At 63.0% G+C, this 54,607-nt stretch carries 55 protein-coding genes and 3 pseudogenes (2 of these 58 cut by a window edge); 31 read left to right on the top strand and 27 right to left on the bottom strand.

Annotated elements, in window-relative coordinates; translation table 11 throughout:
* Window positions 1–596: the end of an MFS transporter gene (locus PPA02S_RS14230; protein ID WP_028635167.1), read on the top strand. It extends 625 nt beyond the left edge of the window; the window shows 596 of its 1,221 coding nt (coding positions 626–1,221); its start codon lies off the left edge, out of view; its stop codon occupies window positions 594–596.
* A 52-nt stretch (window positions 597–648) separates the two neighbouring features.
* On the opposite strand, the gene PPA02S_RS14225 is transcribed toward PPA02S_RS14230, so the two are convergent.
* Both PPA02S_RS14225 and PPA02S_RS14220 read right to left on the bottom strand, forming a co-directional pair.
* The gene (locus PPA02S_RS14225; protein WP_028635166.1) at window positions 649–2,175 is read right to left on the bottom strand and encodes an AmpG family muropeptide MFS transporter; all 1,527 of its coding nucleotides are present in this window, start codon (window positions 2,173–2,175) and stop codon (window positions 649–651) included.
* Between the two features lie 43 nt (window positions 2,176–2,218).
* On the bottom strand, window positions 2,219–2,572 hold the full coding sequence (locus PPA02S_RS14220; protein WP_028635165.1) for an MGMT family protein: 354 nt from the start codon (window positions 2,570–2,572) through the stop codon (window positions 2,219–2,221).
* Window positions 2,573–2,724: 152 nt separating this feature from the next.
* Here PPA02S_RS14220 and PPA02S_RS14215 point away from each other — a divergent pair, with 152 nt between their 5' ends.
* The 5 genes from PPA02S_RS14215 (at window position 2,725) to groL (ending at window position 7,364) form a co-directional block, all read left to right on the top strand.
* Window positions 2,725–3,735 (top strand): DUF481 domain-containing protein, encoded by a 1,011-nt coding sequence (locus PPA02S_RS14215; RefSeq protein WP_028635164.1) that lies wholly within the window; start codon window positions 2,725–2,727, stop codon window positions 3,733–3,735.
* 105 nt (window positions 3,736–3,840) lie between these two features.
* Window positions 3,841–4,572, top strand: coding sequence for a HugZ family pyridoxamine 5'-phosphate oxidase (locus PPA02S_RS14210; RefSeq protein WP_028635163.1), 732 nt, complete (start codon window positions 3,841–3,843; stop codon window positions 4,570–4,572).
* Between the two features lie 67 nt (window positions 4,573–4,639).
* Window positions 4,640–5,104, top strand: a complete 465-nt coding sequence (locus PPA02S_RS14205; RefSeq protein ID WP_028635162.1) for an FxsA family protein — start codon at window positions 4,640–4,642, stop codon at window positions 5,102–5,104.
* Between the two features lie 273 nt (window positions 5,105–5,377).
* Entirely contained in the window at window positions 5,378–5,671 is a 294-nt protein-coding gene (locus tag PPA02S_RS14200; protein ID WP_003251905.1) for a co-chaperone GroES, read from the top strand.
* A gap of 49 nt (window positions 5,672–5,720) precedes the next feature.
* The gene (groL, locus tag PPA02S_RS14195; protein ID WP_028635161.1) at window positions 5,721–7,364 is read left to right on the top strand and encodes a chaperonin GroEL; all 1,644 of its coding nucleotides are present in this window, start codon (window positions 5,721–5,723) and stop codon (window positions 7,362–7,364) included.
* Between the two features lie 78 nt (window positions 7,365–7,442).
* Here groL and PPA02S_RS14190 read toward each other — a convergent pair whose 3' ends face one another.
* Window positions 7,443–8,171 carry a phosphatase PAP2 family protein gene (locus PPA02S_RS14190; protein WP_028635160.1) on the bottom strand — a complete coding sequence of 243 codons (729 nt, stop codon included), beginning with the start codon at window positions 8,169–8,171 and terminating at the stop codon, window positions 7,443–7,445.
* Window positions 8,172–8,353: 182 nt separating this feature from the next.
* Between PPA02S_RS14190 and colR the strand changes: the two genes are divergently transcribed.
* The 5 genes and pseudogenes from colR (at window position 8,354) to PPA02S_RS14170 (ending at window position 11,482) form a co-directional block, all read left to right on the top strand.
* Window positions 8,354–9,037, top strand: a complete 684-nt coding sequence (gene colR / locus PPA02S_RS14185) for a two-component system response regulator ColR (RefSeq protein WP_023534349.1) — start codon at window positions 8,354–8,356, stop codon at window positions 9,035–9,037.
* Entirely contained in the window at window positions 9,027–10,334 is a 1,308-nt protein-coding gene (locus PPA02S_RS14180; RefSeq protein ID WP_028635159.1) for a sensor histidine kinase, read from the top strand. The genes colR and PPA02S_RS14180 overlap by 11 nt, the downstream gene beginning before the upstream one ends.
* A gap of 107 nt (window positions 10,335–10,441) precedes the next feature.
* Window positions 10,442–11,122, top strand: coding sequence for a class I SAM-dependent methyltransferase (locus PPA02S_RS14175; protein WP_028635158.1), 681 nt, complete (start codon window positions 10,442–10,444; stop codon window positions 11,120–11,122).
* Window positions 11,115–11,255: pseudogene (locus tag PPA02S_RS22745) on the top strand (lipopolysaccharide kinase InaA family protein); the annotation flags it as partial. The gene PPA02S_RS14175 and the pseudogene PPA02S_RS22745, both read left to right, overlap by 8 nt.
* Window positions 11,252–11,482 carry a hypothetical protein gene (locus PPA02S_RS14170; RefSeq protein ID WP_028635157.1) on the top strand — a complete coding sequence of 77 codons (231 nt, stop codon included), beginning with the start codon at window positions 11,252–11,254 and terminating at the stop codon, window positions 11,480–11,482. The pseudogene PPA02S_RS22745 and the gene PPA02S_RS14170, both read left to right, overlap by 4 nt.
* A gap of 60 nt (window positions 11,483–11,542) precedes the next feature.
* Here the strand turns inward: PPA02S_RS14170 and PPA02S_RS14165 are convergent, their stop codons facing one another.
* The 9 genes from PPA02S_RS14165 to PPA02S_RS14125 form a co-directional block, all read right to left on the bottom strand.
* Window positions 11,543–12,640, bottom strand: a complete 1,098-nt coding sequence (locus PPA02S_RS14165; protein WP_028635156.1) for a DUF1513 domain-containing protein — start codon at window positions 12,638–12,640, stop codon at window positions 11,543–11,545.
* A 2-nt stretch (window positions 12,641–12,642) separates the two neighbouring features.
* Complete coding sequence (locus tag PPA02S_RS14160) at window positions 12,643–13,707, bottom strand: imelysin family protein (RefSeq protein WP_028635155.1); 1,065 nt, start codon at window positions 13,705–13,707, stop codon at window positions 12,643–12,645.
* Window positions 13,708–13,726: 19 nt separating this feature from the next.
* Window positions 13,727–15,154, bottom strand: a complete 1,428-nt coding sequence (locus PPA02S_RS14155) for a di-heme oxidoreductase family protein (RefSeq protein WP_028635154.1) — start codon at window positions 15,152–15,154, stop codon at window positions 13,727–13,729.
* Between the two features lie 106 nt (window positions 15,155–15,260).
* On the bottom strand, window positions 15,261–15,647 hold the full coding sequence (locus PPA02S_RS14150; protein WP_028635153.1) for a hypothetical protein: 387 nt from the start codon (window positions 15,645–15,647) through the stop codon (window positions 15,261–15,263).
* A gap of 13 nt (window positions 15,648–15,660) precedes the next feature.
* A complete protein-coding gene (locus tag PPA02S_RS14145; RefSeq protein ID WP_028635152.1) occupies window positions 15,661–16,143 on the bottom strand; it encodes a hypothetical protein in 483 nt (160 codons plus the stop codon).
* Between the two features lie 138 nt (window positions 16,144–16,281).
* On the bottom strand, window positions 16,282–17,619 hold the full coding sequence (locus PPA02S_RS14140) for an imelysin family protein (RefSeq protein ID WP_028635151.1): 1,338 nt from the start codon (window positions 17,617–17,619) through the stop codon (window positions 16,282–16,284).
* Window positions 17,620–17,771: 152 nt separating this feature from the next.
* Window positions 17,772–19,826 (bottom strand): putative bifunctional diguanylate cyclase/phosphodiesterase, encoded by a 2,055-nt coding sequence (locus PPA02S_RS14135; protein WP_028635150.1) that lies wholly within the window; start codon window positions 19,824–19,826, stop codon window positions 17,772–17,774.
* 239 nt (window positions 19,827–20,065) lie between these two features.
* Window positions 20,066–20,662, bottom strand: coding sequence for a superoxide dismutase (locus PPA02S_RS14130; RefSeq protein WP_028635149.1), 597 nt, complete (start codon window positions 20,660–20,662; stop codon window positions 20,066–20,068).
* A 254-nt stretch (window positions 20,663–20,916) separates the two neighbouring features.
* Entirely contained in the window at window positions 20,917–21,516 is a 600-nt protein-coding gene (locus tag PPA02S_RS14125) for a LysE/ArgO family amino acid transporter (protein WP_028635148.1), read from the bottom strand.
* 90 nt (window positions 21,517–21,606) lie between these two features.
* On the opposite strand from PPA02S_RS14125, the gene PPA02S_RS14120 reads away from it, so the two are divergent.
* The 3 genes from PPA02S_RS14120 to PPA02S_RS14110 all read left to right on the top strand — a co-directional run bounded on the left by PPA02S_RS14120 (window position 21,607) and on the right by PPA02S_RS14110 (window position 24,458).
* Window positions 21,607–22,497, top strand: coding sequence for a LysR family transcriptional regulator ArgP (locus PPA02S_RS14120; protein ID WP_028635147.1), 891 nt, complete (start codon window positions 21,607–21,609; stop codon window positions 22,495–22,497).
* A 49-nt stretch (window positions 22,498–22,546) separates the two neighbouring features.
* Window positions 22,547–23,542 carry an NAD-dependent epimerase/dehydratase family protein gene (locus PPA02S_RS14115; RefSeq protein ID WP_028635146.1) on the top strand — a complete coding sequence of 332 codons (996 nt, stop codon included), beginning with the start codon at window positions 22,547–22,549 and terminating at the stop codon, window positions 23,540–23,542.
* Window positions 23,543–23,627: 85 nt separating this feature from the next.
* Window positions 23,628–24,458 carry an ATPase gene (locus PPA02S_RS14110; RefSeq protein ID WP_028635145.1) on the top strand — a complete coding sequence of 277 codons (831 nt, stop codon included), beginning with the start codon at window positions 23,628–23,630 and terminating at the stop codon, window positions 24,456–24,458.
* Between the two features lie 95 nt (window positions 24,459–24,553).
* Here the strand turns inward: PPA02S_RS14110 and PPA02S_RS14105 are convergent, their stop codons facing one another.
* Window positions 24,554–25,603 (bottom strand): alkene reductase, encoded by a 1,050-nt coding sequence (locus PPA02S_RS14105; protein ID WP_028635144.1) that lies wholly within the window; start codon window positions 25,601–25,603, stop codon window positions 24,554–24,556.
* Window positions 25,604–25,619: 16 nt separating this feature from the next.
* Complete coding sequence (locus PPA02S_RS14100; protein ID WP_028635143.1) at window positions 25,620–25,922, bottom strand: ArsR/SmtB family transcription factor; 303 nt, start codon at window positions 25,920–25,922, stop codon at window positions 25,620–25,622.
* Window positions 25,923–26,073: 151 nt separating this feature from the next.
* On the opposite strand from PPA02S_RS14100, the gene PPA02S_RS14095 reads away from it, so the two are divergent.
* Window positions 26,074–26,658: an acyl carrier protein phosphodiesterase gene (locus PPA02S_RS14095; RefSeq protein WP_028635142.1), complete on the top strand. Its 585-nt coding sequence runs from the start codon at window positions 26,074–26,076 to the stop codon at window positions 26,656–26,658.
* A gap of 49 nt (window positions 26,659–26,707) precedes the next feature.
* Here the strand turns inward: PPA02S_RS14095 and PPA02S_RS14090 are convergent, their stop codons facing one another.
* Together PPA02S_RS14090 and olsB are read right to left on the bottom strand one after the other, a co-directional pair.
* Complete coding sequence (locus PPA02S_RS14090) at window positions 26,708–27,496, bottom strand: lysophospholipid acyltransferase family protein (RefSeq protein WP_028635141.1); 789 nt, start codon at window positions 27,494–27,496, stop codon at window positions 26,708–26,710.
* A complete protein-coding gene (gene olsB / locus PPA02S_RS14085) occupies window positions 27,496–28,251 on the bottom strand; it encodes an L-ornithine N(alpha)-acyltransferase (RefSeq protein ID WP_028635140.1) in 756 nt (251 codons plus the stop codon). The genes PPA02S_RS14090 and olsB overlap by 1 nt, the downstream gene beginning before the upstream one ends.
* Before the next feature lie 199 nt (window positions 28,252–28,450).
* Here olsB and PPA02S_RS14080 point away from each other — a divergent pair, with 199 nt between their 5' ends.
* Genes PPA02S_RS14080 through PPA02S_RS14060 form a run of 5 tightly spaced genes read left to right on the top strand, consistent with a single transcriptional unit; the run spans window position 28,451 to window position 32,236 of the window.
* The gene (locus PPA02S_RS14080) at window positions 28,451–29,527 is read left to right on the top strand and encodes a serine hydrolase domain-containing protein (RefSeq protein WP_028635139.1); all 1,077 of its coding nucleotides are present in this window, start codon (window positions 28,451–28,453) and stop codon (window positions 29,525–29,527) included.
* Window positions 29,524–29,820: a hypothetical protein gene (locus PPA02S_RS14075; RefSeq protein ID WP_028635138.1), complete on the top strand. Its 297-nt coding sequence runs from the start codon at window positions 29,524–29,526 to the stop codon at window positions 29,818–29,820. Before PPA02S_RS14080 ends, PPA02S_RS14075 begins: the two co-directional genes overlap by 4 nt.
* A gap of 45 nt (window positions 29,821–29,865) precedes the next feature.
* A complete protein-coding gene (locus PPA02S_RS14070; protein WP_028635137.1) occupies window positions 29,866–30,447 on the top strand; it encodes a YceI family protein in 582 nt (193 codons plus the stop codon).
* A gap of 1 nt (window position 30,448) precedes the next feature.
* Window positions 30,449–31,606: a phospholipase D-like domain-containing protein gene (locus PPA02S_RS14065; protein WP_028635136.1), complete on the top strand. Its 1,158-nt coding sequence runs from the start codon at window positions 30,449–30,451 to the stop codon at window positions 31,604–31,606.
* 51 nt (window positions 31,607–31,657) lie between these two features.
* Window positions 31,658–32,236: a DJ-1/PfpI family protein gene (locus tag PPA02S_RS14060; RefSeq protein WP_028635135.1), complete on the top strand. Its 579-nt coding sequence runs from the start codon at window positions 31,658–31,660 to the stop codon at window positions 32,234–32,236.
* A gap of 9 nt (window positions 32,237–32,245) precedes the next feature.
* Here the strand turns inward: PPA02S_RS14060 and PPA02S_RS14055 are convergent, their stop codons facing one another.
* Entirely contained in the window at window positions 32,246–32,644 is a 399-nt protein-coding gene (locus tag PPA02S_RS14055; RefSeq protein ID WP_028635134.1) for a nuclear transport factor 2 family protein, read from the bottom strand.
* 115 nt (window positions 32,645–32,759) lie between these two features.
* On the opposite strand from PPA02S_RS14055, the gene PPA02S_RS14050 reads away from it, so the two are divergent.
* Both PPA02S_RS14050 and PPA02S_RS14045 read left to right on the top strand, forming a co-directional pair.
* The gene (locus tag PPA02S_RS14050; RefSeq protein ID WP_028635133.1) at window positions 32,760–33,350 is read left to right on the top strand and encodes a GNAT family N-acetyltransferase; all 591 of its coding nucleotides are present in this window, start codon (window positions 32,760–32,762) and stop codon (window positions 33,348–33,350) included.
* Window positions 33,347–34,219 (top strand): carbon-nitrogen hydrolase family protein, encoded by an 873-nt coding sequence (locus tag PPA02S_RS14045; RefSeq protein WP_028635132.1) that lies wholly within the window; start codon window positions 33,347–33,349, stop codon window positions 34,217–34,219. Before PPA02S_RS14050 ends, PPA02S_RS14045 begins: the two co-directional genes overlap by 4 nt.
* A gap of 80 nt (window positions 34,220–34,299) precedes the next feature.
* On the opposite strand, the gene PPA02S_RS14040 is transcribed toward PPA02S_RS14045, so the two are convergent.
* Window positions 34,300–35,823, bottom strand: a complete 1,524-nt coding sequence (locus PPA02S_RS14040; RefSeq protein WP_009685641.1) for a fumarate hydratase — start codon at window positions 35,821–35,823, stop codon at window positions 34,300–34,302.
* 243 nt (window positions 35,824–36,066) lie between these two features.
* Here PPA02S_RS14040 and PPA02S_RS14035 point away from each other — a divergent pair, with 243 nt between their 5' ends.
* Complete coding sequence (locus PPA02S_RS14035; protein WP_028635131.1) at window positions 36,067–36,987, top strand: iron-sulfur-binding ferredoxin reductase; 921 nt, start codon at window positions 36,067–36,069, stop codon at window positions 36,985–36,987.
* Window positions 36,988–37,040: 53 nt separating this feature from the next.
* Here the strand turns inward: PPA02S_RS14035 and pyk are convergent, their stop codons facing one another.
* Entirely contained in the window at window positions 37,041–38,495 is a 1,455-nt protein-coding gene (gene pyk / locus PPA02S_RS14030) for a pyruvate kinase (protein ID WP_028635130.1), read from the bottom strand.
* Window positions 38,496–38,654: 159 nt separating this feature from the next.
* Between pyk and PPA02S_RS14025 the strand changes: the two genes are divergently transcribed.
* The 3 genes from PPA02S_RS14025 (at window position 38,655) to sbcB (ending at window position 41,033) form a co-directional block, all read left to right on the top strand.
* Window positions 38,655–39,041, top strand: a complete 387-nt coding sequence (locus PPA02S_RS14025) for a tetratricopeptide repeat protein (protein ID WP_028635129.1) — start codon at window positions 38,655–38,657, stop codon at window positions 39,039–39,041.
* A 121-nt stretch (window positions 39,042–39,162) separates the two neighbouring features.
* Window positions 39,163–39,522 (top strand): PilZ domain-containing protein, encoded by a 360-nt coding sequence (locus PPA02S_RS14020; RefSeq protein WP_028635128.1) that lies wholly within the window; start codon window positions 39,163–39,165, stop codon window positions 39,520–39,522.
* Between the two features lie 77 nt (window positions 39,523–39,599).
* Window positions 39,600–41,033, top strand: a complete 1,434-nt coding sequence (gene sbcB, locus PPA02S_RS14015) for an exodeoxyribonuclease I (RefSeq protein WP_028635127.1) — start codon at window positions 39,600–39,602, stop codon at window positions 41,031–41,033.
* A gap of 69 nt (window positions 41,034–41,102) precedes the next feature.
* On the opposite strand, the gene mvaT is transcribed toward sbcB, so the two are convergent.
* A complete protein-coding gene (gene mvaT / locus PPA02S_RS14010; RefSeq protein WP_028635126.1) occupies window positions 41,103–41,480 on the bottom strand; it encodes a histone-like nucleoid-structuring protein MvaT in 378 nt (125 codons plus the stop codon).
* Window positions 41,481–41,763: 283 nt separating this feature from the next.
* Here mvaT and purU point away from each other — a divergent pair, with 283 nt between their 5' ends.
* On the top strand, window positions 41,764–42,615 hold the full coding sequence (gene purU / locus PPA02S_RS14005) for a formyltetrahydrofolate deformylase (protein ID WP_028635125.1): 852 nt from the start codon (window positions 41,764–41,766) through the stop codon (window positions 42,613–42,615).
* 162 nt (window positions 42,616–42,777) lie between these two features.
* On the opposite strand, the gene gpgF is transcribed toward purU, so the two are convergent.
* From gpgF to PPA02S_RS23655, 5 genes and pseudogenes are all read right to left on the bottom strand, one after another.
* Window positions 42,778–43,770 carry a glucosaminyl phosphatidylglycerol flippase gene (gpgF, locus tag PPA02S_RS14000; protein WP_028635124.1) on the bottom strand — a complete coding sequence of 331 codons (993 nt, stop codon included), beginning with the start codon at window positions 43,768–43,770 and terminating at the stop codon, window positions 42,778–42,780.
* Window positions 43,767–44,531, bottom strand: coding sequence for an N-acetylglucosaminyl phosphatidylglycerol deacetylase (gene gpgD / locus PPA02S_RS13995; protein WP_028635123.1), 765 nt, complete (start codon window positions 44,529–44,531; stop codon window positions 43,767–43,769). Before gpgD ends, gpgF begins: the two co-directional genes overlap by 4 nt.
* Window positions 44,524–45,645, bottom strand: coding sequence for an N-acetylglucosaminyl phosphatidylglycerol synthase (gene gpgS / locus PPA02S_RS13990; protein WP_028635122.1), 1,122 nt, complete (start codon window positions 45,643–45,645; stop codon window positions 44,524–44,526). The genes gpgD and gpgS overlap by 8 nt, the downstream gene beginning before the upstream one ends.
* Window positions 45,646–45,799: 154 nt before the next feature.
* A pseudogene (locus tag PPA02S_RS23660) lies at window positions 45,800–46,396 on the bottom strand (methyl-accepting chemotaxis protein); the annotation flags it as partial.
* Between the two features lie 258 nt (window positions 46,397–46,654).
* Window positions 46,655–47,530, bottom strand: a pseudogene (locus PPA02S_RS23655) (HAMP domain-containing protein); the annotation flags it as partial.
* 312 nt (window positions 47,531–47,842) lie between these two features.
* Here PPA02S_RS23655 and PPA02S_RS13980 point away from each other — a divergent pair.
* On the top strand, window positions 47,843–49,318 hold the full coding sequence (locus PPA02S_RS13980) for a helicase HerA-like domain-containing protein (RefSeq protein ID WP_028635120.1): 1,476 nt from the start codon (window positions 47,843–47,845) through the stop codon (window positions 49,316–49,318).
* Window positions 49,319–49,372: 54 nt separating this feature from the next.
* Here the strand turns inward: PPA02S_RS13980 and PPA02S_RS13975 are convergent, their stop codons facing one another.
* Together PPA02S_RS13975 and PPA02S_RS13970 are read right to left on the bottom strand one after the other, a co-directional pair.
* Window positions 49,373–50,845 (bottom strand): inorganic phosphate transporter, encoded by a 1,473-nt coding sequence (locus PPA02S_RS13975; RefSeq protein WP_028635119.1) that lies wholly within the window; start codon window positions 50,843–50,845, stop codon window positions 49,373–49,375.
* A gap of 307 nt (window positions 50,846–51,152) precedes the next feature.
* Entirely contained in the window at window positions 51,153–51,356 is a 204-nt protein-coding gene (locus PPA02S_RS13970) for a hypothetical protein (protein ID WP_028635118.1), read from the bottom strand.
* A 402-nt stretch (window positions 51,357–51,758) separates the two neighbouring features.
* On the opposite strand from PPA02S_RS13970, the gene pcaR reads away from it, so the two are divergent.
* From pcaR to pcaF, 3 genes are all read left to right on the top strand, one after another.
* The gene (gene pcaR / locus PPA02S_RS13965; protein WP_028635117.1) at window positions 51,759–52,634 is read left to right on the top strand and encodes a pca regulon transcriptional regulator PcaR; all 876 of its coding nucleotides are present in this window, start codon (window positions 51,759–51,761) and stop codon (window positions 52,632–52,634) included.
* A gap of 281 nt (window positions 52,635–52,915) precedes the next feature.
* The gene (gene pcaK, locus PPA02S_RS13960; RefSeq protein ID WP_028635116.1) at window positions 52,916–54,262 is read left to right on the top strand and encodes a 4-hydroxybenzoate transporter PcaK; all 1,347 of its coding nucleotides are present in this window, start codon (window positions 52,916–52,918) and stop codon (window positions 54,260–54,262) included.
* A 256-nt stretch (window positions 54,263–54,518) separates the two neighbouring features.
* A protein-coding gene (gene pcaF, locus PPA02S_RS13955) for a 3-oxoadipyl-CoA thiolase (RefSeq protein WP_174435885.1) crosses the window boundary here: on the top strand, window positions 54,519–54,607 show its 5' portion. The gene runs 1,117 nt beyond the window's last position; only the first 89 of its 1,206 coding nucleotides appear in the window; it begins with the start codon at window positions 54,519–54,521; the stop codon falls past the right edge of the window.

Here is a 54,607-nt window from a genome sequence, read left to right as displayed (position 1 = left end):
ACCTGTTGCCCCTGCTGGCAGGCTACGGCCAGTTGCTGGCCAACCGCCGCTTTGTCGCTGGCAGTGCTGCGCTGGGCCTGGTCGGCCTGCCGCTGATCGGCTGGATCGGGCTGTCCCCGGTGCTGCTGATTCATGACGAAGGGCTGAGCACCCTGGCCTATGCGCTGTGGCAGTTGCCGGTGTTCGGTGGGCTGATTGCTGGCAACCTGATCATCAACCACATCGCCGATCGCTACCCGTTACCTGTGCTGGTGCGCGGGGCGCTATGGCCGTACCTGGCGGGGTTGGGCCTGATGGTGCTGGCGACCTGGTACTGGCCGAGCGTACCGAGCGTGGTGGCGGGGATGTCGTTGTATGCCCTGGGGTTGGGTGTGGCGAACGCGGTGCTGTACCGCATGACGTTGTTTTCCAGCGTGCAGAGCAAGGGGCTGGTATCGGCCATGCTGGGCATGATCACCATTGCCTTGCTGGGGCTGGGTGGCGCTGTGTTGGCAATGATCGGAGCGGGTGCCAGCCTGCTGCATTTTGCCGTGGCAGCCGGCGTAGCAGGGGGCCTGGCACTGTGGCCGCTCTGGTGGGTGATCGGGCGCGATTGAAACCACCCGATCTCACAGGCGGAAACCCCTCAAGCCGAACACCTGTATGCCCTCACTGCTCGGCTGGCCGTTTACCGCGGGCACTGTCCTGACGCCACTGCAGGGCGATCAGGATCAGGGTGGGTACCCCCAGCAGTGCGGTGATCAGGAAGAAATCGTGGTAGCCGAACTTCTCCACCATCACCCCTGAATAACCGCCGATCAACCGCGGCAACAGCAGCATGATCGAGCTGAGCAGTGCGTACTGCGTGGCGGAGAATTTCAGGTTGGTCAGGCTGGACAGGTAGGCGACGAAGGCCGATGTGGCCATGCCGGAACTGAAGTTGTCCAGCGAGATGGTCACCACCAGCATTTCGAGGTTGGGGCCCATGTCTGCCAGCATCACGAACAGGATGTTGGTCGCCGCCGAGGCCACGCCACCGATGAACAGGATCGGCATGATGCCGAAGCGCACGATCAGCAACCCGCCAACACCCGCGCCCACCAGCGTCATGATCAGGCCGAAGATCTTGCTGACGCTCGCGATCTGGTCCTTGGTGAAGCCCATGTCAATGTAGAACACGTTGGCCATCACACCCATGACCGTGTCCGACATGCGGTACGTGGCGATCAGCCCCAACAGCAGCAGTGCCTGCCAGCGGTAGCGGGTGATGAAGTCGTTGACCGGCGTGAGCACAGGCGCAAGGCCTCGACGCCCCAGGCTCGACAGGCAGGCCCAGCTCAGCAGCACGTACAGGATCAGGCGCAGGAATGCCCGGTCTTCGAGCAGCAGGTCGAGCGGGCTGGTTTCGCCCGATATCACGCTTGACCAGCCGGTATTGAACATCTGCGTGAAACTGGCCGGCACCGACACCAGCAGGATGATCAGTACGAACACCGATGCCAGCTGGTGAGCCAGGCCGTAGCGCGCCGCCGACAGTTGGGTGCGCATGGGCACAGGCGGCTCACGCATGACCAGGGTGGTGAACAGGGCCGGCAGCATCATCACTGCAAACATCACGTAGGTACCGGCCCAGGCTTTGTGCAGGTAGCTGAACCCGGTGGAGCCGAACCATTCGGCAAAAAACAGGGCACCGGCCGTGGCAAGCAAGGCCGCTACGCGGTAGCCGGCCATGTAGCTGGCCGCCAGGGCTGCCTGGCGTTGGTCATCGGCGATTTCCAGGCGATAGGCATCCACGGCAATGTCCTGGGTGGCAGATGCAAATGCCACCAGCACCGCCAGCGCGATCAGCCACGACAGGTGCTGCTGTGGGTCGCACAAGCTCATGCCAACCAGCCCGATCACCACCAGTATCTGTGACAGCAGTAACCATGAGCGACGGCGGCCCAGGCCACCGAGCAGTGGCAGGCGCCATTGGTCGAGCAAGGGCGACCACACCCATTTGAAGGCGTAGGCCAGGCCGATCAGGCTGGCATAACCAATGGTCTCCCGGGCCACGCCCGCTTCGCGCAGCCATACCGAAAGAGTTGAGAAAACCAGCATGTAAGGCAGGCCGGCGGCAAAGCCGAGCAGCAAAAGCACCAGGGTTGACGGGCTGGCATAGGCAGCGAGCGCAGCGCGCCAGGTTTTACGGGGCATGGACCAACATCTGCCTCAAGTTTTCCAGAACAAAGCGCGCACTCTAACCGCTGTGCTCCATCGGGCGCCAGCCATGGCGCGTCATATCCACACGATTGTTGGCCACATTCACGCCCTCGGCACGCAGCCTGGCCCGCTGTTCATCCCCCGAAGGCGTACCGGACGCCAGGCTAAGGCGCCCGCCTGCGCCCAGTACACGATGCCAGGGCAGGCGTGTGCCCTCGGGCAACTGCGACAGCGTGCGGCCCACCCAGCGCGCCGCGCGCCCCAGCCCAGCCAGCTCGGCCAACTGGCCGTAGCTCACCACCTTGCCCGGTGGCACTTGGCCCAGCACTGAATAGAGTGCCGTTCGTCGGTGTTCTGCAGTTTCAGTCATAAGTGCAGGGCTATCAGACATCGCGCCTTCTCTGGGCTGTAGATGAAACCGGACCGGCGGCATTACAAATGAGAGTGGAACTCAATGGCAAGCGTCGGGTCTGTCCTTGCTCCGGCCGGCGGTATCTGGATAATGCCCGGCTTTTCTCGCCAAATCGAACCCGTAGCCCGCTTATGTCTCTTAGATCCCTGTTGCCCTTGCTCGCCGCCTCACTTTGCGCCTCGCCCGCGTTGGCCGATACCGTCTGGATGAAGAACGGTGACCGCTTGAGCGGCAAGATCAAAGTTTTCGATGGCGGCAAGTTGCTGCTCGAAACGCCTTACGGCGGCGCAATCGCCCTTGACTGGAAGCAAGTGAAGACCCTGGAAAGCGACCAGGAACTGCTGGTCAAACAGGACGCCTACACCGGCGAGAAGGCCAAGTCACTCAAGGCCGCCGAGCCTGGCAAGGTGACCCTGGCCAATGGCGAGGCCCCGAAAACGGTGGAGCTTGCCAGTATCGAGCAGATCATGAAGCCCAAGCCGGTGGTCGAGGACCTGGTCTGGAAGGGTAACGTCGACGTCGCGCTGGATTACAAGCGCGCAGAGAACGATACCGATGATTATGACGTCGGCTTCAAGACCACTGCCCGCCACGGTCGCTGGCGGCATACTGCCGAAGGCGAGTACAACCGTGAGACCAAGGACGACGTTACCACCACGGACAACTGGAGCGCCGAATACGCGCTGGACCGTTTCCTGACCGAGAAATGGTTCTGGCAAGGGCGCCTGGAATACAAGCGTGACCATGTCGAAGACCTGGCTCGCCAGCGCACCGTAGGTACCGGCCCGGGTTACCAGTTCTGGGACGACGAACTGGGTGCCTTCTCGCTGGGCTCGCTGCTCAACCGCACCGATTACGAGTACCAGGACGGCGGCAAGGACAATTTCTATTCGGCTGCGATGAAGTGGGACTACACCCGCTACCTGATTGGCAAGAAAGTGCAGTTCTTCACCAATGGCGAGCTGGCCAAACCCCTGGGCAACGTGGCCGACTACTCGCTGGATGCCGAGATGGGCCTGCGCTACAAGGTTACCGAATGGGCATCGCTCAACCTCAAGGCTGAAAAAGACATCATCACCGGCACCCGCGACAGCGACCTGGACAAGACCCGCTACACCGCAGGCTTTGGCGTTACCTGGTAAAGCGCCGTACGCTGCAAGCCTGAAGGGAAGGGGCCATGCGATGGCCCCTTTTTCTTGCTGCACGAAGCTTGTAGCGTGTAAGGCTCCAACCCTGAGGAGTTAGCCGTGAGCCAGAATGCCATCCGTCCCGCCCGGGAATTGCTGCTCAAGGAATACCGTGGCGTGTTGTCGACCCATTCCAAGTCGATGCCCGGTTACCCCTTCGGCTCGGTGGTGCCCTATTGCCTGGACGCCCAGGGCAACCCCCTGATTCTGATCAGCCGCATCGCACAGCACACCCACAACTTGCAGAAAGACCCCAAGTGCTCGTTGCTGGTGGGTGAGCGGGAGGCCCAAGACGTGCAGGCGGTTGGGCGCCTGACGGTAATGGCCCAGGCCCACAAGCTGCTCGACCAGGCTGCTATCGACGCCGCCGCACAGCGCTACTACCGCTACTTCCCGGATGCGGCCGATTACCACAGCGCCCATGACTTCGACTTCTGGACCCTGGTGCCAGTACGGCACCGCTATATCGGCGGCTTCGGTGCCATTCACTGGCTCGACCAGGTAACCCTCGCCAACCCGTTTGCCGGCCAGGCGGAGGCGGGCATGGTCGCGCACATGAACAGCGACCACGCCAACGCCCTTGCGCATTACGTGCAGCTTACCGGTTTGCCCAACGATGCCCCGGCCTGCATGGCCGGAGTGGACAGCGAAGGCATGCACTTGCGCATCGGCCAGGCGGTTCACTGGCTGCCTTTCCCGAGTATTTGCAATACGCCGACACAAGTGCGCGAGGCCTTGGTTTTGCTGGCCCGCGCCGACCAATGGCCAATCGCCTGCGATGCGCCTGCTTGAAAAACGGAGCACAAGCATCCATCTGTTGGTCTTACTGGAAGGGTGTCTTCCGACGAGGAATGCTTTGATGCGTGTTTTTCTATTGCTGCTGCTTCTGTTCCCGGTGCTGGAACTGTTCGTTTTCGTGAAAGTAAGCGCTGCCATCGGCTTTTTCCCGGCCTTGCTGCTGATCATCGCCGGCTCCGCCCTGGGCGTACTGGTGATGCGCGTGGCCGGCTTGGCCACGGCGTTGCGTGCCCGTGAGAGCCTGCAGCGCGGCGAGTTGCCAGCCGAGGACATGTTCCAGGGCATGATGCTGGCGGTGGGCGGTGGCCTGCTGCTCATCCCCGGTTTTATCAGCGACGTGCTCGGCCTGCTGTGCCTGCTGCCGTTCACCCGTCATCTGGCGGCGCGCAAGATGCGCGAACGCGCCGAGGCCCAGGCCATGCGCCAGCGAGCCTTTCAGGACGACCCGTTCCAGGCCCAGCCCCCCCGTGACGGCGGCCATCGGCCGAACGTGATCGAGGGCGAGTATGAGCGCCGCGATAAATAACCTGCCCCGGTGACACCGCTGTGAAGGGGTTGCGCAGCAGCCCCATGCCTGAACCTGCCTTGTACCGCCCCCCGGTAAAAAAATTTCCAACCCAAGCCTTGTAATCGAATTGGCCGACCTCATGTAGTGGACACCGCAAGGTTTCTGGTGGCAACACCAGACATTACTCAGGCGGTTCGCCCCGTGCGAGCGGCCTTCCGGCAACGCCGGACAGCATCAACCCGCCGGTGTCGACACCGGCCGATGAAAACCACAATTTGGGAGAGATCGACAATGAAGCTTCGTCCTCTGCATGACCGCGTCGTCATCCGTCGCAGCGAAGAAGAATCGAAAACCGCTGGCGGTATCGTCCTGCCGGGTTCGGCCGCTGAAAAACCCAACCGCGGCGAAGTCGTCGCTGTCGGCACCGGCCGCGTCCTGGACAACGGTGAAGTACGTGCGCTGGCCGTCAAAGTGGGTGACAAAGTGGTTTTCGGCCCGTACTCGGGTAGCAACACCGTGAAAGTCGACGGCGAAGACCTGCTGGTCATGGCCGAAAACGAAATCCTGGCCGTTGTCGAAGGCTGATTTCCCCCGACTTCCCGTTACTCCAAAGATTTTCAAGGATTAAACGATCATGGCTGCTAAAGACGTAAAATTCGGTGATTCCGCTCGCAAGAAAATGCTGGTGGGTGTCAACGTTCTGGCTGACGCGGTAAAAGCGACCCTCGGCCCGAAAGGCCGTAACGTGGTACTGGCCAAGAGCTTCGGTGCGCCGACCATCACCAAGGACGGCGTTTCCGTTGCCAAAGAAATCGAGCTGAAAGACGCCTTCGAGAACATGGGCGCCCAGCTGGTCAAGGAAGTCGCTTCCAAGGCCAACGATGCTGCCGGTGACGGCACCACCACCGCCACCGTTCTGGCCCAGTCGATCGTCAACGAAGGCCTGAAAGCCGTCGCTGCCGGCATGAACCCGATGGACCTCAAGCGCGGTATCGACAAGGCCACTGCTGCCATCGTTGCCGAGCTGAAAAACCTGTCCAAGCCTTGCGCCGACTCCAAGGCCATCGCTCAGGTAGGTACCATCTCCGCCAACTCCGACAGCTCCATCGGTGAGATCATCGCCGAAGCCATGGAAAAAGTCGGCAAGGAAGGCGTTATCACCGTTGAAGAAGGCTCGGGCCTGGAAAACGAACTGTCTGTGGTAGAAGGCATGCAGTTCGACCGTGGCTACCTGTCGCCGTACTTCATCAACAAGCCAGACACCATGGTTGCCGAGCTGGAAAGCCCGCTGCTGCTGCTGGTCGACAAGAAAATCTCCAACATCCGCGAGCTGCTGCCTGTTCTGGAAGCCGTTGCCAAGGCCGGTCGCCCACTGCTGATCGTTGCCGAAGATGTTGAAGGCGAAGCGCTGGCGACCCTGGTCGTCAACAACATGCGTGGCATCGTCAAGGTAGCTGCGGTCAAGGCACCTGGCTTCGGCGACCGCCGCAAGGCCATGCTGCAGGACATCGCTGTGCTGACCGGCGGCCAGGTTATTTCCGAAGAAATCGGCCTGTCCCTGGAAACCGCTACCCTGGAGCACCTGGGTAACGCCAAGCGCGTGATCCTGTCCAAGGAAAACACCACCATCATCGACGGCGCTGGCGCCGACGGCGAGATCGAAGCACGCGTCAAGCAGATCCGTGCTCAGATCGAAGAGACTTCCTCGGACTACGACCGTGAGAAGCTGCAAGAGCGCCTGGCCAAGCTGGCCGGCGGTGTTGCCGTGATCAAGGTCGGTGCCGGCACCGAAGTTGAAATGAAAGAGAAGAAAGCCCGCGTTGAAGACGCCCTGCACGCTACCCGTGCAGCCGTTGAAGAAGGCGTGGTACCTGGCGGTGGCGTTGCCCTGGTGCGCGCCCTGGCTGCCATCGTTGACCTGAAAGGCGACAACGAAGACCAGAACGTCGGTATCGCCCTGCTGCGTCGCGCTGTCGAATCGCCGCTGCGTCAGATCACTGCCAACGCCGGCGACGAGCCAAGCGTTGTGGCTGACAAGGTCAAGCAAGGTTCGGGTAACTACGGCTACAACGCGGCTACCGGCGAATACGGCGACATGATCGAGATGGGCATCCTGGACCCAGCCAAGGTCACCCGTTCGGCCCTGCAAGCAGCTGCTTCGATCGGCGGTCTGATGATCACCACCGAAGCCATGGTTGCAGACCTGCCGGAAGACAAGCCGGCAGCTGGCGGCATGCCTGACATGGGCGGCATGGGTGGCATGGGCGGCATGATGTAAGCCAGCCTTACCCCCAGCGGCACCCAATGCCCCGGCTCGCGAGAGCCGGGGCATTTTTTTGCGCGTTCAAAGGTGGGCTTACGCCGCGCCGCGCCCAATGGCTGGTACGTTGACGGGCCGGTGGCGGTAGAGAATCAGGTAGTACGACCCCAGGCCGATCAGCCAGCAGAACACGGCGGTCCACAGGTTGTGTGAGAGAAAGTGCGCGCCCTGCATCATTCGCCCGAGGGACAGCACCGACCCCGCCACGAACGCTACCGCCAGTGCCGCCCGTGCCAAGCGCGGCTTGCGGTCACGCAAGGCGAAGAACAGGGCGAACAGGCAGAAGCCGGTCGTGGCGTGACCGCCTGGCCAGCACAGCCCCGGCTTGGCGGTGGCAGGGCGGGGTTCCAGCAGTTTGCTGTAGGTTTCCGTGCCGCCGAATTGCGTGAGGCTCCACGGGCACTGTACCTGGGTGATCTTTTTAAGCGGTGTGACGAATGCGGTGGAAAGCCCCAGGGCCAGCACCAGGCAACCGAGCTCACGCCGCCAGCCGAACAGCCGCTTGATGAAGAAGCTGGCAGTGAACACAACCAGTGCCATTATCCCCATCACCATGACGCCCTGCTTTACCCGGTCATGCAGGATGTTCTCCAGCAGGTAGCTGTGGCGGCCGATGAACTGGCCCGAGGCGTTGTCGAAAAACAACGTGGCCAGGTCCATGTCCACTGACGTCAGTTCGAGCAGGATCAGCCCCAGTGCGGTGGCCGCCGGGATGCCCAGGTACAGCCAGAAATTGATCGGACGGGGTACGGTTGCTTGCTGCATGGCGGCTCCAGGGCGCGAGAAGGTCGCGCATTGTCTGCTGTCCGCTATCCTGCGTTCGTGAAGGATCGGTGAAAAAACCGTCAAGCAGCCTGAATGTGCGCCGGGGGTGGCACCGCCGCAACAGAGGCCGTAAGCTGCGCCTGCCGCGCACCACAGCGAGAAGCGCCGCACAGGAGACCCCAATGCGCATCCTTTTGGTTGAAGACAACCGCGATATCCTGGCCAACCTTGCCGATTACCTGGGCATGAAGGGCTACACCGTCGACTGCGCCCAGGATGGGCTGTCCGGCCTGCACCTGGCCGCCACCGAGCACTATGACCTGATCGTGCTCGACATCATGCTGCCTGGCATTGATGGCTATACCCTGTGCAAGCGTCTGCGTGAGGATGCCCGCCGCGACACACCGGTCATCATGCTGACGGCCCGCGACCAGCTGGACGACCGCCTGCAAGGCTTCCGCTCCGGTGCTGACGACTATCTGCTCAAGCCTTTCGCGCTGTCAGAATTGTCGGCGCGCATCGAGGCCGTGCTGCGTCGGGCCCAGGGCGGCGGGCGCCGTACCTTGCAGGTGGCAGACCTGAGCTACGACCTGGATACCCTCGAAGTCAGCCGTCAGGGCCGCTTGCTGAAGCTCAACCCGGTGGGCCTGAAACTGCTCGCTGTACTCATGCAGAAAAGCCCCCATGTGCTGCGCCGCGAGGTGCTGGAAGAAGCCCTGTGGGGCGACGATTGCCCCGACAGCGACAGCCTGCGCAGCCACGTGCACCAGCTGCGCCAGGTGATCGACAAGCCTTTCGAGAAACCCCTGTTGCATACCGTCCATGGCGTCGGCTATCGCCTCGCCGAGGGCCGCGATGGAGTTTAAGCAAAGCCTTGCCCAACGCATCATCATCGCCTTCGCGCTGATGAGCGCGCTGGTGGCCGGGGCGTTCGCCTTCGGTATCGTCTCCACCGTGCACCTGGTGGAGGAGCGGCTGATTTCCTCGGTGCTGGGGGGCGACCTGCAGCGCCTGCTGCGCATGGACAGTGTCAGTGACTGGAGCCACCGGCCCAGGCCTGACCAGTTGTTCTATTTCAGCGGCGGGCGTGACGACTTCGAGTTGCCCAAGGACCTGCGCCACCTGGACCGTGGTTTCCACGAGGTGTTTCGCGACCAGTTGTCCTATCACGCCATGGTCGAGATCGTCGACGGCCGCCGCTACGTGCTGTTGCAGGACCAGAGCGACTTCGAGGAGCGCGAGCGGGTGCTGTTCGCGGTGGTGGTGGTGGGCTTCGTGCTCAGCCTCGTGCTTGCGGTGATACTGGGCTGGTTGCTGGCCCGTCGGGTGATGGCGCCCGTGATCCGCCTGGCCCGCCAGGTACGCCACCGGGACCAGTTGCTGGGGTTGGCACCGCCGCTGGCGCCAGACTACGCCGCCGACGAGGTGGGCCAACTGGCGGTGGCATTCGATGACACCCTGGGCCGCCTGCGCGATGCGCTGACCCGTGAACGGCTGTTTACCAGTGACGTCAGCCATGAGTTGCGTACCCCCCTGATGGTGCTGGCAACCTCGTGCGAACTGCTGATGGAGAACCCGGCGCTGGATGCCCGCTCACGCAGCCAGGTCGAGCGCGTGGCACGGGCCACCGAAGAAATGCGCGAACTGGTCAAGACCTTCCTGATGCTGGCCCGTGCCCAGCGCGACGAAGGCGCGGTGGCATCCAGGGCGACCCTGCGCGAAGTGGGTGACGAGCTGATCGGGGTATGGCGCGACACCATCGAGCAGAAGGGCCTGACCCTGCACTACGAAGGCCGCAGCAGTGCCGGCCCGGTGCTGTATAACGCCACCTTCCTGCAATCGGTGATGGGCAACCTGTTGCGTAATGCGGCGCACTACACCGACGGCGGCTACATTCGGCTTACCCTCGAAGCCAGCGGGTTCACCGTTGAAGACAGCGGCGTGGGTATACCGGAAGAGCAGCGCGAGGCAATGTTCAAGCCATTCGTGCGTGGCGACGAGCGGCGTGGCGAGGGCCTGGGGCTGGGGCTGTCGCTGGTGCAGCGGATCTGCGACGACCAAGGCTGGCACGTGACCCTGACCTCGGCCCAGCCCCATGGTTGCCGGTTCCACGTTGACCTCAGCAGCACGGTAGCGAAAGGCGACCCTGATGTACTTTCGTAATAACCTGTAAGAAAGGTATTGGTCTACGACATAATTTTCACACCGGCATGACCTGATTCCTACGCTTGGCTGCCTAAGCTCGCGGCATTGGAATCAGGAGATGCCCGATGCGTAGCCCCATCAACCTCGAGTTTTCCCAGAAGTACGACAAGACCCACGCCCACGCGTACTTCTTGAAGCACCAGGACGGCCTTGCCCGCCGCTTGTCCCACAAGCGCGACGAGCAGCTGGCGCGCCGTGCCCTGGCCCTGGCGGGTGAGCCTGGCCTGGTGCTGGACTTACCTTGTGGGGCGGGGCGCTTCTGGCCGCTGCTGGCCGAAAAAAACAACCGAATCATCATTGGCGCGGATAACTCCCAGGCGATGATCGACACCGCGTGTGCGGCACAGCCCCCCGAAGTGGTCGCGCGGGTACGGCCTTTGCAGACATCAGCATTCGCGATCGACCTGCCCGACAACTCGGTAGACAGCATTTTTTGCATGCGGCTGTTCCACCACATTGGCGAGGCAGCTCACAGAAAGGTCATTCTCAAGGAGTTTCAACGTGTTACGCGTGACAGCGTGATCGTTTCACTCTGGGTTGATGGTAACTTCAAGGCTTGGCGGCGCAAGAAACTGGAGCGTCGTCGCAGCGCTGAAGTCGCGCAGGACAACTACCAGAACCGTTTTGTGTTACCCGCTGAAACAGTAGAAGCAGAATTCGAGGCTGCCGGGTTCCGCATTCAGGAGCGTCTCGACTTCCTGCCGTTCTATGCGATGTGGCGCGTGTATGTATTGCGCAAGGGGTAGCTGCCAACGGGCAGCGGCCACCGACCTGCGCCAGTTGCGCCGCCACTCGTCGCTGAACGATGCAGAATGGCAGACGTTGCTCTACTTTTATCAAGTGGCGTTTGGCAGCGCTGTCAAAGGGTTAGAGCAATGAAACTAGAAATAGCTCGAGCTTTGTTCCTGGTAGCGGGCCTGGCGGTGACCACCATCGCAGTGGCTGCCTGGGAGCAGCCAAAGCTTGTGGTGTTCAGCAAGGCCGAGATGGCCGAGCAATGCGCATTGCCGCGGCTGATCAAGCCGCAGACGGCGAAGGTGCAGCCGGATCACGACCTGTTGCTGTTCCTGTTCGGCATGCGCCAGGGGTTGCGGCCGTTTGGATGAGCCGGCGCCCTTTACTTGCCCTGCCCCCGCCGAGGGGGCATATGAGGGGTGAGGGCGTATTTAGACCAGGTGCAGGTGGTTGTCCCAGAACCCCGACGGCAGGTTCATCGGCTGCGCCAGCGGCTCGGGCTTGCGGCAATCGTAGAAGCGGCAGCGTCCCTGCCCGGAAGTCACCACGAAACCGTCCTCGACCGCCCCGACCCCTGCGCAATCCGGCATAGGGGCATCCAGGCGCACTGCACCGCTGTCTAGGTCCCACACGAACAGGCGGTTGGCCCGCGGTGCGGTCAGCGCCACCAGGCGCAGTTCGCTGTGGATGGCCACGCTGGCGGTGTACTGGGCCATGGCCTGCAGTTGCTGCTCTGGTACCGGAAAAGCCTGGAATGGCTGGCCTGGGCGCTTGATCGCCAGCAACTCGGCCGTTTCGGTAGCGTCGCCCATGAACTGCTGGCAGACGGCAATGGTGCCATCGCTGCCCACCGCCAAGTGGCGAACGCTGTTCATTTGCTGGGCCAAGGTTTCCTTGCTCAGCAAGGTACCGTCACGCTGCATCAGTACCAGGCTCGGCTGCATGGCGTCGAGGTTCATCTCCACCCGGCTTTCTGCCTCGGTCCGAATGCCGCCGTTGGCCACCACCAGGGTCTCGCCGTCCGGTAGCCAGGCCACCTCGTGGGGGCCAATGCCATGGGTGCTGAGTTCACCCGTGTGCATCAGGCGCTCGCCTTCGAAGCGGTACACACCCAGCACGCCGCGCCCTGGGTCGGTGGTGTCGTTCTCGGTGGCGTACAGCCACTCACCCTCCTTGTGCACCACGGCATGGCCATAGAAGTGGCGGTTGGGCTGAGAGGCCACGGTTTGCAGCAAACGCCCATCGCGCAGGTCGATCAGGTAGCTTTCGGTGCCAGGGCGCCGGGCAACGAACAAGGCTACTGGCTGCTTGGGATGGTGAACAATGGCATGGCAACGCTGGGCCACCTGGGTGCTGAATACCTGGGTGCCGTCCAGGCGAAACCCGACGGCATAGTGCTTGCCGTCGCCATCATCACGCGCCGAGAGCAGCAGGGGTTCGCTACCTTTATGGCGCGAAAGGCTCCAGCCGCCCAAGGTCAGGGCGCTGAGCAGAACGCTACCGAGTTTCAGGGCCTGGCGTCGCAGCATGATCAGTCACCGTCGTTGGCATTGAAGCCCAGCTGAATGTTCAACGCCTTGGCCAGCTCGCCTTCGTGCAGCCGGTGGACGACGTTCAGGCTGTCGTAGATCTGGTTGAGGGCCTGCTGGCCTGCGTCATCGGCCAGCAGCTCGCCCAGGGTCTTCTGGTTGTCGGCCAGCAGCTTGAGCGAGGTGGCGTAGGCATCGTCGATTTTGCCTGCCAGGGCTTTCTGGTCGCTTGGCAGCAGCCCGCGCAACCCTTGGTTGTCGACCCCCACCCACACAGCCTGGGCGGCCTTGAGGCTGGCTTGCAGGCTGTTCATGGAGTTGTGGCTGCGCCAGGCCTCGGCCTGCAGTGGCTGGGCGATGCCCTTGCTCTGCCGGCCCATGGGGGCGCCGAGTTTCTTCTTGAGCGTGTCCAGGGCTGTGACCTGGGCACGCAGCAGGTCGGCGATGGCCTCGTGGGAGTCGGCATAGCGCTGGTTGGGGAACTTGGTCATCTGCGAGAGCATGCCATCAGTGCTGTTCCAGCCTTTGAGGATTTCCTCGGCCAGCGCCTTCTGGTGCTCGGCAATGGCAACCAGCAACGGGCAGTAGCGGGCTTTCTGTTCGGCATTGGCCACATCCGGCTTGCTGTCGAACAGGATGTATTCATAGGCCGACAGGCCGCGCACCACCACACTGGCCTTGCCCAGGGTGGCTGCGTCGACGGGCTTGTCGCCGTTGACCAGTTGCTCGACTTGGCGGCCGACCAGGTTCTTCTTGTCTGGCCAGAACTGTACCTGCCACGCACGGTTGCCCTCGGCCAGTGGGCCGACCAGCAGCGGCTGCAGCTCGGCCCAGGCCTTTTGCGCATCGAGGAAGTCGGCCCGGGCCTTTTCCAGTGTTTCCTTGCCTTCGCAGTAGGCCAGGGCACTGGCAGCCAGGGTACGGTCGGCTTCGACCCAGCGGCTGTAGGTGGGCAGGATCACCTGCTTGGCGATTGCAGCAGAGGTGACGGCCTGCGGGTCCTGCGGGGAGCAGGCACCCAGAGCGATTGCGGCGAGGCTGGTGAACAACAGTTTGGGTCGGAACATGCCCGGCTCCTATGCGCGTTTAAAGGGAATTCAGAAACGCCAGCAGCGCAGCGCGCTGGTCGGCATCGAAAGCAAGTACGAAATCGCGGGCGGCCTGGGCTTCGCCGCCGTGCCATAGCACCGCCTCGAGCAGGTTGCGGGCGCGCCCGTCATGCAGGAACTGGCTGTGGCCGGTGACGGTTTCGCTCAGGCCGACGCCCCACAACGGCGGGGTGCGCCAGTCCTGGCCATTGGCGGCGAACTCGGTTCGCTCGTCGGCCAGGCCCGGGCCCATGTCATGCAACAGCAGGTCGCTGTAGGGGCGGATCACCTGGTTGGCCAGTTCAGGCTCGGCGGCGTCGGCGGCGGTGGTGAACTGCGGGGTGTGACACCCCTGGCAACCCGCCTGGAAGAACAGGTTCTTGCCCGCCAGCACCGCTGGCGAACCCACGTCACGGCGTGCCGGGACGGCCAGGTTACGGGCATAGAAGGTGACCAGGCGCAGGATGTTGTCGCTGACTTCTTTCTCACCGTCGGCGCCATCACCGTTGGGCGCCGCCAGGCAGTCGACCTGGGTTGGCGTGCAATCGTCGTGGGGCAGCAGGGTAGTGGTCAGGCCCATGTCACCGGCGAAAGCATGCACGTTTTGCTGGTTGACGTTGGGCTGGCCGGCCTTCCAGCCAAAGCGGCCGATCACGGTCTTGCCCTGGGCGTCGTCCCACACCCGGTTGGCCCGGCCACGGATGCCGTTGCGGTTGCGATCATCAGGATCTTCATTGGCCAGCAGGTCGGCCTCGGGAATCGCCTCCAGCAGGCCGAGGCCGATCATGGGCGGGGCTACCCGGGCGGAGAACCGCGTATCGGGGTGCATCACGCCGTAGCCGAGCTGGGTGATCTGCAAGGTCGGCTTGCGCAGCTCAACCTGATGGCCGTCCTTGAACGTCACGGTGCTGGTGGTATAGGTGACCCGCACTTTACCCTCAGGGGCTACCCCGGGGATCGCCATATCCTGCAGCTGGGTGCCATAGACCGGCTCTGGTACTACGCCCAGGCGCTCGATCACTTTGGCAAGGTAGGGCTGGTCGGGGATCGACAGGCGCACCAGCATGCCGACCGCGTTGCTGGCGTCCGGCTCCGGTGGGCGGCCGCGGCCGTCGCGAACATGGCAGTTCTGGCAGGCGTTGGTGTTGAACAGCGGGCCCAGGCCGTCGCGTGCGGTGGTGGTGGACGGCGCGATGACCCAAGGGTTGCGGAAAAAGCTGTTGCCCACGGCAAAGTCCAGGCGCCGCTCACGGGACAGGTTGGCCGCGGGCATGGAGTAGGCATTGCGGTCACTGCGCAGTACGGTCGTCTTGCCACCCGACAGCGCTTCGCCGGGCTCGGCCTGGGTGAAACGCGGGGCGTCGTCACAGGCGGCAAGGGCAAAGGCCAGCAGCAAAGGGGCGCAACGGAACAGCGACAAGGACATGCAAGATCCTGGGCTTGAGCGAAAAACCGGCGTGCAAGCTTATCAGGCCCAGGATCATTGAATAAGAGCAATTTGCGTTTGCTCGATGAAATCCTTGTTCAGCCGGTCAGGCCATGAACAGCTGGAACTGCCTGCTCACCAGGCTGACGATCAGGTTCTTGTTGCCGCCGTTGCGGTTGTCGCCGGCGATTTCGATGATGTCGTTGCTCGAGTAGTCCATGGCGGCTGCGCTGATGCACTTGATTGCATCCTTGTGGGCCGGCTGCCAGTAGTCCTGGAATACCCACACACTGGTTTCGGCGGCCGGGCCGAGGATCAACCGCAAGGCCTTGTGGTTTTCATCGGTGTTCCCGACCCAGGGCACGGCAAGGGCACCGTTCCAGACATGCTGGGCGCCGATGGCCAGGCTCTGGCTGCGGTTTTCACCGTCGATCAGGGTAAGGGTGTAGGGGGTGTTGTTGGCGATGGAGCGCAGGTAGGTGACGCTGGCCATGAGGCGTTTTTCTCTACGGTTGTGGGTTGGGGCGGGGCAGGGGCGGCTCGGGGGCGCGGTAGACGTAGGCGGCAAGCAGGGTGATTTCGTTGAAAGGTGGGACCAGGTCGGCGGGTGCATAGCGCCCCATGGGTTGCAGGCCGAGGGTGAAGGCCACGGCTTCGAACATTCGCCGGTCGGTTTCATTGGGGTCGTAGAGGTAGATCTTGCCGGGCCTTGCGACTACGCGGCACATCTCCTCTGCTACAGCGTGTGTAATCGGGGCGCCCATCAGGGTCACGTGGGGCACGCTATGGTCGTCGATGGGAAACCTGGGGGCGTCGTATTCGTAGACCAGGATGAGGTTGGGGATGGGCTTGCCGGCAAACAGGCCGTTGGAGATGCGCTGGCCTGCCTTGTTAAGGTTGTAGGCGTTATGGAACCCGGTTATCAGGTCTTTGCCTTGAACGCGCTGAACGATGCGGCCTTCCCCCCAGACATCGAGAATCTGCAGCACAGTGCCTCCTGGTAGGCGATTCGTAGACCTTGTGCAGCATGGGCCCTCGCCACCGTGGCAGGCATCGGGAAGCATTGCCGCCGCCAACGAAAACGCCCGGCACATGGCCGGGCGTAGACGTGAAGCACTGTTACCGGATCAGAATTCGTGGTCAGCGGTGTCCGGGTTCAGGTTGGCGATGCCCAGCTTGCCTGCGGCCTGCTCGATGGCGCCGGTCTGCTTGACCAGGGCAGCGATGGCGTCACGCACGATCTGGTTGCCGGCGGTGTTGTCGGCAGCGATCAGCTGGTCATAGTGCTCGCCCTTGAGGGCATGGTCGACAATGACCTGGATCTTGGCTTCGGTGGCTTCCAGGTCGGCCTTGAGGGTGGCGTCGGTTGCCGGGTCGACCTTGGCGACCAGCGACGACAGGCTCGGGCCGGTGACCTTGGTGCCGTCCGGGCGGGTGTACTCGCCCAGGTAGACGTTACGGATGCCCTTGGCGTCGTAGAAGTGCGAGTAGTGGGTGTTGTCGCTGAAGCAATCATGCTCGTCTTCCGGCGAGTTGGCTTCCAGCGAAACCTTCATGCGTTCGCCTGCCAGTTCACCCAGCGACAGGCTGCCCATGCCGAACAGCATCTTGCGCAGGCCGTCGTTGGCGGGCTCTGCCTCAAGCTTGGCGCGGTAGTTGTCGGCCACGTTCGGTGCCCAGTTGCCGACCATTTCTTCAAGGTCGGTGACCAGCAGGTCGGTGACTGCCTTGAGGTAGGCACGGCGGCGCTCGTTGTGGCCGCCGGTAGCGCCCTGGCCTTCCAGGTAGTCGGAAGCCGGACGGTTGCCGGCGCCCGGGCCGGTCCCGTTCAGGTCCTGGCCCCAGAGCAGGAATTCGATGGCGTGGTAACCGGTGGCAACGTTGGCTTCGGACCCGCCCAGCTCGTTGAGGCTGGCCAGCTTCTCGGGGGTGATGTCCTTGACGTCGATCTTCTCTTCGCCCACCTGGATTTCAGTGTTGGCGATGATGTTGGCACTGGCAGCCGGGTTACCCAGGGCATGCTCGTAGCTCTTGTCGACGTAGTCGATCAGGCCTTCGTCCAGGGGCCAGGCGTTCACCTGGCCTTCCCAGTCGTCGATGATGGTGTTGCCGAAGCGGAAGGCTTCGCTTTGCAGGTAAGGGACGCGCGATGCAACCCAGGCATCCTTGGCGGCCTTGAGGGTGTCATCGTTCGGGTTGGCCAGGAATGCGTCCACGGCGCCCTGCAAGGTTTTTGCGGTGCTCAGCGAGTCGCTGTACACGGCGTACACCAGTTCGGCGTAGTGCTTGACCACGGCCTTGCCGGCGGCTTCGTCGACAGCCCCTGGCGCGCTGGCAGAAGGGGTGGCGGCCGCGGGTGCCTGGGCTTGCGGCGCGGCGGCCTTGTTGTCCTTGCCTTCACCGCAACCGGCGAGAGCGATGGCAATGGCCAGCAGACTGGCAGAGGCCAGAGGCATTCGAATCATTATTGGTTTCCTGCGTCGTGTGGTTGGACCAGTGGGTGGGCCGTGCGCCGTGGCACGCGAAACCGCAACATCATGCGAAAGATTTGCATTTGCTGTAAAGGGCCAAGCGCGCAATTCATGTAAATGCGGGTCATGGGGTGTAACCGGCAGGCTCAGAGCACCGATACCTGGTTGCGCTGAGCCTGCTTGAGGAAGTTGGTCAACTCGCGGGCCGACAGTGGCTTGCTGTAGTGGTAGCCCTGGCCCTCGTGGCAGCCCTGCGCCACGATGTAGGTCTCCTGCTCGGCGGTTTCCACCCCTTCGGCAATGACCTGCATGCCCAGGCTCTTGCCCAGCTGGATGATGGCCCGCACGATGGTGGCGTCGTCATCGTCGTCCAGCAGGTCCTGAACGAAGCTCTTGTCGATCTTGATCTTGTCCAGCGGCAGGGATTTCAGGTAACTGAGCGACGAGTAGCCCGTGCCGAAATCGTCGATGGCGATCAGCGCCCCTGAGCGGCGCAGGCTGAGCAGGTGTTGGGCGGCGGTGCTGATGTCTTCCATCAGGCCGGTCTCGGTCACTTCGAGCTCCAGGCTGCGCGGCGGCAGGCGGTAGGCTTGCAGCAGGTTATTGACAACCCTCGGCAGCTCGCTGTGGTGCAACTGCACGGTGGACAGGTTTACCGCCATGCGCAGGTCGCCGAAGCCCAGGTCATGCCATTCGCGCAGTTGGCGGCAGGCCTGGTCGAGCACCCATTCGCCAATGCCGATGATGCTGCCATTTTGCTCGGCCAGCGGAATGAACTGGTCCGGCGGCACCATGCCCAGTTCCGGGTGCTGCCAGCGCAGCAAGGCCTCGACACCGACCACGCGGTGGTCACGGTAGCTGATCTGCGGCTGGTACACCAGGTACAGCTGGTTGCGTGGCAGGGCCTCGCGCAGGTCCTTCTCCAGTTCGCGGCGCCGGCGCATCTCGCTGTCGACGCTGGCGATGTAGAACTGGTAACGGCTGCGTGAACGGGCCTTGGCCAGGGTCATGGTCTGTTCGGCTTTTTGCAGCAGCTTCTCGGTGCTGTCGCCGTCTTCCGGGAACAGGGTGATGCCGATGGTGGCACGCAGGCGGATCTGCTGATGGTGATCGAGGTCGAACGGCACTTCGAGGTCGTCCAGGATGCTCTGCGCCAGTTCGGCCGCTTCGTAGGGCTGCTCGATGTTGGCCTGTACCAGGGCGAACTGGTCACCGCCCAGGCGGGCGAGGGCGCCCAGGCGGCCGCTGTGGGCGCGCAGGCGGTCAGCCAGGGCCAGCAGCAGCTGGTCGCCTACCTGGTAGCTGAACTGCTCGTTGATGCCCTTGAAATCGTCCAGCCCCACGCACAGCACGGCTACCCGGTGCTGCAGGCGCCCGCCATCGACCAGGATCTTGTCCAGCTGCTGTTGCAACTGCTGGCGGTTGGGAAGGCCGGTGAGGAAGTCGTACTGGGCCATGCGTTGCAGGCTGTTTTCTGCCTCATGGCGCAGGTGGGTATTGCGTTCGATCGACGCCAGTAACTGGTTGGCGGTGTTCACCCACAGCCCCAGTTCGTTCTTTTCATGCCCCTTGATCAGCGGGATCTGGTGCTGGCTAGGGCGGTCGGGGTTGATCTGGGTGAGGTGCTCGATGATCTTCGACAGTGGCTTGGTCAGCAGCCAGTGGTAGACCAGGTACAGCACCAGCCCCATGGCCAGTGCGCGCAGCACCCCCGAGATGAAGATGATCACGGCGTTGAGCAGGAAGTCCCGGCCATACGACGAGGTATCGAGGGTGATGTTCAGGTCGCCGTAGTATTCGCTGTAGGGGCCGCGGCCGACCAGTTGCGTGGTGTAGGTGCGCTCCTGGCCAAGAATCAGGTCGGTCAGCCAGCGCATGGGCGTGTCCTGCAGGGGGCGGGACTTTTCTGCCAGCATGGTTTCATTGGGGTGGCCGATGGAGGCCATGCGCACGGACTCGTCCTGGAACAGCCCCTCCATGACCTGCATGCCCATCTCCCGGTCAAGGCTGTATACCGCCTGGGTGGAGGGGTCGCGGAACATGTCGAGGATGCGCTGGGCATCATTGTTGACGGCCTGGCGGGTCTTGTAGGTGTCGTAGACGATCTGCGCGCAACTGAGCACGACGCCGACCGCTAGCGCCGACAGCAGCACGACCCTGAGCAACTTGACCGACAAGCTGTTCCGCAATTCCAGCTTCAATGGAGGTTATCCTTAATTCATGCGAATGGCATCATTTTGCCATCAACGATGACCATACACTACCGCGTGGCCACGAGCAGTGTATCGGTTGCCAGACCCTGCAACTTGAATGCGCTGTATCAATAATCCGGTGGTTTGATGTTAGCGTGCAATACGGCCTGAGCAAGCACAACCCTGCGTTGCAGCGGGCATGAAAAAACCCGGCGCAGGGCCGGGTTTCTTGTTCAAGGCTGAGGGGCTCAGGCCTTGAAGGTTTTACCTTCGAACTGCTCGGCAACGAATGCCCAGTTGACCAGGTTCCAGAACGCCTCGACGTACTTGGGACGCAGGTTGCGGTAGTCGATGTAGTAGGCGTGTTCCCATACGTCGCAGGTCAGCAGCGGGGTGTCGCCGCTGGTCAGCGGGCAGCCGGCGCCGATGGTGCTGGCCAGGGCCAGGGAGCCGTCAGCTTTCTTGACCAGCCAGCCCCAGCCGGAACCGAAGGTGCCAACCGACGTCTTGGTGAACTCTTCCTTGAACTTGTCGAAGGAACCGAAAGCGGTATTGATGGCCTCGGCCAGAGCACCGGTTGGCTGGCCGCCGCCGTTTGGCGACAGGCAGTTCCAGTAGAAGGTGTGGTTCCAGACCTGCGCGGCGTTGTTGAAGATGCCGCCCGAAGAGCTCTTGACGATCTCTTCCAGGGTCTTGCCTTCGAATTCGGTGCCTGGGACCAGATTGTTCAGGTTCACGACATAGGTGTTGTGGTGCTTGTCGTGGTGATACTCCAGGGTTTCCTTGGAGATGTGCGGCTGCAGGGCATCATGGGCGTAAGGCAGCGGCGGCAATTCAAAAGCCATGGTGGATCTCCTGATTCAGGTCTAGTTCGCGGTTTGCGCAGGGCCGATCACGGGCGGCCCTATGAGCGTCGGCGAGTTTGTACTCTTTGCGACGCAAGGGCTGGATCATAGCACCAGCCCTGGCGCATAACCACGCAACAAACATAGGGATAAGAGGTTCCTGGGCGGTCACCGGCTGGCGACCAGCGGTGAGCCTGCCGCTGGCAAGCCCACACGCGTATGGGCTCGGCTTGCCGGCAACAGGGCCGTGGAAATCAGCTGAAGATCAACTGCGCGGCCACTGCGAACATCATCACCGCCACCATCAGGTCGAGCATGCGCCAGGTGGCCGGCCGCGCCAGCCACGGCGCCAGCCAGGCCGCGCCCACGGCCAAGGTCGAAAACCACAGCAGTGATGCGCTGGCTGCCCCGGCGACATAGGCGCCGGGGGCGGCCTGCTGTGCGCCCAGTGAGCCGATCAGCAACACGGTGTCCAGGTAAACGTGGGGGTTCAGCAGGGTGACCGCCAGAGCACTGAGCAGTACGGCGCGACGTGAGCGCATGCCCTGGCCCTGCTGGTGCTGCAGGCTCTGTTTCGAGCAGGCGCTGCGCAGTGCCTTGGCCCCGTACCACAACAGGAACAGCGCACCGCCCCAGCGGGCGACGGCCAGCAAGGTCGGGTTATGCGCCAGCAACGTCGCCAGGCCGAATACCCCGGCGGCCACCAGCAGTGCGTCGCAGACAATGCACAGCGCGGCCACTGGCAGGTGGTGTTCGCGGCGCAGGCTTTGTGCCAGGACGAATGCATTCTGCGCGCCAATGGCCATGATCAGGCCGAAGGCCACCAGCATGCCATTGAGGTAGCTTTGCCACATGGTGATTACTCCGTAAAAGATGCTGGCTATTGTGATTTGCCACGCTGTATAAGAAAAACCAATAAAGCTCATCACTCATTAGGAAAATCGATGTTCGACTACAAGCTGCTTGCCGCGCTGGCTGCGGTGATCGAACAGGGCGGGTTCGAGCGCGCAGCCAGCGTGCTTGGGTTGTCGCAGTCTGCGGTGTCCCAGCGCATCAAGCTGCTGGAGGCGCGGGTCGGGCAGCCAGTATTGGTGCGCGCTGCACCGCCCAGCCCCACCGAGGTTGGCCGCCAGTTGCTGAACCACGTGCAGCAAGTGCGCCTGCTGGAGCGTGACCTTCAGCGCGAAGTGCCGGCGCTGGACGAAGGCGGCGTGCCGGAACGCCTGCGCATCGCGCTCAATGCCGACAGCCTTGCCACCTGGTGGGCCGGCGCGGTCGGCGACTTCTGCGCCCGGCACAATGTGTTGACTGACCTGGTGGTGGAAGACCAGGAGGTGGGCCTGAAACGCATGCGCGCCGGTGAGGTGGCTGCCTGCCTGTGTGGCAGCGAACGCCCGGTGGCCGGTGCCCGTAGCTTGGCATTGGGCGCCATGCGCTACCGTGCGCTGGCCAGCCCTGCGTTCATGGCGCAACACTTCCCGCAGGGTTTCGACACCGGTCGCCTGGCCCGCACCCCGGCCATCGTCTACGGCCCCGATGACTTCCTGCAGCACCGGTACCTGGCTTCCCTGGGCATCGAGGACGGTTTCCTGCACCACCTGTGCCCATCGTCGGAGGGTTTTCTGCGCATGACCGAGGCCGGCCTGGGCTGGGGGCTGGTGCCTGAGCTGCAGGCCCGTGAGCAACTGGCTGCTGGGCAACTGGTGGAAATTTGCCGCGATACCCCCATCGATGTGCCGCTGTACTGGCATCATTGGCGCACGGGCGGGCAATTGCTCGCGCAACTGACTGACCACTTGCGGCACACCGCACGGCAATGGTTGGTGCCCTTGTAGCGACGGCTGGCGTCAGTTGCTTCTGAAATCTGGCAAGACGGAGTGTTACATGCGAATTCTGGTCACTGGCGCGAGTGGCTTCATCGGCGGTCGTTTCGCGCGCCACGCCCTGGAGCAGGGCCTGGACGTACGGGTCAGTGGCCGGCGCGCCGAAGGGGTGGAGCACCTGGTCAGGCGGGGTGCGCAGTTCATCCCCGGCGACCTGGGCGATGCCGAACTTGCCCGCCGCCTGTGCCAAGGCGTGGAGGCCGTGGTGCACTGCGCCGGCGCGGTGGGTAACTGGGGGCGTTACCAGGACTTCCACCAGGGCAACGTGGTGGTGACCGAGAACGTGGTCGAGGGCTGCCTGAAGGAACATGTGCGGCGCCTGGTGCACCTGTCGTCTCCGTCGATCTATTTCAATGGCCGCTCGCGCCTGGACATCCGCGAAGACCAGGTCCCGCGACGCTTCCATGATCACTACGGGCGCACCAAGTACCTGGCCGAACAAAAGGTGTTCGGCGCGCAGGAGTTTGGCTTGGAGGTGCTGGCGCTGCGGCCGCGCTTTGTCACCGGCGCAGGTGATGCCAGTATTTTCCCACGGCTGATGCAGATGCAGCGCAAGGGCCGCGTCGCCATTATCGGCAATGGCCTGAACAAGGTGGACTTCACCAGCGTGCACAACCTCAACGAGGCATTGTTGAGCGCGCTGTTTGCCGATGGCCGGGCGCTGGGCCAAGCCTACAACATCAGCAATGGCCACCCGCTGCCGCTGTGGGACGTGATCAACTACGTGATGCGCCAGATGCAGTTGCCGCCGGTGACGCGCTACCGCAGCTACGGGCTGGCCTACAGCATGGCCGCGTTGAACGAGGCTGCTTGCCTGCTCTGGCCCGGGCGCCCGCAACCCACGCTGTCGCGCCTGGGCATGCAGGTGATGAGCCGTGATTTCACCCTGGACATCAGCCGCGCCCGCCAGTACCTGGATTACCAGCCCAGGGTGAGCCTGTGGACGGCATTGGATGAATTCTGCACCTGGTGGAAGCACCAGCCGCCCTGCCAGTGAACCGGGCGCTGTGATGATGGTCATCAGAGCGCCGTGCGAGCGGTTTATACTTCTGTCTCTTAGCTATCTGTTTGGTTGAAGCCCCATGCGCAACGATGCCCACGACGATTTCGATGATGTGCCGCCTTTGCGTGCCGGCACGCCGGATGATGACGAACTGCTGCCGGCACATGTTTCACGCAGCCGCCAAAAGGCCGCGAAGCCTGCGAGCAACGCGCCGTTGTGGGCGTTGCTGGGGGCTGCGTTCATTGCCCTGGGTTGCCTGGGCTGGTGGAGTTTCCAGCAGATCTCGCTGATGGAGCAGCAACTGGTGGCTACCCAGGAAAGCTTTGCCCGTATCAGCGAAGAGGCTGCCGGGCGCTTGCAAGCCATCAGTGGCAAGGTCGAGGCCAGTGAGTCTTCCAGCTCCAGCGGCAGCGAAGCGCTGAAGCTGCAGATTCGTCAATTGCAGGCAAGCCTTGCCGAACAGGGTAAACAGCAACAGGGTGTGGCGGGCCAGGCAGGTGACCTGGGCAAGCGCCTGGAGCAGGTGCTGGCCGATACCCGTGAGCAGCAAAAGGCGGTGAGTGACCTGCAAGCCCAGTTGCAGGCGCAACTCAAGGCGGTGAACGGCGAGTTGGCGGCGTTGAAGTCCGGGCAGCTGGATGGCGGCAAGGTCGACGGGCAACTCAAGAGCTTGAGTGACGAGGTTGCGGCGCTCAAGAAGCAAGGCAACCCGAAAGCCGCCATCGAGAGCCTTGAGCAGGATGTACTGGTGCTCAAGAGCCAGCTGGACAGCCGCGCGAATTCAAGCGCTGGCACTGGGGCTTCGGTACAGGAGTTCGATGCATTCCGTGGCCAGATGACCCGCAATTTCAACAATGTGCAAAGCCAGTTGCAGAACCTTCAACAGCAAATCAACGCTACCCCCCGGTAGGGGCGATCGCGACGGGCTGCAACGCAGCCCCAGCGGTTTCGGGTTCGATCACAGAGTGCCCGGGGGCGCTGCGCACCCCATCGCGAGCTTCGTGCCTACAGACGGGGATAATCGATGTAACCAACCGCACCGTTGCCATAAAAGGTTTCCGGGTGGGCTTCGTTCAACGGGGCATCGGCCGCCAGCCGCGCCGGGAGGTCCGGGTTGGCAATGAACGGCACGCCAAACGCCACTGCATCTGCCTTGCCGTTGGCCAGGGCTGCGTTGGCACTGGCTTTGTCGAAGCGTTCGTTGACGATATAGGGACCGCCGAATGCCTGCTTGATCAGCGGGCCCAGGCTGTCGTCGGCTTCGCGCTCGCGCGAGCAGATGAAGGCAATGCCGCGCTTGCCCAACTGCTGGGCGACGTAGGTGAAGGTTTCTGCGCGGTTGGCATCGCCCATGTCGTGGGCGTCGGCACGGGGTGCCAGGTGCATGCCCACGCGCTCGGCGCCCCACACCTCGATAACCGCATCGGTCACCTCCAGCAGCAGGCGCGCACGGTTTTCGAGTGATCCGCCGTAGCGGTCGCTGCGCTGGTTGGTGCTGCTCTGCAGGAACTGATCCAGCAGGTAGCCGTTGGCACCGTGTATCTCCACCCCATCAAAACCTGCGGCCTTGGCGTTTTCGGCACCGCTGCGGTAGGCCTCGACGATGTCGCGAATTTCTTCGGTTTCCAGCGCGCGCGGGGTGGGGTAGTCGCTGAGGGGCCGGACCAGGCTTACGTGGCCTTTGGGCTGGATGGCGCTCGGGGCCACTGGCAGTTCGCCGTTCAGGTAGCTGGGGTGGGAAATGCGGCCCACATGCCACAGCTGCAGGAAGATGCGCCCGCCAGCAGCGTGCACCGCCTTGGTGACATTGTTCCAGCCGCGTACTTGCTCATCGTTCCAGATGCCGGGCGTGTCCGGGTAGCCGACGCCCATGGCGCTGACCGAGGTGGCCTCGCTGAGGATGAGCCCGGCACTGGCCCGTTGCACGTAGTACTCGGCCATCAGGGCGGTGGGTACGCGGTCGGCGTCTGCCCGGCAGCGGGTGAGCGGGGCCATGATGATGCGGTTGGGCAGTTCCAGGTCGCCCAGGGTGATTGGATCGAAAAGCGTGGTCATAGCGGTTACCTGCTGGTCAGAGGGCTTGGCGCAGTTGTTCGAGAAACGCCTTGATGGTGACTTCGTTGCGCTTGAAGAAGTGCCATTGGCCAATCTTCTGGCTGGTGATCAGCCCGGCACGCTGCAACGTGGCCAGGTGGGCAGATACGGTGGACTGCGACAGTGCACAGCGCTGGTCTATCTGCCCGGCACACACACCGTTGTCGGTGCTGTGGTACTGGTCCGGGAAGTGCGTGGCCGGGTCTTTCAACCAACCGAGGATTTCTCGCCTGGCCGGGTGTGCCAGTGCTTTTATGATGTCGTCGAGATCAAGTGGCATGGTGTGGCTCGTGCTGTAGCGGTCTATCGCGATAGGGCGAAACCTACATCGGTATTTCGCGATATACAAATATGAAAGCGTTATCAGCTGATCGCTGATCGGTATATCGCCCTTCAGCGATATACGCGTGCCGGGGTGCTAGACTGCAGCCATGAATTATCTTGCACATCTGCACCTCGGGGGCCCCGAACCCCAGCAAATGCTCGGCAGCCTGTACGGCGACTTCGTCAAGGGCTCGCTGGAAGGGCGTTTTCCACCCACGCTGGAAGCGGCCATTCGCTTGCACCGCCGTATCGACAGCTACACCGACCAGCACCCCTTGGTACTCGCCGCGCTGGCGCGCTTTCCGCGTGAGCGTCGGCGCTTTGCCGGGATTGTGCTGGATGTATTCTTCGACCACTGCCTGGCGCGCCACTGGCACGATTATGCCAAGCAGCCCCTGGCCGAGTTCACTGCGCAGTTCTATCGGGTACTGCTGGCCGAGCCTGAACTGCCGGGGCGGCTGGGGCGCATCGCGCCTTCCATGGCAGCCGATGACTGGCTGGGGGCATACGGAGATTTTGCGGTGCTTGAGCACGTCTTCAATGGCATCGCCCGGCGGCTGTCGCGCCCGGAAGGCATGGAAGGGGTGATGGGGGAGCTTGAACGGTTGTATGAGCCGTTGTTGGCGGACTTCCGAGCGTTTTACCCGCAGCTGCAGGGTTTTGCGGCGCTGCAGTTGGAGGTGGGCAGGTAGGGGGAATGCGCCACGTTTGCGGCGCATCGCGAGCGACGGGGCGATTTGCTCAAGCGGCCTTTGGCTGGCGGCGTGGGGCTGCTGCTACGACTTCGAAGCCGAACAATGCCACCTGGATGGCTTGTTGTGCCTGCAGGGCCAGCACCGCGCGCTCCTTGCCCGCACTCTCAACCGGTGGTAACAGGTGGATGTGTACCTGGCTGCGTGGCTGCGCGAACAGGCGCATGAGGTGGGACACCAGGTCATCATCGCCAACGAACGGGGCAACCGGGTCAGGCTTGCCGTCGCGCAGGTACTCGATGGCAACCGGCTGCACCGCCACGCCCTGGTCAATTGCCCCAGCCAGCAAGCGGCCATGGAAGGTGCGCAATTGGGATCCATCCGTGGTGGTGCCTTCGGGGAAAATCAGCAGCGGCCTGGCCTGACCCAACTGCTCGCTGATCTGCTCGCGCAGGCGCTGGCCATCGCCCCCGCCACGCCGGATGAACAGTGTGCCGGCCTGCTCGGCCAGCCAGCCGGCGACCGGCCAGTGCCGCACTTCGGCCTTGGACAGGAACGACAGCGGCAGCAGCATGCCCAGCAGTGGGATATCGGTCCAGGACACGTGATTGCTGACCCACAGCATCGGCTGGCGCGGCAGTTGGCCGCGTACCTGCACGTCGAAGGGCAGGGCAGCCACCAGGCGCTTCATGAACATGCAGCTCCAGCGCTGGCGGCGTTCAAGGTTGGCTTTTACGCCAAGGCGTTCGCCCACAGCGATCACGCTTGCCATCAGCATGCCCAGTACTACCACCATCAGCAGCCGGCACAGGCGGGCCAGCACCCGCAGCCTGGTCATCAGACTGCCGCCTTGAAGTGGCGGGCATAACGCGGGCACAACTCGTCGCGTTTGAGCAGGATGAACACATCGGCCACCTGGAAGTCCTGGTCCCAGCACGGTTCACCGCAGATCTTCGCCCCCAGGCGCATGTAGGCCTTGAGCAGGGGTGGCATTTCTGCGATCACGTTGCTGGGCAAGGCCAGTTTGGGCAGCGGGTTACGTGGCTCGGCACGCAGGTGCTCGGTGCACAGGTAGCGCTCGCGCAGGCGCTGCATCACCGCGTGAGCCTGGATACCGCCGTCCTGCATCGGAATGCTGGCGCAGCCCATCAGGTAGCTGTAGCGCCCCTCGTTGAGCACTTCGGCCAGTTCGCCCCACAACACGGCGATGGTGCCGCCGTTGCGGTAGTCGGGGGCAACACAGGTACGGCCCAGTTCCAGGATCGGGCCTTGCAGCTGCACCAGGCCATGCAGGCTGAACTCTTCTTCGCTGTAGAAGCGGCCCAGGCTGCTGGCGGCCTGGTGGTCGAGCAGGCGAGTGGTCGCCACCAGCTTGCCGGTGTTCAGGTCACGCACACCAATGTGGCGGCAGTGAACGTCGTAGTCATCCCTGTCCAGGCCGTGCTCGGCACCTTTGAGCTTGGCTTTGAACTCCGCGCTGAATACTTGATAGCGCAAGGCCTGGGCTTCTTGAAGGGCCGCTTCGCCAACCAGGCGTTCGGCTTGCAGACGGCGTTCGGTGCTGTTGTCGCCAGTGTGAGCGATCCGAGTCATTGCGAGTCTCCATAAGCCAGCCATGGAAGAGCGGCCGGTCGGCTTTGTTGTGCAAGGTCAGCCTAGGTAGACCCGGTGTCACCCCCATGAACCTTTGGTGATGCTTGCATGACACCCGCCAGCACTGCGCAACTGTCACGAAAGGGCCGTAGCCTGCTGCGCACATCATCGATGCCTGCTACAGAGAGCCCGAACCGCAATGCTCAAAGGCCTGTTGCTGTTTCTATGCATGACCACCGCCCAGGCTGAGCCGTGGCCTGATGCGCACTGGCAGCGCGCACCCGATACGCTGGACTGGCAAGCGGTGGACGCCTATGCGTTCCCATCGCGCACCGGTGCAGGGCGTGATGGCGTCCGCACCGATGCCCTGCTGATCGTCCGCGACGGGCGCATCGTTCACGAACGCTACGCCGCGCCAACCACCGCCAGCACTGCACACCTCACCTGGTCGGTGAGTAAGAGCGTGCTCGCCACCGTGCTTGGGGTGGCCTACGGGCAAGGCCGCTTCCATTTGCAAGACCCGCTGGCACGCTTCTATCCCGCCATGGCCGCGCACCCGGATGTGCGCATGGTGGACCTGCTGCATTGGGCCAGTGGGTTGCAATGGCAGGAGGATTACGAATTCGCGCCGCTCAAGTCTTCAGTGGTGGCCATGCTGTACACCCGAGGCCGCAGCGATATGGCGGCCTATACGGCCAGCCACGAGGCGGCGGCGCCGGCTGGCCAGCAATTTGTGTACTCCAGCGGTGACAGCAACCTGTTGGCCGCCGGCCTGCGCGGCATGCTGGGCGCCGCGCAGTACCCGGATTACCCCTGGCAGGCCTTGTTCACGCCGCTGGGCATCGACAGCGCGGTGTGGGAACGCGATGCTGCAGGCACCTTCGTTGGCTCCTCCTACCTGTACCTGACTGCCCGCGACCTGGCCCGTATCGGCCTGCTGATGCTGCGCGATGGCCGCTGGCATGGCCGGCAGTTGCTGCCCGCTGACTGGGTGGCGTTCAACCGCACGCCATTTGCCAATGCCCGCCGTGAGCCCGGTGAGCCCAGCCCCGGCGGCCACTGGTGGCTGAACCAGCCAGACGCCGATGGCCAACGGCCCTGGCCGAGTGCACCGGCAGGTACCTACGCCGCCTTGGGGCACTGGGGCCAGGCGCTGTATGTGGTACCGGAGCAGAACCTGGTCATCGTGCGCTATGCCGATGACCGTGACGCCAGCTACCGGCATGACGCGTTGCTCAAGCGCGTGCTGGCGGCGTTGGCAGGGGCGGGCGAATGAAGCGGGTAGCATGGCTGTTGGTAGTGGCGCTGTGCGGGTGGGCCTGGAGTGAGCGCCAGGCGCTGGGCGATTTCCCGGGTATCCTTGCCGCCTACTCGGCCAAGGAGTACTGCTCGTGTCGCTTCGTCATGGGGTTCACGCCTGAATACTGCGGCGCCTATGTCAAACAGTGGTTGCCCTTGAGCCATCTACAGGAAAGCACCCTGCAGCGGCAGATCACTGCCGAGGGCCTGGGCCAACGTGCACAGGCGCGCTGGCAGGGCCCACGTGCAGGCTGCCGCTTGCTGCCATGAAGAGCGGCGCGGTAAGGTTGGCGGCCTGGTTTTACGAGATCCGTCATGTTCAAACTGCCCCGCCTGCTGCCGGCCTTGCTGCTGGCATTCTGCCTACCTGTACAGGCCAACTGGCACCTCGACGGTGAATCGTCACGCTTGTCCTTCATTACCGGCAAGAACGGCGATACGGCTGAAGTGCACCGTTTTCTCGTGTTGCATGGGTCGGTCGACCGCCAGGGTGTTGCAGGGCTGCGCATCGAGATGGATTCGGTCAGCAGCGGCATCCCGTTGAGGGATGAGCGCATGCGTGACGACCTGTTCGACGTCGGCCGCTTTGCCGAGGCGCAGGTACAGGCGCAACTGGACCTGCGGCCCATCAACGACCTGGCCGACGGTGCGCAGATCGAACTGCGCCTGCCGGTGACGGTGACCTTGCGTGGCCAGTCGCACAACTACGATGCCCTGTTGCTGGCAACGCGCCTGGACCAGCGGCGTTTTCAGGTGGTGACCCTGGAGCCGCTGGTGCTGCGTGCCGAAGACTTCGGCCTGCTGCCAGGGCTGGAAACCCTGCGCAAGTTCGCCAAGCTCAAATCCATCAACCCCTCGGTGCCGGTCAATGCGGTGCTGATCTTCAACGCCCGCTGACATGCCGGGGCCAGTCTTCCCCTGGCGGGATGGCAACCAGTTCGAACTGCTGATCGATGGCCCCGAATTTTTCCCGCGCATGCTCGCGGCCATCAGCGGCGCCCAGACCCAGGTCGACCTTGAGTTGTACCTGGTCGAAGCAGGCGCCTGCGCCGAGGCCGTGGTCCAGGCCCTTGAACACACTGCCCGGCGCGGTGTGCGGGTCCGCTGCCTGTTCGATGACTACGGCTCCCTGGCCTTCAACAGCGTGTTGCGCCAGCGCCTGGTGGATGCCGGTGTGTACCTGCGCTGGTACAACCGCCTGCACTGGAAGCGCGGCTTGCGCAACCTCTACCGCGATCATCGCAAGTTGTTGTTGGTGGACGAGCGCTGGGCGGTGGTGGGCGGCACGGGTGTGACCGACGAATTCTGGCGGCCAGACGCTGCCGCCAGCGATTGGCATGAAGTGATGGTGCAGATACAGGGCCCGGTGGTGAGCGACTGGCAGTTGCTGTTCGACCGCCAGTGGCAGGCCAACCACCGTCGCACGGCCTGGCGCCCTGCCGAAGGGTTTGGCCTGCCGCGCTTGCCCAAAGTGCCGGCGAAGGGGCAGGGTCTGGGCCGGGTAGCCTATGCCGACGCCCGCCAGCACCAGGACATCCTGCACGCGCTGGTGCGCGCGCTTAACAGCGGCACCCAGCGTGTGTGGCTGGCCACGCCTTATTTTCTACCCACCTGGAGCGTGCGCCGCTCGTTGCGCCGCGCCGCTGGCAAGGGGGTGGATGTGCGCCTGCTGCTGACCGGCCCGCGTACCGATCACCCGTCCGTCCGCTATGCCGGGCACCGCTATTACCCCCGCCTGTTGCGTGCCGGCGTGCGGATCTTCGAATACCAGCCGTGTTTCCTGCACCTGAAAATGGTGGTGGTGGATGACTGGGTAAGCATCGGTTCGTGCAACTTCGACCACTGGAACCTGCGCTTCAACCTCGAAGCCAACATCGAGGCACTGGACCCGGCACTGACGGCCGCTGTGGTCGCCAGCTTCGAGCGCGATTTTGCGCAAAGCCAGGAAGTGGACTTGGACCATTGGAATGCGCGGCCGCTGTGGCGACGGGTAAAGCAGCGCGTCTGGGGCTGGCTGGACCGGCTGGTGGCCAACCTGCTCGACCGCCGCGACTGAGAGCGGCTATGGTGGGATGACAGTTCACAGGCAATGGATGGAGCGGATGCGATGACGGCGAAGAAGATTCTCATGCTGGTGGGCGATTATGTGGAAGATTACGAGGCCATGGTGCCGTTCCAGGCGCTGAGCATGGTCGGCCATACGGTGCATGCGGTGTGCCCGGAAAAGGTCGCGGGGCAGACCGTGCGCACAGCCATCCACGACTTCGAGGGCGAGCAGACCTACAGCGAAAAGCCCGGGCACCAATTTGCCCTGAACCACGACTTTGTGCGGGCTCGCCCCGAAAGCTATGACGCCCTGCTGATCCCCGGCGGCCGAGCCCCTGAATACCTGCGCCTGAACGAGAAGGTGCTGGACCTGGTGCGCGCCTTCGACCAGGCCGGCAAGCCGATTGCCGCCGTGTGCCATGGTGCGCAACTGCTGGCGGCCGCGGGCGTGCTCAAAGGCCGCGAGTGCAGCGCCTACCCGGCGTGTGCGCCGGAGGTGCGCCTGGCAGGTGGAACATTCATCGACATCGCGGTCGACCAGGCCCATGTGGATGCCAACCTGGTCACCGCGCCTGCCTGGCCTGCGCACCCGGCGTGGCTGGCGGCCTTCCTGAAAGTACTGGGCACCCGCATCTCGTAAGCGCGTGGCTCAGGCAACCTGCTCGACCCAGTCGTTGAGGTTGTAATAGTTGGTGACGCGGGCAATCTTCCCGCAGTGGATGTAGAAGAAGGCTCCGGCCGGTAGCACGTAGGTCTGCCCCTTGGCGGCCGGCAGGCCTTCATCGGCTTCCAGGTACTGGCCGTGCACGGTGAATTCAGCGGCGGCGCGGCTGCCGTCGGCGTTCTGCATGACCACGATGTCGGCCAGGCGCTCGCGGTAGCAGCGGTTCATCTTGCCCATGAAGGCCGCGAAGCTGGCCTTGCCCATCTGCCGCTCACCCTGGTTGATGTCGTGGATCACGTCTTCGCTGAGCAGCGCGAGAAAGGCTGGCATGTCGCCCGCATTAAAGGCGGCGTAGTAAGCATTTACCAGTTCGGTAGCGGTCATGGAACAATACCTGTCGTGTAGGGAAAAGGCGCGTCGTTGGCCCGGATGATAGGGTTTCCCCTCAAGCCCGGCTTAGCCGAGCGCGTCATCCACATCGACAAAACGACCGCCAAGCATGGAAATACGCCTGTTGCACGGCGCCGCTATCGCGCCTTACATCGATGACCTCGCTCGTCTGCGCCTGAACGTGTTCCGCGAGTTCCCTTACCTCTACGACGGCTCGCCCGAGTACGAAGCCGACTACCTCGCCACCTATGCCCGCTCTGGGCGCAGCCTTGTGGTGCTGGCACTGGACGACGGCAAGGTGGTGGGCGCCTCCACCGGCCTGCCGCTGGTGGATGTGGCACCCGAACTGCAGCAGCCGTTTCTGGCCCAGGGGCGTGACCCGGCCAGCGTCTATTATTTCGGTGAATCGGTGGTGCTGCCCGAGTACCGGGGGCAGGGCCTGGGTGTGCGCTTTTTCATCGAGCGTGAGTCCTACGCGCACAAGCTGGCCGAGTTCGACTACTGCGCGTTTTGCGCCGTCGAACGGCCTGGGGTGCACCCACGAAGGCCGGCTGACTACAAGCCACTGCATGGTTTTTGGCGCAACCGGGGGTTTCTGCACGACCCGTCGTTGCGCACCCGTTACGCATGGCGTGACCTGGATGAACCGGAAAGCTCCGACAAACTGATGTCGTTCTGGCTCAAGGAATTGCCACTGTGATCCGCGTTGCGGCTTGCCAGTATGCAATCGAGCTGCACGAAACCTGGGACGCCTATGCCGGCCACCTGCAGGCGCTGTGCGCCGACGCCGTGGACGCTGGCGCCCGCCTGCTGCTGTTACCGGAATACGCCGGGCTGGTACTCAGTGGCCAGCTTTCGGCGCGGCAGCGGGGCGACCTGGGCACATCGATTGCTGCCATGCAGCCGCTGATCGAGCCGTGGAAGGCGCTGTGCGCGAGTATTGCCAAGCGCTGGAATGTGTACCTGCAGCCGGGCACGCTGCCGGTGCTGGACGGTGACGGGTTGTACCGCAACCGCGCCTGGCTGTTCGGCCCGCAGGGCTGCCTGGGTTATCAGGACAAACTGATGATGACCCGCTTCGAGCGGGAGCAGTGGGGGATTGCCGCCGGGCAGGGTTTGCAGGTCTTCGATACCGAGCTGGGGCGCCTGGGCATTCTGGTCTGCTACGACAACGAGTTCCCCCTGCTGGCCCGTCGGCTCGCTGAACAGGGGGCCGACCTGATACTGGCGCCGAGCTGCACTGACACCGAGGCGGGTTACCACCGGGTGCGCATCGGTGCCCAGGCGCGTGCGCTGGAAAACCAGATTGCCGTGTTGCAGAGCCCCACGGTGGGCCGTGCGCCGTGGTCGCCGGCACTGGACGAAAACATCGGCCGGGCAGGGCTGTTCGTACCGCCGGATCACGGCATGCCGGGTGATGGGGTGATGGCTTTGAGTGAAGGACTTGACCCGGTCGGCAGCCAGTGGCTGGTGTGTGACCTGGACCTGGAAGAGGTGCGGCGGGTGCGGCGGGAAGGGCAGGTTTTTACCTGGCGGGACTGGCCGGAGCAGTTTGAAAGAATGCGTTGATGACCGTGATGCTTGCATCGCAGTCAGGCCCGCTCCCACAGGCGTAACGCAGTGGGAGCGGGCTTGCGCGCGAGGCAGTTTTACTTCACTTCGACTGCCAGGCTCTGGGCAATCTTGCTCTGCCACAGGGCAGGGCCCGTGATGTGCACAGACTCACCGTTACTGTCTACCGCGACGGTAACCGGCATGTCCTTGACCTCGAACTCGTAGATCGCTTCCATGCCCAGCTCGGCGAAGGCCAGCACCTTCGACTTGCGGATGGCCTGGGCCACCAGGTAGGCAGCGCCACCCACGGCCATCAGGTACACGGCCTTGTTGTCCTTGATCGCCTCGATGGCGGTCGGGCCGCGCTCGGACTTGCCGATCATGCCCAGCAGGCCGGTCTGCTCGAGGATTTGACGGGTGAATTTGTCCATGCGCGTGGCAGTGGTCGGGCCGGCTGGGCCAACGACTTCGTCACCCACCGGGTCGACCGGGCCTACGTAGTAGATGAAGCGGCCTTTCAAGTCGACCGGCAGCGCTTCGCCGCGGTTGAGCATTTCGACCATGCGCTTGTGGGCAGCGTCGCGGCCGGTGAGCATCTTGCCGTTGAGCAGGATGGTTTCGCCCGGCTTCCAGCTGGCGACTTCTTCCGGGGTGATGTCGTCGAGGTTGACGCGGCGAGCGCTTGGGCCGGCTTCCCAGACGATTTCCGGGTAGGCGTCCAGCGACGGGGCTTCCAGCTCAGCCGGGCCCGAGCCATCGAGCACGAAGTGGGCGTGGCGGGTGGCGGCGCAGTTGGGGATCATGCAGACCGGCAGCGAAGCCGCATGGGTCGGGTAGTCCATGATCTTGACGTCGAGCACGGTGGTGAGGCCACCCAGGCCCTGGGCACCGATGCCCAGTTGGTTGACCTTTTCGAACAGCTCCAGGCGAATTTCTTCCAGGCGGTTCTGCGGGCCACGGGCCTTGAGCTCGTGGATGTCGATGGATTCCATCAACACTTCCTTGGCCATGACGGCGGCCTTCTCGGCGGTGCCGCCGATACCGATGCCGAGCATGCCAGGCGGGCACCAGCCGGCGCCCATGGTCGGCACGGTCTTGAGGACCCAGTCGACGATGGAGTCGGATGGGTTGAGCATGGCCATCTTCGACTTGTTCTCCGAACCGCCACCCTTGGCGGCCACGTCCACTTCAACCTTGTCGCCGGGGACGATGGAGTAATGGATAACGGCCGGGGTGTTGTCCTTGGTGTTCTTGCGAGCGCCGGCCGGGTCGGCCAGGATCGATGCACGCAGCACGTTTTCAGGCAGGTTGTAGGCGCGGCGCACACCTTCGTTGATCATGTCGTCGACGCTCAGGGTGGCGCCATCCCAGCGCACGTCCATGCCCACGCGCACGAACACGGTGACGATACCGGTGTCCTGGCAGATCGGGCGGTGGCCGGTGGCGCACATGCGCGAGTTGATCAGGATCTGGGCGATGGAATCGCGTGCAGCCGGCGACTCTTCGCGCAGGTAGGCCTCGTGCATGGCCTGGATGAAATCGACGGGGTGGTAGTACGAAATGAATTGCAGGGCATCGGCGACGCTCTGAATCAGGTCGTCTTGCTTGATCACGGTCATGCAGCGCGCTCCTCTTGAAGACGGGAACATTCATTACGGCGCTCGACGGTGCCGACCAGCGTGTCGAAGCGCCTTGCAGGCGCCGGCAGGTCAGGCCGACGTAAAAAGGCGCGGCAGTATAGCGCGCATCAGGGCCTGGCACACCTGCAGCCGATGCGGACCTTGGTCGGTCGCTGGCCGGCATCCTTTTTGCTGCCGTAGAATCGGCCCACACCACCCCATTCACCGGAGACTGTACCGAACATGCCCGAACTCTGCGTGGGTGAGCAGCGCTGGACAGTACCGAACGGCAGCAACCTGCTGGATGCCCTGAACGACGCTGGCCTGAACGTGCCCTACAGCTGCAGGGCTGGTAGCTGCCATGCTTGCCTTGTGCAATGCCTAGCCGGGCAACCGCTGGATGCGCTGCCCGAGGCCCTGGCCCTGGACAAGCATGCCCAGGGCTGGCGGCTGGCCTGCCAGTGCCGGGTAGTCGAGAACCTGCAGGTGGCGTTGTTCGACCCGCGCCAGCATGGCGTGATGGCCACGGTGGCCGCGCTGGGCTGGGCAGGCACGGTGCTGCGCCTGCAACTGCGGCCGGAGCGGCCGGTGCGCTACCAAGCCGGGCAGCACGTGGTGTTGTGGCTGGGCGGCGTGGCACGGCCCTATTCCCTCGCCAGTTTGCCGGGTGAGGACGAATGCCTTGAGTTTCATATCGACTGCCGTCACCCCGGCGCGTTTTGTGACCTTGCCCGTGCTGTGCAGGTGGGTGACCCGGTGCGCTTGGGCGAGCTGCGCGGCGGGGCCCTGCATTACGACCCGGACTGGCAGGCGCGGCCGTTGTGGCTGCTGGCGGCAGGTACAGGCCTGGCCCCACTGTGGGGTATCTTGCGCGAGGCGATGCGCCAGGGGCATCAGGGTGAGATCAGGCTCGTGCATGTGGCGCACGACGGTGCCGGGCATTATCTGGCTGATGCACTACGCAAGCTGCAGGGGGTGAGTGTGGAGTTGGTGCTGGCAGAGCACATGGACGAGGCGCTTGCCGGCTTGCGCCTGCCGTCGCGGCAGACTGTGGCGCTGGTGTGCGGTGCACAGGCGCGTGTGGAACGCTTTGCCCGTCGGCTGTTCATCGCCGGTGTGCCACGGGGGCAGGTGTACGCCGATGTGTTTGTGGGGCATGCCTGACGGGAGACTTGCCTGCGATAGGGCCGCGGAGCGGCCCCTGACGCGCTGCTGGATCAACCGACCAGCGGATCACCCACATGCAGGATCTTCATGCCATTGGTGCCACCGATGGTGTGGTAGCTGTCGCCTTTGGTCAGGATCACCCAGTCACCCTGTTCCACCAGGCCACGCTTGAGCAGTTCGTCGACCGCTGCCTGGCTGACCTTGTCGGCCGGCAACGATGCCGGGTCGAAGTCGATCGGGTACACACCGCGGAACATCGAGGCGCGAGCCTGGGTGGCACGGTGTGGCGACAGGGCGAAGATCGGCACATGCGAGCGCAGGCGCGACATGATCAACGGGGTGTAGCCACTTTCGGTCAGGGCGATGATCGCCTTTACCCCAGGGAAGTGGTTGGCGGTATACATGGCCGCCAGCGCGATGCTTTCGTCACAGCGCTCGAAGGTGGTGTGCAGGCGGTGGCTGGAGCGCTGGCTGGTCGGGTGCTTCTCGGCGCCCAGGCAGATGCGCGCCATGGCTTGCACGGCCTCGATCGGGTAAGCACCGGCGGCACTTTCGGCCGACAGCATGACCGCGTCGGTGTTGTCGAGCACGGCGTTGGCCACGTCGGACACTTCGGCACGGGTGGGCATCGGGTTCTGGATCATCGACTCCATCATCTGGGTCGCCACGATCACCGCTTTGTTGTTGCGGCGTGCGTGCTGGATGATCTTCTTCTGGATGGCGATCAGTTCGGCGTCGCCGATTTCCACACCCAGGTCACCGCGGGCAACCATCACCGCATCGGAGGCAGCGATCAGCTTGTCGAGGGTTTCGTCGTCGGCAACCGCCTCGGCGCGCTCGATCTTGGCGACCAGCCAGGCGCTGCCGCCCGCTTCGTCACGCAGTTTGCGGGCGTATTCCATATCGCTGGCATCGCGTGGGAAGGAAACGGCCAGGTAATCCAGGTCCATTTCGGCTGCCAGCTTGATGTCGGCCTTGTCCTTCTCGGTCAGGGCCGGGGCGGTCAGGCCACCGCCTTTGCGGTTGATGCCCTTGTGGTCCGACAGCGGGCCACCAATGATCACCACGCAGTGCAGGGCGTCTGCGGTGGCGGTTTCAACGCGCATGACCACACGGCCGTCGTCGAGCAGCAGTTCGTCACCTACGCCGCAGTCCTTGACCAGGTCGGGGTAGTCGATACCGACGATATCCTGGTTGCCTTCGGTCAGCGGGTGAGCGGTGGAGAAGGTGAACTTGTCACCGATCTTCAATTCGATGCGCTTGTTGGCGAACTTGGCGATGCGGATCTTCGGGCCTTGCAGGTCGCCCAGCAGTGCGACATGGCGGCCGTTCTTGGCGGCGATGTCACGAATCAGGCGGGCGCGGGCCTTGTGCTCGTCCGGGGTGCCGTGAGAGAAGTTCAGGCGTGCCACGTCCAGGCCGGCGTGGATCAGTTGTTCGATCACTTCCGGCGAATTGCTGGCTGGGCCAAGGGTGGCGACGATTTTGGTGCGGCGGATGGTCATGCACAGACTCCTGTATTGAAGCGCAGCGAAAGGCTACTCCTGAATCTTGCTGTAGTCATTTTTCCGTTTCACTACCTGATGCTCTACCCACAGCCCGTCGCGCCATGGCTGAAGAAACGTCGGCAGCGGCCGATAAGCTGGACAGCAAAGGAGACACCCATGCGCACCCTGATCGTTTTAGCCCTGGCCGCCAGCGCCGTCGGTTGTACCCGCTGGTCGATGGACCATCACCTGAACAACGCCTACCGCGCCTACGACCGTGGCGACTGCCAGCGGGTCATGCTCGAGTTGTCCCAGGTCGACCGTGCCAGCCGAGCCCGCCCGTTCATCCACCCCGAGGTTGCATTGCTGCGTGGCCAGTGCCTGGAGCGTCAGGCGCTGTATGTGGATGCTGCACAAACCTACCAGTACCTGATTCAGCGCTACCCCGGCAACGAATACGCCTACCGGGCGCAAGCGCGCCTGCAGACACTGGAGCGGCTCGGCCATTATCGCAGTGGCGAACCCGCCATCGCCAAGCCGGCGACGACTGCACCTTGGCGATAATGCCAAGGTGTGTTCTATTTTGTGAGAGTTAGCAGGCGCCCTGCGCTAATCTGTAACTCAGCTGTTACAAAAACCGCCAGTTCCACGCATTCCTGGCCAGGAACGGACTGCATCAACCGCCATGTTCAACAAGCGCAATATACAACGCCATCAATTACCCTTCGTTCTTCAGGTCTTCAACCGTTTTACCGGTCAGGAGATCGGCCTGTTGGGGAACGCGTCGGAGGCCGGGTTGATGGTCATCAGTGAGCTGCCCGTGCTGGTAGGCCCTGATTACGAACTGCAATTACGCTTGCCGTTGCAGGGCGGCGGGCACCAGTTCGTCAACCTGACCGCCAGTTGCCTGTGGTGCCGTGAGGACCAGACACCAGGGCACTACGATTCTGGCTTCATGCTGCTGCAGGCGCCGCGCGAATTCGACGACTTTGTGAAGTCACTGCAGGAATACTTCAGCTTTCGCGCCGCCAACGCCCCCGTCTGACCTGCCGTAGGCGCCCTTGAGCCTCGACATTGGGGAATCGCGTTAGAATCGGGTCGACCCCGCTACAGGACGACCCCGTGACCGCAAGCATTTTCTGGCACGACTACGAAACCACCGGTATCAACCCGCGCCGCGACCGCCCTTTGCAGATGGCCGGGCTGCGCACCGATTTCGAGCTGAACGAAATCGACGAACCCATCAACCTTTACTGTCGGCCGTCCGATGACATCCTGCCGCACCCAGCGGCCTGTCTGGTGACCGGTATCACCCCGCAGCAGCTCGTCGAGCAGGGCCTGTGCGAAGCTGAATTCATGTCCCGGGTGTATGCACAGCTGGCTCAGCCCGGCACCTGTGGGGCCGGCTACAACACCCTGCGGTTCGACGATGAAGTGACGCGCTATAGCCTTTACCGCAACTTCTTCGACCCCTACGCCCGTGAATGGCAGGGGGGTAACAGCCGTTGGGACCTGATCGACGTGGTGCGCACCGCTTATGCGCTCAGGCCTGAGGGGATTGAATGGCCGCAACAGGAGGGGCGTACCAGCCTGCGCCTCGAGTTACTGACCAAGGCAAACGGGATTGACCATGGCCATGCCCACGAAGCGCTTTCCGACGTACGGGCCACCATCGCTCTGGCGCGCTTGATTCGCCAGCAACAGCCAAAGTTATATGAATGGCTTTTCCAGCTACGCAGCAAGCACAAGGTGATGGAGCAGATACGCTTGTTGCAGCCGCTGGTGCATATATCGGGTCGCTTTTCTGCCGCCCGTAATTATTTGGGGGTGGTGTTGCCACTGGCGTGGCATCCGCACAACCGCAATGCACTGATTGTGTGCGACCTGCATCAGGAAACCTCACCGCTTGTGTGGGAAACTGCTGAAACTTTGCGCCAGCGTTTGTACACCCGGCGTGATGAATTGGCAGAGGGTGAATTACCGGTCCCGCTCAAACTAATACAGATCAACCGTTGCCCAGTAGTGACGCCGCTTTCGGTGTTGCGCCCTCAGGATCAACTACGGCTGGGCCTGGATGTGCCGATGTTACAACGCCGTGGGGAAGACTTGGCCAACCAGCAGGTGCAATGGCAGGACAAGCTTCAACTCATTTATGGCAAAGAAGCGTTTGCGCCGAGTGCCGACCCTGAGCAGCAGTTGTACGACGGTTTTCTGGGCGAGCGTGACCGCCGCTTGTGCGAACACGTGCGTACCTCGGACCCTGCCCAGTTGGGGCATGGGCAGTGGATGTTCGATGACCCACGGTTGCCCGAACTGTTGTTCCGTTACCGGGCGCGTAATTTTCCAGATACCTTGAATGGGCAGGAACAGCAACGCTGGCAGGATTTCTGCCGACAGCGCCTGCTTGACCCGCAGTGGGGCGCGCCGAACACCCTCGGCGATTTCGCCAAGGCCCTGGAGCTCGCATGGCCTGGGGCAGACCCAGCAGGACAGCAGGTGTTGCAAGCCTGGCAGCTTCACACCCGGCACTTGCAAGCGCAATTAGCCATCGCTTAAAACCGGCCAATAAAAAACGCCGGTAATACGCCGGCGTTTTTTATTGGGCAACCCTGCGGTGCAGGACAATCAGTCCAGCAAGGTGGCCCAGCTTTCAACCACATCACCACCCCAATTGGCTTTCCACTCTTTCAGGGTTTTGTGGTTGCCGCCTTTGGTTTCGATGACTTCACCGTTGTGCGGGTTTTTGTATTGCTTGACCTTGCGGGCACGCTTGGTAGCGGTTGGCTTGACGGCGCCACGGGGTGCTTTGCTCAGTTTGGAATCCGGGTCGAGCAGGGCAATGATGTCACGCAGCGACTTGGAATATTCACCCATCAAGGTGCGCAGTTTGCCTTCGAACTCCAGTTCTTTTTTCAGCTTGTCATCCTGGGACAGGTTGGCCAGGCGGGCCTGAAGTTCCTTGATGGCTTCTTCGGTGGCGCGGTACTCGTTGATCAGGGACATGGAGTGTTCCTTAATGCGTGTTCGGAAATGTGTGGGGCAATAATAGACAGGCGATACTCGCAAGTAAACATGTTATTGCGGCATTAACTGTTAATTAAGCTGTGACAACATATCTCTGGGTGAACAAAAATTTACATTAAGCGACGGTCTCGTCTGTCCGTCTTGTCAGACAATGCCTTGATTCACGTGGTCAACGATTCGCGCCCGCCCCCTCAATCATTACTGCGTTTTTTCTGGCGGGCCGCTAGAATGTGCGCCTTTGCGAAGTTCTGGAGTCTTATTCATGCGCACCTACCGTCTGGTGATCGCTTGCCCCGACCGCGTCGGCATCGTGGCGAAAGTCAGTAATTTCCTGGCGTTGTACAACGGCTGGATCAACGAAGCCAGCCACCACTCTGACGTGCAGAGCGGTTGGTTCTTCATGCGTCATGAAATCCGCGCAGAATCCTTGCCCTTTGGTATTGAAGCCTTCCGCGAAGCCTTTGCGCCGATTGCCGAAGAGTTTTCCATGATGTGGCGCATCACCGATTCGGCGCAAAAGAAGCGCGTTGTGTTGATGGCCAGCCGTGAGTCCCATTGCCTGGCCGATTTGCTGCACCGCTGGCACACGGATGAACTCGATTGCGATATCCCCTGTGTCATCTCCAACCATAACGACCTGCGCAGCATGGTCGAATGGCACGGTATTCCATTCTTCCATGTGCCTGTAGACCCTGCGGACAAGGCGCCAGCGTTCGCCGAAGTGTCGCGCCTGGTTCAGGAGCACGCGGCCGATGTGGTGGTGCTGGCCCGCTATATGCAAATCCTGCCGCCACAGCTGTGCCAGGATTACGCCGAGAAGGTCATCAACATCCACCACAGCTTCCTGCCGTCCTTCGTGGGTGCCAAGCCGTATCATCAGGCTGCTTTGCGTGGTGTGAAGCTGATCGGCGCCACCTGCCACTACGTCACTCAAGAGCTGGACGCCGGCCCGATCATCGAACAGGACGTGGTGCGGGTGAACCATGCCGACAGCATCGAAGACATGGTCCGCTTCGGCCGGGACGTAGAAAAGATGGTGCTGGCCCGCGGCCTGCGTTATCACCTGGAAGACCGGGTACTGGTGCACGGCAACAAGACTGTCGTGTTCGATTGAGTCTGGCAGGGGAGCGGTGACACATGGCCCGGCAGCGCAATGCCCCGACCGCCTCGTTACCGCCCACACTGGGTGAGGGTTGCCTTGCCCGTTTTGACCCCGAGGCCCTGGAGCCTACCGACGGCACCGATTTCCCCGGCGCCGCGGCGCTCTGGCAGCAGCTCAACCCGCCTGGCGGCGCCAGCGCTCCAGCAGCGGGCGAGCCAGTAGAGCCACAAACACCGGCCCACCCGCCAACAGGTAAAAGTAGTACGTGACAGCCCGCCACAGGAGGATCGCCGCCGCTGCCGTCGAGCTGCCCAGCATCGGCGTCAACAGGCTGGCCGACGTCAGTTCGGCTGCCCCGGCACCACCGGGCATCATGCTGAACTGGCCGGCACTGAGTGACAGCATCTGCACCAGGAAGCTGGGGATCCAGCCCAGGTCCGTGCCCAGGCCCCTCACCACCAGGTACAGCACACTGTAACGCAGGCCCCAGTGGGCGCAGGTGAGGGTGAATACCAGCGCAAGGGTGCGCTTGGGCAACTGCCAGGTCTGCGCCAGGGCCTGCGTGAAGCGCAGCAGCTTGCGGGCCCAGCGCCGCTTGCGTGGGGCACTGACGCCCAGCCGCTGTATCAGCCTGCCATTGGCGCGCATTACCGGGCGCCTGTAGCGCAACAGCACTACCACAGCGGCCAGCGCCGCACATAGCAGCGCAGCGCTGCCCAACAGCATGCTCAGCTGGCTGCGGCCCAGGCTGTGGAACAGTGCATAGCCGGCAATCGCCAGCATGGCGCAGAAGAAGAACACCAGGTCGTTCAGTTGGTCGGTGGCGAAGACTGCGCCACTGCGTGCAGGGCTGATGCGGTCCCGGGCGAGCAGGGCCATCAGCGTCAACGGGCCGCCGCTGCCCCCGGGTGTGGTGCAAATGGCAAATTCGGTGGCCATCACCACGCCCAGGGTGCGCACAGGGGTAACGTGCCGGGCTTGTTCGCCCAATAGCAGGCGCAGGCGTAGTGCATTCAGCACCCAGCACAGCACGATCATGCCAACCAAGGTCAGCAGCAATTGCGGGTCGAAACGGCTGAGCCTGGGCAGCAGTTCGGTGCCGCCCAGCAGTGCCGGCACCAGCGCTGCGCCCAGCAACGCCAGCGCCAGCCAGACCCAGCGGTTCATGCGGCTACCTGGCGCTCCAGCCAGGCGGATTTGGTCAAGGGCTGGCGCCCGTCTTCAAGCAGCTTCTGCAACGTGCGCAGCCAGTACTCGCGGGACGAACGGTGGCGCATGTCCACCGGGTGCAGCCCCAGGCGCAGCGTGTTGGCGCCTTGCCAACGGCGGCACTGCCAGTTGCAGAGCACGCGTGAAAATTCCCGGCGCCAGGCACTGCGGGCGCTCCACACCAGCCCGGGTGCATCTATCGCGGTGAAGTCTGGCAGCCGATAGAGGTGCTGCGGCGTGCTGGTGTACTTGAGGGGCAACCGACGCAGTGCCTGGCGCGTGCCTTCACTCATGAGCCACGCCGGGGCAACGAACCCTGCCACCGGCCAGCCCTGCTGCGCAAACAGGGCCAGGCCATCTTGCAGGCGGGTCAGGGCCTGCTGCTCATCCAGCCCATAGAACTCACCCTCGTGGGTATAGATACGGCGCATGAAGTACTCGACGGGCGTGCGTGGCAGTGGCCCTTCGTCGGCATGTGCATAACCGTGCAACGCCAGCTCGTCGCCCGCCGCCAGGCGGTGTTCAAGCATCTGGCAGAACCCAGGTGCCTGGTGCAGCGGGTTGCGCCGATGAAAGTCCGGCACCACCAGCCAGGTCATGGGTACATCACCCAGCGCGTCCACGGCCTGTACGAACGGCTCGTAGTCTGGCCAGGTTTCTGGCGCTACGTCATGCAATACCAGCATCAGGCTGCGAGGGTTGGCAGACGCTTCAGGCATGGGCGCGCACCTGCAGCGGGTGGCCGAGTACGGCGTGATAGTGTTGCAGCAGGCCATTGACCACGCTGTCCCATGAGTAGCAGGTTTCCACGTGGTGACGGGCCTGGGCGCCGAGGTTACGCACGCCGGCCTCAAAGGCTTCACGCACGGCGGCGGCCATCGCTTGCGCATCGTTGGGCTGGCACAGCCGGCCGCACTGGTCGTTGACGATTTCCCCGAACGCGCCGGCGCGCACCGCGACCACTGGCGTGGCGCTGGCCATGGCTTCAAGGATCACCAGGCCGAAGGTTTCCTGGTCCCCTGCATGCACCAGCAGGTCGGCACTGGCCATCAGCCGCGCCACTTCGTGTGCCGGGCAGAACTGGCCAATCACGCTGACGTTGTCGGGCACGTTGCTGGGCATGTTCGAGCCTACCAGCAGCAGGTGGTAGCCACGCCCAAGCTGGCGCATGCACTCCAGCAGCACCGGCAGGTTCTTCTCCCGTGAGCCACGGCCTGCGTAGATCAACAGGCGGCTGGTGTCGGCGATACCCAGCTCGGCGCGTACCTGTGGGTCGCGCCGTGAAGGGTTGAAGGTGGCCAGGTCTACCCCGAGGGGCTGGACGTGCACATCGCGCACGCCCAGGCGCTTGAGCTTGTCGGCCATCACCTTGCTTGGGGCGAGCACCCGGTCGAAATTGCCATACAGCTTGCTGACGTAGGCTTCCACGTTAGGGGTGAACCAATTGCCCATGCGATTGCTTACCAACAGGGGCAGGTCGGAGTGGTAGAAGCCGATCACAGGCACATCCAGTTTGCGCCGCGCCTCCAGGGCCGCCCAGGCGGTGAGGTAGGGGTCGCCCACTTCGATCAGGTCAGGTTGCAGGTCGCGCAGCACATTGCACCAAGGCGCCAGGCGTACCGGGAAACGGTAGCCCTTGCCGAATGGCAGGGGTGGGGAGGGCACATGGTACACGCCGTCTGCGTGGGTGGCGCTGGCGCCGGGTATCAGCAGGCTGTGGCGCACACCCTGCAGTGCGTCCAGGCGATGGTGTTTGGCATCAAGGTACGTCCGTACGCCGCCGCTGGCCGGGGCGTAGAACATGGTGATGTCGGCGATGTGCACGATCAGCATCCCTCCGGGATCGTATTCGGGTCTGTCATCCGGCAGTGATTGGCCGGCGATGACACGCCTAAAGTTGACCTTGTGGAAGGATGGTTTGTTCGATCGGCCGCTGATGGGCTGATGGCCAGCAGCAGGCCACATACCTGCCGCTGGTGGTTGGCTGTCAGATTCTGAACGTGCCGACCAGGTGCTTGAGGCGGCTGGCTTGCTGTTCCAGGTCGGAGCAGGCGCGCAGTGTGGCCTGCAGGTTTTCCACGCCCTCCTGGTTGAGCATGTTGATCTCGTTGATGTCCATGTTGATCGCCTCGACCACGGCAGTCTGCTCCTCGGTTGCAGTGGCAACCGACTGGTTCATGCCGTCGATCTCGCCGATCCGAACAGTAACGCTGTCCAACCGCTCGCCGGCCTGGTTGGCGATCTGCACGCTTTCGGTGCTGTGACGCTGGCTCTGGTCCATGGTATCGACCGACTCACGGGCGCCCACTTGCAGTTCCTCGATCATGCCCTGTACCTGCTGCGCCGATTCCTGGGTGCGGTGGGCCAGGTTGCGCACCTCATCGGCTACCACCGCAAAGCCGCGGCCGGCTTCACCGGCACGGGCCGCTTCGATGGCCGCGTTCAGAGCCAGCAGGTTGGTCTGCTGGGAAATGCTGGTGATCACCTCGAGAATCTGGCCGATATTCACTGTCTTGCCGTTCAGCGTTTCGATGTGGCCGCTGGAGGTGACGATCAGGTCGGACAGGCGGTTCATGGCGGCAATGCTGCGCTCCACCACCTGCTGGCCCTCTTCGGCCAGCAGCCTGGCCGAGCTGGCGTGCTGCGAGGCCTGGGCGGCATTGCCGGCGATCTCCTGGGCGGCTGCGCCCAGTTCATTGATGGCGGCGGCCACGCTGTTGGTGCGGTTGGATTGCTCGTCGGAGTTGGTCATGGACGAGTTGGAGGCGCTAATCACCCGCAATGCCACTTCGTTGACCTGCTCGGTGGCCGAAGACACCTCGCGGATCGAGGCATGGATGCGCTCGACGAAGCGGTTGAAGGCGGTGCCCAGAATGCCGAATTCGTCGTGGTTGTGAATGCGCAGGCGTTTGGTCAGGTCGCCTTCGCCTTCGGCGATGTCTTCCATGGCGCGGGTCATGGTGTGCAGCGGCTGCAACAGCACGCGGATCAGCAGGCCAAGCAGGCCGATGATAATGACCACCGCCACCACCGTGGCGATCACCGCCGAGGTGCGGAAGGTGGTGAGCATGGCGAAGGCCTTGTCCTTGTCGATCGACAGGCCGATGTACCAGTTGGCCGACGGCAGGCCCGTCACTGGTGTGAAGGTGAGCAGGCGGGTCTGGCCCTCGCTCTGCACCTCGGTGAGGTCTGCGGTCAGTTTGGGTGCGTGTTCGGGGAACAGGTCCGACAGCGACTTCATCACCAGGCCCTGATCAGGGTGCACCAGGATCTTGCCCTGGTCGTTGACCAGGAAGGCGTAGCCCATGCCGCCGAAGTTCAGCGAATTGATGATCTGCACCAGGCCGTCCAGGGCCAGGTCACCGCCCACCACACCAACGTCGTTGGCGACCTTGCTCAGGATGCCGATAACCATCTTGTTGGTGGTCATGTCGATATAGGGCTCGGTCAGCATGGCCCCGCTGGCGTTCATGCCGTCCTTGTACCAGGGGCGGGTGCGGGGGTCGTAGCCGTCCGGCATCTTCGCGTCCGGGCGCACGCTGAAGCCACCGTCTACCTTGCCCAGGTACACCGTTAGAAAACTGGACACCAGGGCATTCTGCCCCATCAGCGTTTCGGCACTGGCCGGCTGCTGGGCAATGTTCTGTGCCAGGTTTTCCACCAGTTTGATACGGCCCTCGAACAAACTGCGGATGTTGGTCGACGTGGATGCGCCCATTTCAGCCAGGTAGTTCTGAAGGTCCTCGCGAATCGCATTACGCTGCAGGTAATCGTTGTAGAGGGTAAAAAGGCTGAAGGCGAGTATCACGATCAGTGAGGCTGCCAATAGAATCTTGTGGCTGAAACGAAGGCTTTTGTTCATGGCGTTATCGATTCCGCTAAGGTGTTGTATCAGGTGTTCGCACCTGTCGAGCACAGCGAGTGCAACATCCCGAAAAGTCCCTTTTCGGTTTTTTCTCTCTATGTAAGGCAAATATCACCCCGAGGTATCGGCCGACCCCAGGCAAAGCTTGAGCAGAGGATTAAACAGATGTCGGAATCTTCAACCATCGTTGTAGGGGCTGGGCTAGACGGCCTGCCGGTCGGGCAGGCGCTGAAGCTGGCCAACCGTCATGGCCTGGTGGCGGGCGCCACAGGTACTGGCAAGACCGTGACCCTGCAGCATCTGGCCGAGGCCTTCAGTGACGCCGGTGTCGCCGTGTTCGCCGCTGACGTTAAAGGTGACCTGTGCGGGCTGGGGGCGGCCGGTGCGCCGCAGGGCAAGGTGGCCGAACGTATCGCCGGCATGCCCTGGCTGCACTACCTGCCGCAGGCGTATCCGGTCAGCCTGTGGGACATTGCCGGCAAGACCGGCCACCCCCTGCGTACCACGTTGACCGAGATGGGCCCATTGCTGCTTGGCAACCTGCTGGATCTAACCGATAGCCAGCAGGCCGCACTGTACGCCGCGTTCAAGGTGGCTGACCGGGAAGGGCTGCTGCTGCTGGACCTCAAGGACCTGAAGGCGCTGCTCGCGCACCTCAAGGACAACCCGCAACTGCTGGGTGAAGACAGCGCGTTGGTGACCATTGCCTCTACCCAGGCGTTGTTGCGCCGGTTGGCCACGCTGGAGCAGCAGGGTGCCGAGACATTGTTCGGCGAGCCGGCCTTGCAACTGGACGACCTGTTGCAGCCGGCTGCAGGTGGTAAGGGCCGCATCCACCTGCTTGATGCCAGCCGCCTGGTGCACGAGGCCCCCAAGGTCTACGCGACTTTTCTGTTGTGGTTGTTGGCCGAGCTGTTCGAGCAATTGCCGGAGCGAGGGGATGCCGACAAGCCGGTCCTGGCGCTGTTCTTCGATGAAGCCCACCTGCTGTTCAAGGGCACACCCAAGGCGTTGCAAGACCGGCTGGAGCAGGTGGTGCGGCTGATTCGCTCCAAGGGGGTGGGGGTGTATTTCGTGACCCAATCCCCTGCAGACCTGCCGGACGCTGTGCTGGCCCAGCTGGGCCTGCGTATCCAGCATGGGCTGCGTGCCTACACCGCCAAGGAGCAGAAGGCGCTGCGGGCGGTGGCCGAGGGCTTTCGCCCGAACCCGGCCTTCGATGCCCTGGCGGCATTGACCGAACTGGGTATTGGCGAGGCGCTGGTGGGCACATTGGAAGAAAAGGGCACGCCTGCCACGGTGCAGCGCGTACTCATAGCGCCACCCCAGTCCCGTATCGGGCCGCTGAGTGACGCTGAGCGCGCTGCCCTGATCGCGGGTTCTCCCTTGCTCGGGCGTTACGACAAGCCCGTGGACAGGGAGTCTGCCTATGAGCTGCTGACGCAGCGCAAGGGCGAGGCGGTAGAGCCTGCGCCGCAGCCCAAGGCCGACGAAAGCAGTTTTGCCGACAAGGCGGGTGAGTTTTTGCAGGGTGCGGCAGGGCAGGCGATCAAGTCGGCGATGCGCCAGGCGGCCAACCAGATTGGGCGGCAATTGGTGCGCGGCTTGATGGGGTCGTTGCTGGGCGGGAAGAAGAAGTAGCGGGTAACCGCCTGTGTGGGTGCAGGAGCCAGGGCGGCTCCTGCACCTGGCACTTTAGCTGAGCGCTTTGGAGGCCAGCCAGAACAGGCCGGCGGCCAGGCCCATGGACGCTGGCAGGGTGAGCACCCAGGCCAGCAGGATGGTTTTCACCGTGCCGCCCTGCAAGCCGCTTTTGTTGGCGACCATGGTGCCGGCCACACCGGACGACAGCACGTGGGTGGTCGATACCGGCAGGGCGAACACGTTGGCCATGCCGATGGCGCAGGCTGCGGTGATCTGGGCCGACATGCCCTGGGCATAGGTCATGCCCTGCTTGCCGATTTTTTCACCCACGGTAAGCACCACGCGTTTCCAGCCGACCATGGTGCCCAGGCCGAGGGCCAGTGCCACCGCCACGATCACCCAGAACGGTGCGTATTCGGTGGTGGCGGTCAGGTCTTTACGCAGTTTTTCCAGGTCTGCTTTTTCGCGGGCGTCCAGCCCTGGCAACTTGCCGACCTTTTTCGCCGTGTCGTCCAGGCACAGCAGGTAGCGACGCACTTCGACGCGCTTGTCGGCGTCCAGTGCCCGGTAGTCGGTCACGCCCTGCAGGGAAGACTGCAGCGCCGCGATGGTCGGTTCGGTCTGCTGCGGGTTGCAGCTGAATTTCTCCGGCAGGTCACTGGCCTTGGCTTTGCCCAGTGCCAGGAACTCGCCCAGGGTGGCGGCGTTGCGCTGGTAGAACTGGCTCATGTGCAGCGTCGCGTCACGGGTACGCTCGATCTGGTAGGTGGTGCTGTTCAGGTCGAGCACGAACTTGGCCGGGACGATGCCGATCAGCACCAGCATGATCAGGCCAATGCCTTTCTGGCCATCGTTGGAGCCGTGCACGAAGCTCACGCCCATGGCTGAGATCACCAGCACCAGGCGGTTCCAGAAGGGCGGGTGTTTCTTGTCGTCGAGCTTGCGGCGCTGTTCAGGCGTCTTGTGCATCTTCGACAGCGGGCGCCACCATTTCAGGCCGATCAGCACCAGTGCGGCAACGGCGAAGCCGGCGATGGGGGAGACCACCAGCGACATGGCAATGTCGATAGCCTTCTGCCAGTTGACGCCATCACCCAGCGGGATGTCGTTGATCAGGGCATTGGCCAGCCCTACGCCCAGAATGGAGCCGATCAGGGTATGCGAGCTGGAGGCCGGAATGCCGAAGTACCAGGTACCCAGGTTCCAGGTGATGGCTGCCGCCAGTAACGAGAAGACCATGGCCAGGCCATGCCCGGTGTTCACATTGATCAGCAGCTCGACCGGAAGCAGGTGGACGATGGCATACGCCACCCCGACCCCGCCCAGCAGCACGCCGAGGAAGTTGAACACCCCGGAGAAGAACACGGCGAGGTGTGGCGGCATGGCTTTGGTATAGATGACGGTGGCTACCGCGTTGGCGGTGTCATGAAAGCCATTGATGAACTCGAAGGCGAGCACGAAGGTGAGGGCGAGCAGCAGGCTCACCAATACCCAGGCATCCAGTCCGCTGAATAAATCGATCATGAAGGTTGTCTGGCGGTCATAGGGGGGCCGGATTATGCCAGAAAACCTTGGCAATCGATGCACCCGTTACGCACGGTTCATCCCCTCCTGGCGGCTTTCACCCCACTGCCCGGCGGCGAGCAACTAAAAGCATCAGCTCATAAAAACGCTTAAAGGCAGCGATTGCCTCCGAAAACGCCATGAAAAGATCGATCTAGATCAATTCAAACGTTTGTATGAAATTTGTGTAATTCCATTTCATGATCAGCGGGCGCAGCTTCTGCGCCCCTTGCCCAGGCGTGCCGGGCAAGGGGCTTTATCAACTGCGCTACGGGGAATCTTCGCTGCGCAGTTCTTTTTCCATGCGCTCGAGTTCCTGGTTGAACGCTTGATCCTGAACAGTGGCACGTTTGCGCCAAGGTTTGCGTTCGGGTTCTGTTTGCGCGGCGTAGGTCGTGACCTCGCCACCGTATACATCCTTGTAACGTTCTGCCTGGCGCTCGAGTTCTGCGCGCAGTTCTTCTTTCGTCACATGCAGTACCTGAATGAGTGTAATAACCGCGGAGTGCGTGGTCCCGCGTACCGGTAAGCGGCCGCTGGAACAGGCACAGTATATCAATAGGAAGTTTGCCAACCATCGTGACATGCAGGGCGCATGCAAAGGTGGCGCAGGCGAGATCAAACTGGCCCTTGCAGGTTTGAGAACCGGCCAGATGGAAAGTTCGTTGCAGTGCATGTAAAGCGCCGCATGAAAAACGGCCTCGCCCTAGGACGAGGCCGTTGCCTGAGACTTCTACGGTGGGTACCTGACCAGTCTCTCCAAAGAAGCCACAAGTGGCCTGAGAAAGGTATAAGCAAACGTGTCGGCGGTCAATTGCGATTATCGGCCGTTTGTTCGATAATCGCACGAACCGGCGTTTTTTTGAGGTGCGCGATGAGCGATGAACTGTCAGCCAACGATCCTTCCAACCCTGCCTCGGCCCGCGGGGCGACAACAGCGCTGGCGCCACCCATCGTGGCCTCGCCGGCCAAGCGTATTCAGGCCTTTACCGGTGACCCGGATTTCATGACCTCGCTGGCACGGGGGCTTGCTGTGATCCAGGCGTTCCAGGAGCGCAAGCGCCACCTGACCATCGCCCAGATCAGCCACCGCACGGAAATCCCCCGGGCAGCGGTGCGCCGTTGCCTGCACACCCTCATGAAGCTGGGCTACGCCACCACCAATGGGCGTACCTACTCGTTGTTGCCCAAGGTGCTCACCTTGGGCCATGCCTACCTGTCGTCCACGCCGTTGGCGATTTCCGCTCAGCCCTACCTGGACCGGATCAGCGATCAACTGCATGAAGCCGCGAACATGGCCACCCTTGAAGGTGACGACATCCTCTACATCGCGCGGTCAGCCACGGTGGAGCGGCTGATTTCGGTCGACCTGTCCGTGGGCGGTCGCTTGCCAGCCTACTGCACGTCGATGGGGCGTATTCTGCTGGCGGCAATGGACGACACCAGCCTTCGTGAGTACCTGGAGCGCGCTGACCTCAAGCCCCGCACCACGCGCACCTTGCATGATGCCGAATCGCTGTTCGCCTGCATCCAGCAGGTGCGTGCCCAGGGGTGGTGCGTGGTCGATCAGGAGCTTGAGCAGGGCCTGCGTTCGATAGCCGTGCCGGTCTACGATGCCTCCGGGCAGGTGCTGGCGGCATTGAACGTCAGTACCCATGTCGGGCGGGTCACGCGCAGTGAGCTGGAGCAGCGCTTTCTGCCGATTCTACTGGGGGCAAGCCGTGACCTCTGCCATCAGTTGTTTGGCTGACCCTACGTTTGTTGTGCGATAAACGCACAATCTCGCCGGCGGTGAATTGCGCCACCCCGGTTTGCTGATTAATGTCTCTCGCAACGGTCGGCTAAGCCGACCGAACAACAAAAATACAAGAGGCACCTCCCATGCACACTGCCCCCAGGCTGCAGCGGGCCTACCCGTACGCAGTGCCGTTGTCCCCAGGCTGACACAGCGCCCTCCCTTCGCAACTAACGCACTCTGCGCCGAATGCTCGCGTGCAGTGGCCTGGCTGTGCCTCCTTCTGGATAACAACAATGAATCAAGCGCAAACCGGTGTCGGCAAAAGCCTCGACGTCCAGTCACTGATCAATGAACAACCCCTGTCCCGCTACCAGTGGCGGGTCGTGTTGCTGTGTTTCCTCATCGTCTTCCTCGATGGCCTGGACACCGCTGCCATGGGCTTTATCGCCCCGGCGCTGTCCCAGGACTGGGGTATCGACCGCGCCAGCCTCGGGCCAGTGATGAGTGCCGCGTTGATCGGCATGGTATTCGGCGCCCTGGGTTCCGGGCCGTTGGCCGACCGCTTTGGCCGCAAAGGCGTGCTGGTGGGTGCCGTGCTGGTGTTCGGCGGTTTCAGCCTGGCTTCGGCCTATGCCACCGACGTCAATCAACTGCTGGTGCTGCGCTTCCTGACTGGCCTGGGGCTGGGCGCAGGCATGCCGAACGCCACAACGCTGCTGTCTGAATACACCCCTGAGCGGCTCAAGTCGCTGTTGGTGACCAGCATGTTCTGTGGTTTCAACCTGGGCATGGCGGGGGGCGGTTTCATCTCCGCCAAGCTGATCCCGGCCTATGGGTGGCACAGCTTGCTGGTCATCGGCGGTGTACTGCCGCTACTGCTGGCCGTGGTGCTGATGGTGTGGTTGCCGGAATCGGCGCGTTTTCTGGTGGTGCGCAACCGCGGTACGGAAAAGGTGCGCAAAACCCTGGCCCCCATCGCGCCGCGCATCGTGGCCGAGGCGGGCAGTTTCAGCGTGCCGGAGCAGAAGGCCGTGGCGGCGCGCAACGTGTTTGCCGTGATCTTTTCCGGTAGCTACGGGCTGGGTACTGTCCTGCTGTGGCTGACCTACTTCATGGGCCTGGTAATCGTGTACCTGCTGACCAGTTGGTTGCCCACATTGATGCGCGACAGTGGTGCCAGCATGGAGCAGGCCGCGTTCATCGGCGCGCTGTTCCAGTTTGGCGGTGTGCTGAGCGCAGTGGCGGTGGGCTGGGCCATGGACCGCTTCAACCCGCACAAGGTGATTGGCCTGTTCTACCTGCTGGCAGGGGTGTTTGCCTACGCCGTGGGTCAGAGCCTGGGCAATATCACGCTGCTGGCCGTACTGGTGCTGGTTGCCGGTATGTGCGTCAACGGTGCGCAGTCGGCAATGCCATCACTGGCAGCACGCTTCTACCCGACCCAGGGCCGGGCCACGGGGGTGTCGTGGATGCTGGGTATCGGCCGCTTCGGGGCGATTCTGGGGGCGTGGAGCGGGGCGACCCTGTTGGGCCTCGGCTGGACGTTCGAGCAAGTGCTGACTGCACTGCTGGTGCCTGCGGCACTGGCAGCCGTTGCCGTCGTCATCAAAGGCATCGTCAGCCACGCCGACGCCACCTGACAGGCCCAGGGCGGCATCGCAGCCGCCTTTTGGGAGAGATGAACAGAAAGGTAACAAATGGTTCGATAACCGCCCCAATAGTCGATTATCGGATTGTAAGCCCCGGGTCATTCTCCCTAATCTGAACCCCATAGAAACACCCTGACCAGGAGCCTCCAATGGCTACAATTCTCTCGCTCAACGAGGCCGTGAAGCAGTTCGTCCGCGACCTTGAAGCCCGTACCGCTGTGGCCCACGGCCAAGCAGCAGGAGCAGTCTGATGCGCGACGTATACATCTGCGATGCCATTCGCACCCCTATTGGCCGTTTTGGCGGCGCTCTGGCCGCCGTGCGTGCGGACGACCT

This window comes from Pseudomonas parafulva NBRC 16636 = DSM 17004 (assembly GCF_000730645.1).
Lineage (GTDB): Bacteria > Pseudomonadota > Gammaproteobacteria > Pseudomonadales > Pseudomonadaceae > Aquipseudomonas > Aquipseudomonas parafulva.
Note: the sequence above shows the minus strand (reverse complement) of the source record. Positions and strands in the feature narration are given on the sequence as shown.

Excerpts from the sequence above, each read along its gene's own strand:
- PPA02S_RS14225 (WP_028635166.1), bottom strand. The coding sequence starts at position 2,175 with ATGCCCCGTAAAACCTGGCGCGCTGCGCTCGCTGCCTATGCCAGCCCG.
- PPA02S_RS14220 (WP_028635165.1), bottom strand. The coding sequence starts at position 2,572 with ATGTCTGATAGCCCTGCACTTATGACTGAAACTGCAGAACACCGACGA.
- PPA02S_RS14215 (WP_028635164.1), top strand. The coding sequence starts at position 2,725 with ATGTCTCTTAGATCCCTGTTGCCCTTGCTCGCCGCCTCACTTTGCGCC.
- PPA02S_RS14205 (WP_028635162.1), top strand. The coding sequence starts at position 4,640 with ATGCGTGTTTTTCTATTGCTGCTGCTTCTGTTCCCGGTGCTGGAACTG.
- PPA02S_RS14200 (WP_003251905.1), top strand. The coding sequence starts at position 5,378 with ATGAAGCTTCGTCCTCTGCATGACCGCGTCGTCATCCGTCGCAGCGAA.
- groL (WP_028635161.1), top strand. The coding sequence starts at position 5,721 with ATGGCTGCTAAAGACGTAAAATTCGGTGATTCCGCTCGCAAGAAAATG.
- PPA02S_RS14190 (WP_028635160.1), bottom strand. The coding sequence starts at position 8,171 with ATGCAGCAAGCAACCGTACCCCGTCCGATCAATTTCTGGCTGTACCTG.
- colR (WP_023534349.1), top strand. The coding sequence starts at position 8,354 with ATGCGCATCCTTTTGGTTGAAGACAACCGCGATATCCTGGCCAACCTT.
- PPA02S_RS14180 (WP_028635159.1), top strand. The coding sequence starts at position 9,027 with ATGGAGTTTAAGCAAAGCCTTGCCCAACGCATCATCATCGCCTTCGCG.
- PPA02S_RS14175 (WP_028635158.1), top strand. The coding sequence starts at position 10,442 with ATGCGTAGCCCCATCAACCTCGAGTTTTCCCAGAAGTACGACAAGACC.
- PPA02S_RS14170 (WP_028635157.1), top strand. The coding sequence starts at position 11,252 with ATGAAACTAGAAATAGCTCGAGCTTTGTTCCTGGTAGCGGGCCTGGCG.
- PPA02S_RS14165 (WP_028635156.1), bottom strand. The coding sequence starts at position 12,640 with ATGCTGCGACGCCAGGCCCTGAAACTCGGTAGCGTTCTGCTCAGCGCC.
- PPA02S_RS14160 (WP_028635155.1), bottom strand. The coding sequence starts at position 13,707 with ATGTTCCGACCCAAACTGTTGTTCACCAGCCTCGCCGCAATCGCTCTG.
- PPA02S_RS14155 (WP_028635154.1), bottom strand. The coding sequence starts at position 15,154 with ATGTCCTTGTCGCTGTTCCGTTGCGCCCCTTTGCTGCTGGCCTTTGCC.
- PPA02S_RS14150 (WP_028635153.1), bottom strand. The coding sequence starts at position 15,647 with ATGGCCAGCGTCACCTACCTGCGCTCCATCGCCAACAACACCCCCTAC.
- PPA02S_RS14140 (WP_028635151.1), bottom strand. The coding sequence starts at position 17,619 with ATGATTCGAATGCCTCTGGCCTCTGCCAGTCTGCTGGCCATTGCCATC.
- PPA02S_RS14130 (WP_028635149.1), bottom strand. The coding sequence starts at position 20,662 with ATGGCTTTTGAATTGCCGCCGCTGCCTTACGCCCATGATGCCCTGCAG.
- PPA02S_RS14125 (WP_028635148.1), bottom strand. The coding sequence starts at position 21,516 with ATGTGGCAAAGCTACCTCAATGGCATGCTGGTGGCCTTCGGCCTGATC.
- PPA02S_RS14120 (WP_028635147.1), top strand. The coding sequence starts at position 21,607 with ATGTTCGACTACAAGCTGCTTGCCGCGCTGGCTGCGGTGATCGAACAG.
- PPA02S_RS14115 (WP_028635146.1), top strand. The coding sequence starts at position 22,547 with ATGCGAATTCTGGTCACTGGCGCGAGTGGCTTCATCGGCGGTCGTTTC.
- PPA02S_RS14110 (WP_028635145.1), top strand. The coding sequence starts at position 23,628 with ATGCGCAACGATGCCCACGACGATTTCGATGATGTGCCGCCTTTGCGT.
- PPA02S_RS14105 (WP_028635144.1), bottom strand. The coding sequence starts at position 25,603 with ATGACCACGCTTTTCGATCCAATCACCCTGGGCGACCTGGAACTGCCC.
- PPA02S_RS14100 (WP_028635143.1), bottom strand. The coding sequence starts at position 25,922 with ATGCCACTTGATCTCGACGACATCATAAAAGCACTGGCACACCCGGCC.
- PPA02S_RS14095 (WP_028635142.1), top strand. The coding sequence starts at position 26,074 with ATGAATTATCTTGCACATCTGCACCTCGGGGGCCCCGAACCCCAGCAA.
- PPA02S_RS14090 (WP_028635141.1), bottom strand. The coding sequence starts at position 27,496 with ATGACCAGGCTGCGGGTGCTGGCCCGCCTGTGCCGGCTGCTGATGGTG.
- olsB (WP_028635140.1), bottom strand. The coding sequence starts at position 28,251 with ATGACTCGGATCGCTCACACTGGCGACAACAGCACCGAACGCCGTCTG.
- PPA02S_RS14080 (WP_028635139.1), top strand. The coding sequence starts at position 28,451 with ATGCTCAAAGGCCTGTTGCTGTTTCTATGCATGACCACCGCCCAGGCT.
- PPA02S_RS14075 (WP_028635138.1), top strand. The coding sequence starts at position 29,524 with ATGAAGCGGGTAGCATGGCTGTTGGTAGTGGCGCTGTGCGGGTGGGCC.
- PPA02S_RS14070 (WP_028635137.1), top strand. The coding sequence starts at position 29,866 with ATGTTCAAACTGCCCCGCCTGCTGCCGGCCTTGCTGCTGGCATTCTGC.
- PPA02S_RS14065 (WP_028635136.1), top strand. The coding sequence starts at position 30,449 with ATGCCGGGGCCAGTCTTCCCCTGGCGGGATGGCAACCAGTTCGAACTG.
- PPA02S_RS14060 (WP_028635135.1), top strand. The coding sequence starts at position 31,658 with ATGACGGCGAAGAAGATTCTCATGCTGGTGGGCGATTATGTGGAAGAT.
- PPA02S_RS14055 (WP_028635134.1), bottom strand. The coding sequence starts at position 32,644 with ATGACCGCTACCGAACTGGTAAATGCTTACTACGCCGCCTTTAATGCG.
- PPA02S_RS14050 (WP_028635133.1), top strand. The coding sequence starts at position 32,760 with ATGGAAATACGCCTGTTGCACGGCGCCGCTATCGCGCCTTACATCGAT.
- PPA02S_RS14040 (WP_009685641.1), bottom strand. The coding sequence starts at position 35,823 with ATGACCGTGATCAAGCAAGACGACCTGATTCAGAGCGTCGCCGATGCC.
- PPA02S_RS14035 (WP_028635131.1), top strand. The coding sequence starts at position 36,067 with ATGCCCGAACTCTGCGTGGGTGAGCAGCGCTGGACAGTACCGAACGGC.
- pyk (WP_028635130.1), bottom strand. The coding sequence starts at position 38,495 with ATGACCATCCGCCGCACCAAAATCGTCGCCACCCTTGGCCCAGCCAGC.
- PPA02S_RS14025 (WP_028635129.1), top strand. The coding sequence starts at position 38,655 with ATGCGCACCCTGATCGTTTTAGCCCTGGCCGCCAGCGCCGTCGGTTGT.
- PPA02S_RS14020 (WP_028635128.1), top strand. The coding sequence starts at position 39,163 with ATGTTCAACAAGCGCAATATACAACGCCATCAATTACCCTTCGTTCTT.
- mvaT (WP_028635126.1), bottom strand. The coding sequence starts at position 41,480 with ATGTCCCTGATCAACGAGTACCGCGCCACCGAAGAAGCCATCAAGGAA.
- purU (WP_028635125.1), top strand. The coding sequence starts at position 41,764 with ATGCGCACCTACCGTCTGGTGATCGCTTGCCCCGACCGCGTCGGCATC.
- gpgF (WP_028635124.1), bottom strand. The coding sequence starts at position 43,770 with ATGAACCGCTGGGTCTGGCTGGCGCTGGCGTTGCTGGGCGCAGCGCTG.
- gpgD (WP_028635123.1), bottom strand. The coding sequence starts at position 44,531 with ATGCCTGAAGCGTCTGCCAACCCTCGCAGCCTGATGCTGGTATTGCAT.
- gpgS (WP_028635122.1), bottom strand. The coding sequence starts at position 45,645 with ATGCTGATCGTGCACATCGCCGACATCACCATGTTCTACGCCCCGGCC.
- PPA02S_RS13980 (WP_028635120.1), top strand. The coding sequence starts at position 47,843 with ATGTCGGAATCTTCAACCATCGTTGTAGGGGCTGGGCTAGACGGCCTG.
- PPA02S_RS13975 (WP_028635119.1), bottom strand. The coding sequence starts at position 50,845 with ATGATCGATTTATTCAGCGGACTGGATGCCTGGGTATTGGTGAGCCTG.
- pcaR (WP_028635117.1), top strand. The coding sequence starts at position 51,759 with ATGAGCGATGAACTGTCAGCCAACGATCCTTCCAACCCTGCCTCGGCC.
- pcaK (WP_028635116.1), top strand. The coding sequence starts at position 52,916 with ATGAATCAAGCGCAAACCGGTGTCGGCAAAAGCCTCGACGTCCAGTCA.